Source organism: Sorangium sp. So ce693, from assembly GCF_051521375.1.
GTDB lineage: Bacteria > Myxococcota_A > Polyangia > Polyangiales > Polyangiaceae > Sorangium > Sorangium atrum.
This window is the reverse complement of record NZ_CP150347.1, coordinates 6,426,374-6,484,044: the sequence shown is the minus strand read 5'-3', so window position 1 is coordinate 6,484,044 and position 57,671 is coordinate 6,426,374. Positions and strand designations below refer to the sequence as shown.

Below are 57,671 nucleotides of genomic sequence, written 5' to 3'. Positions count from 1 at the left end.
GCCGCGAGCGCCACGAACGGCGGGAGCAGCCGCCCGAGCCCAGGCAGCGGCCCCATCGTCCCCAGCGGCCGGCGGTAGGTGCCGTTCAGCAGGACCAGGTTCGCGGCGAACCCCGGGAGCCTGTGGAACGCCTCCAGCACCACCTGGACGCCCACGCTCCATCCCATCAGCGAGCCGTGCCGGATCCCTTCGACGGCGAGGATCGCCTCGAGGTCGCGGACGTGGTTCGCGACCGCATAGGCCTCCGGAACGTCCGGCGACGGGCGCTTCGACGCGTACGTCCCGCGGTAGTCCCACGTGATGAACCGGTACTGGTCGGAGAGGTACTCGACCTGCGCCCGCCAGGCGAGGTACGGCCCGCCCAGACCGTTGACCAGGACCACCGTCTTCGCCCCCTCGAACGGCGGCGGCGTCACGCGGTAGGTGATGTCGGTTCCATCGAAGCTCGTGACCCGCCGGGTCTCCATCCGGAGCGACGGCCGGCGCGAGGGCGGCCCCCGCCGGCCCCCGCTGGAGGCAGGAGGGGGCGGCGCCTGCCACCCGCCGCTGGAAGGCGGGGGTGCCGCTTGCCGCCCGTCGCCAAAGGATGCCGCGGGCGGCGCCTGCGGTCTGTTGCCGGTGGATGAAGCTGGCGGCGCCTGCGGTCCGCTGCCGGAAGGAGAGCGGAGCCGCGGCGGCCGACCCCCGCCGAACTTGAACGAGACCATGAGCCCCCTGCTTCCTACCCGGTCCCTTCGCGGAGGGCCAGGTTGCCGGCGGTCGCCTGCGTGATGGGAAAGGATGGGGGCCGGGAGCGACGGTACCGACCCGGCGAGGGCGCAGCTGCGGGCCAGCGGGGGCTGCCGTGGGCCCGGGTGGCCTGGCGATCGCCTGTCGAAACACATCCCGCGCTGCGATCGCCATCGCGTTGACATTCCAGGCAGCGCGCCGCTAACGTGCCCGGCGGGTTGTCCGCTCGCCCGGCGCTCCCGTCGTGTTGCTGATCTTTCCCTCCCCGCTCCCATGTCGGTCTGCTGGAGGCCGGCCCGTGTCGTCTTCTGCTGCCGCTCGCGCAGCGGCAGCTCCGGTTCGGGCCGTGGTGGGTCGATTCCCTCGGGCGGGCTGGAGTTTTCAGCGCGAAGTGGTGCAGCGATCCCGTCCTCGAGGAGCCGATGGCTGAAGAAAAGAAGAAGAGCAAAATCGATCTGAAGGCTCGGCTTGGCAAAACGGCGATAGGCGGGGCGCCGGGAGCGGCCGTCCCCCTTCCCGTGCCTGGCTCGCAGCCCGGATCGGGGCCGCCTCCCGACATGAACGCGGGCCCGATCGGCGTGCCCTCGCCGCATCCGAGCGCGCGGCCGCCGATGCCCTCCGTGGGGGGCATCGCGCCTCCGCCCGGGATCTCGCCAGGCATCCCGTTGCCTCCGTTCGCGCCGGCGCCGCGTCCTGTGATCCAGACGCCTCCGCCCAAGCCGACGGCGGCCGCGCAGACCATCAAGGTCGAGGTCGGCGAGGAGGTCGAGCAGGAGCGCCGGAAGGCTTCGAAGAAGACGGCGCTCTACGCCGGCCTCGCGGCGGTCGTCGGCATCGCCGTGGGCTTCGCCATCGGCGGCGCGAAGGAGCGCGGCGATCGCGGCAAGCTCGCGGTCGAGGGCGCGGCGGCGCTCGAGAAGGACGTGAAGGCCGCGAACGAGAAGATGGCGGCGCTGAAGGAGAAGCTCGAGGCGGGCCGGGCGGCGCTCGAGGGGAAGAAGTTCCCCGCGGAGCTCGTGAACGAGCTGGGCGGCATCAACGTCCCGTTCGACGCCACCAACCTGGAGGGCAAGCAGATCGGCAGCCTCCCGGGGCGGGTGATGCGCCAGCTCCTCACCTACACCACGGCGGTCCAGGATCTGAACAAGACCAAGGACAGCCTCAAGAACGTCCTCTCCGCCGCGCAGGCTCCCGTCGAGAAATCGTGGAAGGAGCAGGAGGAGCCGGTCGTGAACTTCTCGGTGGTCTTCCGCCGGGATGGCGACAAGACGGTGGCCGAGCTCGTTCCCAACAAGGCGCCGTTCCCGTTCGGCAAGGACTGGCCGGCGAAGTACACGGTGAGCCGCCTCGAGCGCACGCAGCAGGGCTTGAAGCCCGCCGAGAAGGAGGCCACCCGCTGGACGAAGGGCGACATCGCCGGCGGCGATCTGCAGGCCCTCCCGGTCGATCCTCAGTCCGTTGCAGGCCTCACGAGCGAGCAGATGGTCTTCCGGCTCGCCAGCGCGATGGCGGACATCCGCAAGACGCTCGACGGCAACAAGGACAACCCCGTCGAAGAGACGCCCGGCCTCATCAAGGAGGGCGACGATCTCGCGAACGAGCTCCACAAAATCTCCCTCGCCCGCTGAGCGGCACGCGCCCGCACAGGAGACGGGCCCAGCTCGACGTTTTCGGTGCTCAGCGCACCGGAGTGCGCCTGCGCGCCGAAAACGCCGATCTGGGCCCGTCTCCTGTGCGGGCGCGCGCCGCTCGGCCGCGGCAGATCTGGAGCGCCGCTCGGCCGCGGCAGATCTGGAGCGCCGCCCGCGGCGCGTGAGGTGGACGGTAGGCCCGGAGCGAGGGGGGGCGTCGCGCGGGACGGCGCGGGGATGGGCCGATGTCTGAGCCCAAGTGACAAAGCTCTTCCGGCGAAGCCGGAGGAGCTTTGTCACTTGGGCGAGTTCGGCGGGGCCCCGCGCCGTCCCGCGCGACGCCCCCCCTCGCTCCGGGCCGGGCAGCTCGGAATACCCTCCCGCGCGGCCCGCCGCTTCAGGCCGCGCCGCCGGCGCCCATGGCGCGGGGGCGGACGATCTCGACCTTGCCGATGTGGCGCTCGTCGCTGTCGCGCACGATGAAGCGTAGGCCGAACTTGCTCACGGCCGTGCCTACCTCGGGCACCTTGCCGACGTGCTGCGTGATCATCCCGCCGAGGGAATCGTACTTTCCCTCCCGGTCGAGCTCGGCGCCCAGGTACGCCGAGAGATCGCTCATCGACACGGCCGCGTCGGCGACCAAGCGGCCGTCGCCAAGATCCTGGATGGCGGCACCGTCGTCTGTCTCGTCGTGCTCGTCCCGGATGTCTCCGACGATCTCCTCGAGCACGTCCTCCAGGGTGACAATCCCCGACATCCCGCCAAACTCGTCGACCACGATCGCGAGGTGCTGTCTCCGGCTCTTCATCTCCCGGAGCAGAGAGGAGAGAGGCTGCGACTCGGCGACGAAATTGGCAGGGCTCCGCGTGATCTCCCGGAGCGTCGTGTTCTTGAGCCGGCGCTCCTCGAGGACCTTGAACAGGTCCTTCGCGTAGAGAAGACCAGCGATGTTGTCGGTCTGATCCTTGTAGACCGGATACCGGGAGTGCCCGCTCTCGGTGACGATCTCCAGCACCTTCTCCAGCGGAGTGGAGATCTCGATGGCCTCGACTTTGGACCGCGGCACCATCACGTCCCGCGCCGTGAGATCGGCGAACTCGAGCACATTCCGGATCATCTCCGCCGGCTCCCGCCCGAACAGACCAGAGCGCTCGACCTCATCGACGAGGATCTCGACCTCCGCCTCGGCAACCCTCGGGTCCGACGGCTGCTCACCGTCCCGCGGACCCAGCTTGGAGCCGATCCAGCCGAGCGGTACGGCGAGCGGCAGCATGGCGATTTCGAGAGGGCGCAAGAAGCGGACCGCCATTGATGCGGCCCGATCGGCGTGCTTGCGGCCCAGCGTGGAGCTGACCTCGTAAAGGGCTCCGCTGACGACGATCGTGGTCGCCAGCCCGAGATAGAGCGCCGCGCCAGGGACAACCCGCCGGAAGAAGAGGTCGAAGCAGGCGGCCGTCAGGCTGGTCGAGACGACCCAGCCGAGCAGGTAGCGGGAACGGAGCTTGGCGTCTTCTCGACGAATCCGCTCGTAGGCGGACTTCGTGGGGCCCGTCGCCTGCTCAATCAGGGCGCCGAGCCTCGTCGCGCTCAACGTCGTCAGTGCGGTGTCGGCACCGACGAACAGCGAGCCAAGTACAGCGGAGAGAACTGCAGCGCCGAGCGCTGGCAATGGAACGAAATCGGGACTCAAACAGAGGCTCCTAACGGACGAATCGTAACGGAACAGGCGAGGGGAGCGCAACCGGACCGGGACGCGAAATCTCAGGAGATGACGGAACCACGCGTTCTTGCCGCTCTCGCCCGAAGGCGGACTCCCCAGCTCGACCGATCCTGCCGAGCGCTTCCAGTGACATGCGCCGTAGATCTGCCGAAGTCCAGGGAATTGCCGTGTGCTGTGGGTTTCTCTTATCTAGCAGCATTCCCACGCATGTCGGGCGCTCCAGAAAAGCCGCGCAGGACGGAAAATCGAGTCGGTGATGGCGCTGGAAGGCCATCAGCGGCGCTCTCATCGGCGACCTCGGCAGCGCCGAGCGCCACGACAACTCCGTCCGGATCGAGCCATACAGCGGCACCAGGGTGCGCAGGAGCTAGCGAGAAGTCGGATTCCGTGAGCGCTTGTCCCATGCGCGCGCGCCGGGCGCCGTTCTCGGTCAGGCGGGCGACCGGGAGGCTCGCGGCGGCTGCGTCGGCGAGCGGGCGCAGCGACGCGCGCAGCACCTCGGCGCCGGCATCGAGGGACACGGCCTGCTCCACGGTGAAGCTGCCGCTCGCCGTGCGGCGCAGCGCGGACAGGTGCGCGGGGACGTCGAGGTGCGCGCCCAGATCGCGCGCCAGCGAGCGCACATAATAGCCCTTGCTCACCCCGAGCTCGAGATCGAGGGTGGCGGACGCAGCACCCGCGGCCGGCGCAGCACCCGCGGCCGGCGCAGCACCCGCGGCCGGCGCGGCGCCCTCGGCCGGCGCGCCGGGCCCGCCGCGCGAGGCGCCGGTCACCTCGAGCGACCGGACCTCGACGGCCCGCTCCGCCAGGTCGACCGCCTGGCCGGCGCGCGCCAGGGCGTAGCTGCGCTGCCCGGCGACCTTGATGGCCGAGTAGGCCGGCGGCGCCTGCTCCCGCCGCGCCCGCTCCGCGTCGACCGCGGCGGCGATGCGCGGCGCCGCGAGCGCGAGCGCCTCACCGCCGGGAGGCCCGCCGGCCCCCGCAAGGGCGCCGAGCTCCGCGTCGAGCCACGGCGGCAGGGGCTGCGCCGCGGTGATCTCCCCCTCCGCGTCGAGGGTGTCCGTCCCCACGCCGAGGACGACGCGCGCCGTGTAGCGCTTGTCCTGCGCGGTCAGGTACGGGGCGAGCTTGGTGGCCTCGCCGACGAGCACCACGAGGACGCCGGACGCCATCGGGTCGAGCGTCCCCGCGTGCCCGATGCGCTTCACGCCGAGGGCGCGGCGCAGGCGGGCCACGACGTCGTGGCTCGTCGGCCCGCGCGGCTTGTCGATCACCAGCACGCCCTCCGGCCGCGCGCCCCTGCTCGTCGCCCGCTCGGGCTCGGGGGGCGGATCCCCTTCGGTCGTGTTCTCGGGCATGGGGGGAGGATTCGCCTCGGCAGATCGCTTCATCCGAACCAGATCGACTTCCGGGTGGCCAGGGTCTCGTCGATGAGCCCCTGGATCGTCGCGCGCACGCGCTCCGCGAGGCGCCGCACCAGGATCTGATCGTCCGCCGCCTCCGGGCCGTACGCGTCGAACCGCACGGGATCGGCCAGGCGGATCTTCCACTTGGTGGGCGCCGGCACGAGGCCCAGCGGCCCGAGCGCAGGGAACGTCGGGGTGATGGGCAGGTACGGGATGCCGAGCGCGCGCGTGAGGTGCTCGACCCGATAGAACAGCGGGTTCGTCTCCTCGGCCCCCACGATGGCGCACGGGATGAGCGGCGTGCGCGTGCGCAGGCAGAGCCGGATGAAGCCGCCGCGACCGAAGCGCTGGAGCTGGTACCGCTCCTTGTAGAGCTTCCCGCTGCCCTTGACGCCCTCCGGGAAGACCGCGATGAGCCGCTCGCCCGCGAGCAGCCGCTCGGCGTTCTCCTGGCAGGCCCGCACGGCCCCGAGCCGGTTCATGATCGTGCCGGCGAACGGCAGGTAGTACACGAAATCGTCGGCCAGCCAGCGGAGCTCCCGCCGCGCCGGGTGCTCCCGCCGCACCGCGGCCCGCAGCATGAGCCCGTCGTAGGGGATGGGCCCGCCCGAATGGTTGGACACGACGAGGCACCGCCCCTCGGCGGGGATGCGCTCGATGCCCTCGAGTTCGATCCTGAAATAGTGCCTGTGCAGGAAGTCGAAGAGCGACCTGTACCGGGCCTCGTACTTGGGATCGAAGCCGAACTCGTCGACCTCCTCCGAGCGGCGGCGCAGGCCGGCGCGGCCCCACTGCCGCAGGTAGAAATCGGTCGACAGGACGTCGCGCGCCGTCCCGGGCTCGGAGAGCGGCGGCTCGCTGGCGAAGCCGGCCGACGCCGCGGGCGCTCCGCCCTGGCGCGGGCTCCGCTCGGTCTCGGGCTCACCTCCCGCCGCGCAGCTCGCGTCGGGCGACGGGCCCCCGGCGAGCATCCGCTTGAGCCGCGCCTCGAGCTCCGTGATCTGGCGCTGGAGCTCCTCGGTCGTCACCGGCACCACCGGGGCGTGCCCCTCGGACGACTGCGTCTTCCGCCCGTCCGAGGGCTCCGTCGGGCCGATCGGCGCCAGGTACCGGGCCTCCTCGTCCTCGACGTCGGCGCTCGGCACGACCTGCCTGGGCCCCGTCCTGTCGGGGCGCCCGCGCGTCGACGGCGATCCGTTCCCTGCTTCCTCGAGCTCTCGATCGTGCTCCGTGCCCATCGCTCACCCCCCGAACCGCATCACGCAGGCGTCTCTTGCAGGAGGCGCACGTCCCGCAGCCGCTGCGCGCTTGTGTAATCGAGCAACGCCTCGCGCGTCGTGTAGACCGGCCGGAACCCCATGACCTGCGCCGCCTTCTCGCCGTCCGCCACGCAGAGATAGCGCAGGTACCGCAGGAAGCCGGGCGGGGCGATCGCCGCGTGCGCCGCCCAGAGCGCGGAGACGAGCGGCCCGGCGGCGCTGTGCAGCACGGGGACCGCCGTCCGGCCCGCGAGGCGCACGATCGTGGACAGCGGCAGCACGCCGTCGCCCACGATGTTGAAGGTCCCGGGAAAATCGCTGTCGATGGCCAGCTTGAAGGCGGCGATGGCGTCGACCTCGTGGATGAACTGCCACAGCGGATCGAAGCCGAGCATCGTCATGACCAGGCGCCGCGCCAGGAACCGGGTGACGTAGTTCTGGACCGTCGGGCCGAGGATCGGCGCGGTCCGCAGGATGGTGACGGTCGTGCCCTTGGCCTTCGCGCCGAAGGCGTTGAGCTCCCGCTCGGCGGCCATCTTGTCCGCGAAGAAGCGCTCGTCCGGGTCCGCCCGGAGCGGGTGCTTCTCCGTGAGGAAATTGGGGTTGGTCGGGTGCGCGCCATAGAGGATCGTCTGGCTCCAGAGGATCAGCTTGCGCAGGCTCGCCTGGCGCGCGCCGTGGAGCAGGTGCATCGTGCCGACCGACTCGAGCTCGTGGGCCCAGGCGGTCGCCGGCGTGGGCGACGACAGGAAGCAGAGGTGGACGAGCGTGTCCACCTGCTCGGCCGCGAGCACCTCGGCGACGCGCTCCTCCGACGCGGGCTCCGTCAGGTCGACCGTGTGCATGCGCAGCTTGGAGCCGCCCGTGTCCGGCCGCTTGATGTCGATGGCCACCACGCGCGCGATGCGCGGGTCCTCCTCGAGGATCCCGATCAGGTTGCGCCCGAGGAAGGACGCTGCGCCGGTGAGCGCGATGACCCGGCCCCTCGGGCTGGACGACGCGCGCCGGCTGGTCGGCGAGGACTCCGCCGCCGCGGACGCCGGGGGCTCGCTCCCGCCGGTCGTGGCCGCGCCTGCGGAGGAGGCAGGCTCCGCGTGATCTGCGCCGGCGGCGGAGCTCCGCTCGGCGGCGTCGTGGGCCGCGGCTTCAGGGTGCTCGGACGTGGGAGCCATGCGCGGGGCGCGACACTACCTGGTCGGCCGGCGCGCGCAAGGGAAGCGCGACCCCGGCCGGGGCCCGCCGCGGCGCTGTCACAACACCCGGCGCAGGACCGGATACGGCTCGAACGTGTGCACCTCGGCGAATCCGTTCCGCGTGAACGCGGAGACAGGGCCGGTCCACAGCTCCTCGTCGCTCACCGGCTCCTTCGGGCGGCGGGGCAGGGCCTCGAGGGCGCGCGCGCCCCAGGCGGGCGCGAGCTCCACGGCGCCCGCGACGAGCGCTGTCGCGACGCCTCGCCGCCGGTGGCCCGGGTGCACGACGGCGCAGCCGATCAGGAAGACGCCGGCGCGATCGCCCGCGAAGCACGGAAGCCCGCGGTACAGGCGGCGCTCGTACGCCTTCGCCACGGCCGCCGCGGGCGCGACCTTGAGCCACCCGACGACGTGCGGCGCCTCCGGCGCGAGCGCCACGACGCCGCGCGCCTCGTCGCTGCCCGAGGCGAGCGCCTCGGCGAACTCCCGGCGGTTCTCGCCCTGGCCGTCCGAGCACCGCGCGAGCCACTCGTTGTTGGTGCCGCCGAAGTGGTAGTACCGGCAGTAGCAGGGCGTGCCGGCGGCCTCGAAGAGCGCCTCGAGCCCCGGGAGGTGCTCGGGGCCGGCCGCCGCCACGGTGATCGCGGAGCTCATCGGCGCGCCCCGCTCGTCACGCGTTCGACACGCACGCGCGCAGCCCGCGCACCGGGGAGATCTGCTCCCACGCGTAGGCCGCCTGGCAGAGCCGCGCCTCCTCCAGCGCGGGGCCGATGAGCTGCAGGCCGACGGGCAGCGGAGGCCCGCCGTCCGGCGCCTGCGCGGTCGCGCACGGGACGCTGATCGCGGGCAGCCCCGCCATGCTGGCGGGCAGCGTGTAGACGTCGGCCAGGTACATCGACAGCGGATCGTCCACCCGCTCCCCCAGCCGGAACGCGACCGTCGGCGAGACCGGCGCCGCGATGAGATCGACCTCGCGGAAGGCCTCGTCGAAATCGCGCCGGATCAGCGTCCTGACCTTCTGCGCGCGCAGGTAATACGCGTCGTAGTAGCCCGCGGACAGCACGTACGTGCCGAGCAGGATCCGGCGCTTCACCTCCCGGCCGAACCCCTCGCCGCGCGTCCGGCCGTAGAGGCCCTGGAGGTCCGCCTTCCCCCCGCGGTCGCCCTCCACGCGCAGCCCGAAGCGCACGCCGTCGAAGCGCGCCAGGTTGGACGACGCCTCGGCCGTCGCGACGATGTAGTAGGCCGCCACGGCGTACCGCGTGTGCGGCAGGCGCACGGGCTTGATCTCGCAGCCGAGCCCGCGCAGGCCCTCGATGGCCTCCCGCACCTTCGCCTCGACCCGGGCGTCGATGCCCTTCGCGAAGTACTCCTCGGGCACCCCGATGCGCAGCCCCGCGACGTCGCGGCCGCACGCGGCCTCGTAGGCCCCCACCGGGGCGTCGAGGCTCGTCGCGTCGCGCGGATCGCGGCCCGAGATCACCTCGAGCAGGCGCGCCGCGCCCTTCACGTCCTGCGCGAACGGCCCGATCTGGTCGAGGCTCGAGGCGAACGCGATGAGGCCGTAACGGGAGACGCGGCCGTACGTCGGCTTGATGCCGACGACGCCGGTGAGGCTCGCCGGCTGGCGGATGGAGCCCCCCGTGTCGGACCCGAGCGAGCCGGGCGTCATCCCCGCCGCCACCGCGACCGCGCTGCCGCCGGACGAGCCGCCGGGGATGCGCGACGGGTCCCACGGGTTCTTCACCGGCCCGAAGGCGCTGTTCTCGTTCGACGAGCCCATCGCGAACTCGTCCATGTTGCACTTGCCCGGCAGGATCGCGCCGGCCTCGCGCAGGCGGGCGACGACCGTCGCGTCGAACTGCGGGCGGAAGCCGCGCGCCGGGTCGGGCGCCTTCGATGCGCCGTCCCCGCCCGCCGCCGCCCGCGTGAGGATCTTCGAGCCGGCGGTCGTCGGCGCGCCCTCGGTGCAGAGCGCGTCCTTGAGCCCGATCGGCACGCCGGCGAGCGGGCCGAGCGCCTCTCCGCGCGCGCGCCGCGCGTCGAGCGCGCGCGCCGCCGCGACGGCCTGCTCCCCCTGCACGGTGAGGAAGGCGCCCAGCGCGCCGTCGCGCTGCTCGATGCGCGAGAGCGCGGCCCTGGCCACCTCCTCGGCGCTCACCTCGCCGCGCTGCACGAGCGCCGCGAGCTCCGGGATGGATCGATCGAGGATCGCTGCGTCCATCGGCGTCACCCTTCGTCCACGAACGCCGGAACGGCGAACCCGTCGTCCTCGACCCGCGGCGCCTCCCGCAGGGCCACCTCGCGCGGCAGGCTCGGCGCCTCCTCGTCGGCGCGGAGCGGCAGCCGCTCGATCTGCACGTGCGCCGTCGGCGGCACCGCCGAGACGTCGAGCTCCTCGAGCTGCCGGACGTAGCTGAGGATGTTGCCGAGATCACCGGTGAGGCGCTCGATCTCCTCGGCGGAGAGGTCGAGGTGGGCGAGGCGCGCTATCGTCAGCGCCTCGTCGCGGCGGAGAGGGGGCGAGTCAGCGTTCGACATGGGCGCGCCCGATGTAGCACCGCCGGTTCGGCGGACGCTAGCGCCGCGCGCCCCCGAACCTGGCCGCGGTACAAAAACGGTGATAACGGCTGCCGCGCGCGCGTCCGGTCGTTCTCGGCCGCCCGGGCAAGAGCCCCGCCCCTCCGCGCGTTGTTCGCGAATGCAGTCCCCGAAAACGCCCTTCCTGCGCCGCGAGCGCATCGGCCTCCTCGTCCTCTGCGCGTCCGCGGCCGTGGCGATGTCGTCCGCCGTCGGCCGAGGCGCCCGCGACCGCTCGACCGCGCTCGCCGCGGAGCTCGCGGAGCGGGGCGTCGCCGCGGCGGCGGGCGACGTGGTGTGGGTGGATCCGCCGCGCGGCGGCCTCCACCCGTTCGGCGTCGACGCGCGCGCGGTCGCGCGCGGCGTGCGCGCCGGCGGCGAGCGCGGGGAGCCCACCGATCTGTACCTCGTCGACGCGAGGCTCTCGCCGGAGGGCGTCCTGCTCGACGTCTCGGCGATCCACAACCTCACCGAGACGAGCGGCGCGGACGAGTCGAAGCCCGTGCTCCGCGGCGAGGCCCTCGCCTACGTCTCGCGTCCGCTGATCGAGGCCGCGTCGCCCACGGTGCACGTGCTCGATCTGGACGGGCAAGAGCTCTCGGGCGGCGCGGACTGGTCCCTCGTCGAGCGGCTCCAGCACGCCGTCACGAGCTGGCAGGCGACAGGCCGGCTGCGCGGGATCGGCCGGCGGACCTTCGTGATCGACGTCGCCGAGGAGCCGCACCCCGAGGAGCCGGGCGCCGAAGAGCCGCGCGCCGAGGAGCCGCGGAGCCGCCGCGGCCCGGACGCGGGGGACGTCGCCGTCGCCTTGGAGGACGACAGCGCGGTCGTCGTCCGCGCGGGCGGCCGCGAGGCGCGCCTGCCGGTGCGCGGCGCGGACGACGCGGCGCTGCCCGCGTGGATCCGCGCCGAGGCGTCCGAGGTCGCGCGGCCGGGGAACCTCGTCACCTGGGCGGTCGACCGGGTGCGCCTCGTGATCGGCGACGCCGCGATGCAGACGGTCAAGGCCGTGGCGTTCACGGCGCTCGATTTCGTCCTCCGCAACAAGGAGGCGGTGACGGGCGACACCGGCGCGGAGGACATCGCCTCGGACCTCGGCCAGAGCGAGCTGGATCCGCCTGTCCGCCAGATCCCGATCGATCCCGAGATCGGCTGGCCGCCGGCGCCGCTCGAGCCCTGGGTGACGCCGCCGCTGCCGGGCGAGGGGCAGTGGAACCCGCAGGGCGGCGACGCCTTCGTGCGCCAGCTCGACGGGCTCCCGCCGGCGTTCATGACCACGTTCCTCCGGACGGATCGCTCGCGCAAGGCGACGCGCGTCTACATCGCGCTCTGGGACCCGCGCCAGGTGGAGCTCCACATGATGGCGGGCACGGTGGAGCCCAAGGGCGCGACGGGCGAGGCCGGGCCGGGGCTCATCCCGCGCACGCCCGAGGTCATGAAGCGCGTGGTCGCCGCGTCGAACGCCGGCTTCCAGGCGATGCACGGCGAGTTCGGCATGATGGCCGACGGGGTGATGTACCTGCCGCCGAAGCCCTACGCCGCGACGGTGGCCGTCCGGCGCGACGGCAGCACCCTCTTCGGGAGCTGGTCGGAGGACGAGACCGTCCCCGAATGGATGCTGTCGTTCCGCCAGAACATGACGGTCATGGTCGAGGACGAGAAATTCAATCCCTTCGGCCGGACGTGGTGGGGAGGCACGCCGCCCGGGTGGGCCGACAAGACGCACACGGTCAGGACCGGCATCTGCCTGACCCGCGAGCGCTTCGTCGCCTATTTCTATGGCGCCGACGTCAGCCCCGAGGCCCTGGCCCAGGCGATGATCCAGGCCCGTTGCTCCTACGGGATCGCGCTCGACATGAACGCTGGCCACAGCGGGCTCGAGTTCTATCGTGTGGCGCCGAACGGCGAGCTGCCGCCGCTCGGGCGCCCTCTCCAGGGGGAATGGGAGACCGAGGGCGACGTCTCGGGGCTCTCGGGCTACCGGTTCCGCGGCCGCCGGCTCATCCGCGGCATGGGCCTGATGAACTTTCCCCGCTATATCCGGCGGGAGGCGCGCGACTTCTTCTACATGACCCTGCGCCACCTGTTGCCGGGGCCGCCCTTGGCGCCCCGCGCGGCGCCGGCCGTGGCGGGGGAGGGCGCCTGGCGCACCCAGGGGCTCCCGCAGCACGGCTTCCCCTACGCGCTCGCGATCACCGAGATCCGCCCCGATCCCGCGCGGCCCGACGTCCGGTTGCGGGTGCTCAAGGTGGATCCGCGGACCGTCACGGCCGCGCCGGTGGGCGAGCCCGGGGCGCCCGCGCCGGCTGGCGCGGGCGCGACCGTGGCGGTCTTCAGCGACGGCGCCGCGACGCACGGCGCGGGGCAGGGCGAGGGATCGAGCATCTGGCACTCGGCCGGGTCCTTCTCCGCCTCGCCGACAGCCCCGGTGCGCGGCGCGGTCCGGGTCGCGACGGGGGCGCTCGGCAGCGCGAGGGCCGTGGCCGCGCTGGGCGTCAACGACGAGGACGGGATGCTGATCTACGTCGAGCGGGCCGCGGCCGGGCCGTCCAGCGCGCCGGACGCCGCGCTGGCGCCGGACGCATCGGCGCCGCCCCCGGCGCTCGTCGACCCGCACCCGCGCGACGCCAAGCTGCTCCAGGATTTCCTGGCGGGGCTCGGCTGCTCCTCGCGGATCTACCTTCCCCGGCCGCTCACGGTGGCCCTCGGCGGCGATACCGATCTCTCCGGCGCCGCCGTCCACCCGCCGTCAGGTCCGCGCGCCGTCCGGCTCACGCGCGCCGAGGCGCCCGGCGCTGGCCGGATGTTCGAATCCACACCGATCGTTCCGCACAGCGTCTGGTACCCGCTGCAGCAGAAGCGCGTGCGGTACTTCAAAAAGCCGAAGAAAGAGGAAACGCCAGACGGCGATCACTGAGCGGGGCGGCGCCCCGGCCCTTCCCTGACGTGCAGTAGGCGCTTGTGCGCTGACGGCCCGACGGACTAATACACGGCGGTCGGTGCATCGATTGCGATCCTTCGGAGCTTGCGACATCTCGGCGCGGATCTGCGTGGGCTCGCCGGGCGGGGGCGCGCGCGCGATTCGCGGGTGGTGGATCGCGCGCAGCGTCGCATTGCGGCGCGCCGCGGACGTCGCGCGCCGCATCGCCGGCGGTGGAGCGCTGGATCCGCGCGAGATCGCGGCGCGCGCGGCGCCTCGCCGCCGCCGAGCTCCTCCCGATGGCGCTCGCGAAGTCACCGGACCAGCGGTACGCTGCAGCGGATCAGGCGATTGCAGCGCGCTCCGAGCTCGCCCGCGACGAGCGCTTGTACATCGGGTTCACGCTCGTCGCGCGGAGCAGGCGCGATCGTTTCCGGGACGCCGTGGCGAACGGCGCCGCATATCCTGAGGAGTTCTCGAACATGGCGGACAACAAGGGCGGCAGCGATCTGGACGTATTCGAGGGGCTCGCGAAGAAGAAGTCGCCCGCCACGAGCCCCGCCCTCGTGCCTCCCTCGCCGCCTGCGCGGTCGCGCACCCTCGTCGGCGCGGCGGTGCCGCCGCCTCCGAACCATGCGGCCACGCTCCCGAGCGGCGTGCCGTCTCCGCTTCCTCCGCCCGTGACGCAGAAGGGGGCCGGCCCGTCGTCGCTCCCGCCGCCCGTGCCGTCGAAGGGGACGAGCCCGGGGTCGCTCCCGCCGCCCGTGCCGTCGAAGGGGACGAGCCCGGGGTCGCTCCCGCCGCCCGTGCCGCCGAAGGGGGCCGGTCCGGCGTCGCTCCCTCCGCCCTTGTCGGCGAAGGGGGCCGGTCCGGCGTCGCTCCCGCCGCCGTCGCTCCCGCCGCCGGCCGTGACGCAGAAGGGGACCGGTCCGGCGTCGCTTCCGCCGCCCGTGACGACGAAGGGGACGAGCCCGGGGTCGCTTCCGCCGCCGATGCCTCCGTCGGTCAAGACGGGCTCCCTGCCGCCCGTGGTGGCGCCTCGGTCGCGCCAGCCGTCCCTGCCCGCGATCAGCGCCCCGGCCCTGCCGTCGAAGAGCCCGCTGCCGCCGGCGCCCGTCAGCGGGGCCCCGAGCTCGCTGCCTCCGGTGGTCCCTCCGCCCGTGCGCCTTCCGTCGGTGAAGCCGCCGCAGAAGGCGGGTGACGACGCGAAGCCTCGCTCGGCCAAGGGCACCGCGGTCGACATGAACTGGGACGACGACGAGGAGTCGACCCACGTCTACGACAAGCAGGGGAACGACTACAATCATGGGCGCTCGAGCGCGCTGCCCGCGGCGGGCTCACCGTCGATCCCGAAGGCGGCCGCGGCGCTGGTCGCGAGCTCTGGCGGCGCGGCGTCGGCCTCGCGGGTGCGCACCCCCGTCCCGGCGCCGCCGCCGATCCCGAGCGCCCCGCCCGCGCCGGCGATGCCGCCGGACCTCGGGCTCCGCGCGCTGTCGCGCAAGGACGAGCCGACGGAGATCCGCCCGCGCCACGTGGTGCAGCAGGGCGCCGGCAAGGCGGGCGTGCTCCTCGGCGGGCTCGCGCTTGTCGCCGTGCTCATCCTGGCGGTGGTCCTGCTGGTGCCGAAGAAGGGCGCCCTCACGATCGACCTGAAGACCCCGGGCGGCAGCTCCGTCGACCGGGCCGAGATCTTCCTCGACGGCCAGAAGCGCTGCGACACCGTGCCGTGCGTCGTGCGCGATCTCGAGCCCGGCTCGAAGGTGGTCAAGATCCTCGCCCCCGACTTCCCGCCGCGCGACGCCGTCGAGATCGTCGAGGGCGGCAAGGAGAAGGTCGTCGTGATCACGCTCGACGCGGCCAGCGCGGAGCGGTCGTCCACCAGCGCGTCGACCACGACCGGCGTGAAGGCGTCGGGCGCGCCCGGCGTGAAGGTCTTCATCGACGGCGAGGAGAAGGGCGCGCTGCCCGTCGAGGTCAGCGTGCCGCCGGGGGAGCACAAGATCCGCTTCGACGGCGGCGAGCGCTTCGAGCCCCTGGAGCAGACGGTGGACGTCGGCCAGGGCCAGATGAAGGACCTCGGCGCGGTCGCGCTCAAGGTGCTGAAGGGGCAGGTGACGCTGGAGCTCGCCACGTCGGGCGCCTCGGTCAAGCTGGTGAGCGCCAAGGGCACGGAGAAGAAGCTGCCCGATTCGGCCTGGAAGAAGCCGCCGGTCAAGGTGGATGTCGCCGCGTCCGAGCGCTGGAAGATCGTGGCGACGAAGAAGGGATACAACGACTTCTCTCAGCCGATCTCGTTCGAGGACGGGCAGGCCGAGAGGACGATCCGGATCGCGCTCGACGAGGCGCGCAAGTCCGAGTCGGCCGCCGCCTCGCCTGCGCCTGCGCCCGCGCCTGCACCGGAGCCGGCTGCGCCGAAGTCGGAGGCCGTGGCCGCCGCGCCGAAGGCGGAAGCGCCGGCGGAAGCGCCGGAGCCCGCGGCTGCTGCCGGCGGTGCGACGCTGAACATCAACTCGATCCCGGTCTCGAAGGTGGTCCTCGACGGGCGGCCGCTGGGGAGCACGCCCAAGGTGGGCGTCAGCGTCCCTGCGGGGTCGCACACGGTGATGTTCATCCATCCGGATCTCGGGAAGAAGTCGGTCACCGTCACGCTGAAGGCAGGCGAGACGAAGACCGCGGCCGTCAAGTTCGAATAAACATCCAGCCACCAGGGACGCCTGGAGAGCCGCCAGGGACGCCTGGAGAGCCGCCAAGTACCGCTGGAGGGTCGCCAAGGACGCCGGGAGAGCTGGCGGGACGCTCCGGAAGACCGCCAGGAGCGCCCAGGAAGGCCGCCAGGGACACCCAGGAAGGCCACAGGGGGCATCAAGACCAGGCGCCAGGGACACCAGGAAAGCCGTCTGGAACGCCAAGGCCAGCTGCCCGGGGCGCCGGGAGAGCCGCCAGGGACGTCAGGAGAGCCGCCAGGGACACCCGGACGAGCTGTCAGCGAGTCCGGGCGCTGCAGGGCGCTGGCCGTCGCTGCCTCCGGCGGTTCATTCCGCCTGCTCCGCGGACGCCCCGGCGCCGCGCCGGCGATCGGCGCGCCGCTTCAGCGCCCGCGGCAGCTCACCGCTCGCCCTCGACCCGCTCCGCCCAGGCGCGCCAGGTGGTCGCGCAGCGCGGCTCGTCCGCGTGCGCGCCGCCGGCGCAGTACGCCGGGTCGCGCGGGGGGCCCAGCACGAGGATCGCGGTGTTGCTGACGAACGGCAGATCGCGCCGCCAGAGGTCGCGGAACCCGTCGAGGCGCCGGCGGTACTTCTCCGCGTCGCGCGCGTCGAGGAGCTTGTCGAGCTGCGCGCGGATCTTCTGCTTGAGCTCCTCGTCGTCGGTGACGGCGAGCGTGCGCTGGAGGAACCGGATCTGCGCCTCTCGCTCGCCGGCGCGCCCCAGGAGGCCTGCGCCGCCGAGCGCCTGCCAGCTGATGTTCGCGTCGCCGCCGCCGAGCTCCGCGGCCCGTGCGAGCATCCGGGCCCCATCGAGGCGCCACTGCGCCTTCTCCTCGGGATCGGTCAGGTACGTGGCCGGCGCGATGAAGCCGACGAACTGGCCGAGCGCGAGCCAGATCTCGCCGTCGAGGGGGCGGTTCTGGACCCCGCGCTCCATGATCTCACGCGCCTTGACGACCTCGCGGTGCGGCGTCTCGCTCGTCTGGAACGTGATGAGCGCGTCCGCGAACAGGTAGGGCTCGCGGAAGGTCGGGTCGAGCGCGTTGATCGCGTCGAGCAGCAGGGTGAGGTTCTCGAACCGGCGCCGCTCCATGGTGTGCATGCCCTGCGAGACGAGCACGTGCGACCAGAGCAGATCGGCCAGCGCGGAGCGGTAGCCGAGCGACAGGGCGACCACCTCGTCCGTCGGTGGCAGGACGTACACGTCGGAGGTCTCGGCGACCCGCTGCTCCAGGTCCGCGGCCGGCGCGCGCACGCTCCCGATGGCGACGGCGGCGGCGGCGGAGAGCGCGACAGCGACGAGCGCCTCGCGCGCGCCTGCGAGGCGGGCGAGGAGCGAGCGGGCCGCCGGAGGAGGCTCCGCCCCGGGCGCGGGAGGGTCCCCCATCATTCCACCTCGCGGTCCACGAACATGCCCGGCAGCACGCGGGCGGGCTCCCCGGGGATCCGCTCGCCGCGCACCTCGAACGTGGACAGCACGCCGTCGCCGTCGAGGTCGCCGTGCGCGGTCGCTGTGAAGCGCATGGCCTTCGACGCGTCGAGCTCGCTCGTGAACTGGAAGGAGAACGCGTGGGGCCCCTCGAAGCGGAAATCGAGCGACCGCCACGTGAGGTGCTCCCACGATTCCGGCGGATCGACCGCGCGCACGCCGCGCGGCACCTGGGCCGGGGTCAGCGGGGCGGACGGGGGGAAGCTGATCTCCTGCGGCCGCGACTCGGCGTAGGCGACCGCGCTCGTCACCAGCCGGTCGAGCCCTTCGATGGGCTCGCTCAGCTTGGACGCGCTGAGGTTTCGGAAGAACGCGGGGACGGCGACGGCGAGGACGCTGCCGCCGACCGCGAAGGCCGCGCTGAGCTCCAGCGCGCTCCAGGAGCGCCAGGTCATGGGCTCCTCTCTACCTCACCCCTCCACGATCGAACAAGCGCGAGGGAGGCACGGTTCGCATCAGTCGGAGTCGATGTTCGTGTAGATCGCGGTGCTGGTCGCGATCTCGCCGTCACGCACCTCGCCGGTGCGGGCGATCGTGTACCTCTGCCCGTCTCCCCTCAGGTCGCCGACCGCGCCCACCTCGAACCCCGCCGCGCTGGGGAGGGGCGCGCCAGGCAGGCCCTGGCTGACGTAGCTCCCGCCGACCTGGTACGAGTACTGGAAGTAGATGGGCTGGCTGATCGAGAAGCCGAGGCACTGCCACCCCGCGAGCGTCGAGCCCGAGTTGAAGTCGTCGCCGGGCGCGTTGCTTGGCTGGTACTTCGTTCCCTGCACGGAGGCGAAGAGGAGCGGGACCGGCGTCGCCGAGGTGCAGAGGATGTGGGTGTTCGCCGATGCGACGCCCGTGGTGGCCAGGATTTGCGCGATGTCGCGCTCGCGCTCGTACTGGTTGATCGCGATGCGGGTGATGACGCCGACGGTCTGCTTCGCTTCAGCCGTCTTCGCCGTGATGAGGTGGTTGCGAACCCCGACGATCGCCAAGGCGGCGAGCACGCCTGCGATCGCGACCACGATCATGACCTCGACGAGCGTGAAGCCTCGTCCACGGACCGATGTCGTGCTCGACATAACACGCCCTTTCCGCTCGCAGACGACGCCGGTGAACCCGGGCTGCCGGGCTCATGCGAGCCGGGCAGCCCGGGGCGAGATCACTCGTATTCGTTTTCGATGAACACCTGCGTGGCCAGGACCACCTCGCCGTTGACAACGTTGCCGCCGCGCGCGAAGGCGCTGAAGTCGGTGCCGTCGCCATCGAGATCGCCCTGGGCACCCGCTTCGAAGCCTGTCGCCGTCGGGTCGGGCGAGGCCCCGCTTACGCCGGTGCGAGCGCCCTTCGTGTAGTTGTACTGATAGTAGATCGGCTGCGTCATCGAGAACTTGAGGCACTTCCAGCCGCCGAGCGACGTGCCCGTGTTGAAGTCCGCGGCGTCGGCGGTGCTCGGCTGGTACTTCGTGCCCCGCACCGAGGTCATGGCCGCCGGGACCGGTCCGTGGCCGGGCGCGTCGACTCCCGTCGACTCGCACAGCGAGTGGCTCGCAACTGCCGACGACGTGCCGCCGGCCAGGATGGCCGAGGCGGAGGTCTCCCGCTCATACGCGGCAACGGCGCCGCGGGCGATTGCGCCCACAGTATTCTTGGCCTCCGAGGTCTTCGCGCTCGCGAGGTACCGGCGCACGCCGTAGATCGCCAGCGCGGCGAGGACGCCGATGATGGCGACGACGATCATGAGCTCGACGAGCGTGAAGCCTCTCCTGTCATATCGCTTGATTGCACGCATGAGTGTCGATCCTCCGTGATGCTTTCTTTAATTGGATGCTTTGCCGAGACTGACCATGATGTCGCCTGGTGCGGGCTCGGCCGGCCCGCAGCGCGAAAACCTCTCCCACGGACAGGCGCTCTCTGCGCCTCACCGGAGCAAAACTCCTCTACTCCGTCACTCCGTCTCGTTCTCCCAGTAGATCCCTGACATCGTGGATGTCGTCAGGAGCAAGGCCAGCGTCCCATCCGAGTCGCGATCACCGGCCGCCTGGACGACGTACCAGGGGCCGTTCGGCGCGAACTGCGGATCTGCCAGCGGGTTGCCAGCGGGCAGCCCCGCCCATGTGAAGCCTGAGTGTGGCGTCACGCTGAAGGGGGGGGCGTCGCCGGCCACGGTCGCGTATCCGAAGCGGACCGCGCCGTCCGTCGTCACGTTGAGCAGCTGCCAGTTCGTCGCGTGTGGGTGAGCGCCGCCCCACGCGCGCTTGCGATCGCTGAGCGTCCCCGCAGGGTACCAGGCATCGAGCGATCCCTGAGACACATTCAGGTACACGAGCATCTCGGCCTTGTAGGCCTCCTGTGCACCGCGGATGCCCTGCATGACCGCCTTCGGCTCGGCGATGCCCGCCGCGTCCATGTACCTGCGGTATCCGACCATGGCGATCGCCGCGAGGACACCCACCATCGCGACGACGACGAGGAGCTCGACGAGCGTGAACGCTCGCCTCGCTGCGCTTCGCTGTCGCCGCGTGCTCCGCATGCGCCCTGATGCTTCAGCAGGTGACGTGCCAAGGAGAGCGCGGCGCGGCGTCATCTTCGAGTTGCGCGAGAAGCTCATGAGTTGCCTCGGTTTTCCTTGAGGTGAGGAGGGCAGGGTGCCGGAGGTGTGGGGTTGTGTTCTTTTGCGGCGGTGACGAAAACCGTCACTGCAGGGCGCCCGGCGGTGACGATTCTCGTCGGGATCCTCCCTCCGGGTCGTCGTCTCCCTCCCCATCGGCGGCAAGGGCGTGCTTGGCGAGGCGGTAGCGCAGCGACCGGAACGAGACGCCGAGCAGCTTCGCGGCCGCCTTGCGGACGCCGCCGGTGCGCTCGAGCGCCTGGAGGATGAGCCGGCGCTCGACCTCGCCGATCACCTCGTCGAGCGCGCACCCCTCGGGCGGGAGCTGGGCGAGCAGCGGCGCCGGGCTCGCGCTGAGGCCGGCGACGGCGCCCGGGAGGTCGCCGAGGCCGATCGTGGGCCCTCCGGCGAGCGCCACCGCGCGCTCCATCATGTTCTCGAGCTCGCGCACGTTGCCCGGGAAACTGTAGGCGTCGAGCGCGCGCACCGCGTCCGTCGTGAGGCCGCGGACGTCCTTGCCGAGCTCGGCGGCGAAGCGGCGGAGGAAGCGCTCGGCGAGCCGCGAGACGTCCCCGGGGCGCTCGCGCAGCGGCGGCAGCTCGATGCGGATGACGTTCAGCCGATAGTAGAGATCCTGCCGGAAACGGCCCTGGCGGACCTCGGCCTCCACGTCCCGGTTGGTCGCGGCCAGGACACGGACGTCCACCGAGATCTCCGCGGCGGCGCCGACAGGGCGGACCTTCCGCTCCTGGAGCACGCGGAGGAGCTTCACCTGGAGCGCGGCCGGCAGCTCCCCGATCTCGTCGAGGAGCAGCGTCCCGCCGTCCGCCTCCCGGAACAGCCCCATCGAGCGCGCGCCGGCGCCCGTGAACGAGCCCTTCTCGTGGCCGAACAGCTCGCTCTCCATGAGCGCCTCCGGGAGCGCCCCGCAGTTGACCACCAGGAACGGCTTGGCCGCGCGATCGCTCTGGTCGTGGATCGCGCGGGCGACCCGCTCCTTGCCGGTCCCGCTCTCGCCCGTGAGCAGCACGGTGGTGCGCGTCGGCGCGATCTTGGCGATCAGCTCGGCGATCCGCTGCATCGCGACGCTCGTGCCGAGCGGCTCGCGCGACGGGAGATCGAGCCGCTCGAGCTGGGCTCGCAGCCGCTGGTTCTCCGCGACGATCGAGCTCTTCTCGAGCGCCTTCGCGGCGAGCGCTGTGAGCTCCGCCGGCGAGAACGGCTTGGTCACGAAGTCGTATGCGCCGTGGCGCATCGCGTCGAGCGCGCTCTCCACCGTGGAGTGCGCGGTCATCACGATCACCTCGGTCGCGTTGCTCCGCGCCTTCGCGGCGGTGAGCACCTCGATCCCCGAGCCGTCGGGCATCACGAGGTCGGTGAGGACGAGCGGGAACGGCTGCGGGTTCTGGCGGATGGCCTCGATGGCTGCGCGCGCTCCGGGCGCGACAACGACCTCGTAGCCCTGGCGGTGGAAGGCAATGTGGAGCACCTGGCGGAGGCCCGGCTCGTCATCGACGACCAGCACCCGGGTGGCGTTCTGCGGGATGCTCGGCGGGATCGACGCCATCACGCCAACACCGTATCACGATGCTCCGCTCACGCGTCGATGGCGGCCATCGGGCGCGGCGCGCCGCGTCGTCACGTCACCGTGTCGTCACGTCGCCGCGTCGTCACTCTCCCACGTCGGTGCATGGGGCTCCGTCGCGCCCTCAGGGGCAGGCGTCGCTCACGACGCCGAGCGGTGTGCGCTCCTCGACGACAAACGATTGCGCCTCGCTCTCGTCGCCTCCGTTGCCCTCCAGCTCCTGCCATACGAGCAGGGTGTCGCAGAGCTCGGCCTCGATCTCGAGGAGGTAACGGCCGTTCCTGTCGGTGTCGTCCTCGATCACGCCCCGCTGCGTCCGCTCGTTGAAGAGGCTGACGCGCGCGCCAGGGCTGCAGTTGCCCGAGATCTGCCACACCCCCTCGCGGTCTGCGACGGGCCGCATCGTGTCGGCCGGCTCGGGCGGGGGGAGCGGCAGCGTCGGGCTCAGGCACGCCGCACCGGCGAGCAGCGAGATCGCGAGGGCGACGGCGAGGTGAAGCGCAGCGCGGCGGAGCATCGGCACGGCACGGCGTCATAGCACACCATGTGCCGCGCCCCCTCCGCCGCGGAGCGCCCTGATTCAGCCGGATTTTCAGCGATCGCGCCGCGACCCGATCGCCGGACCGTCAATTCTGTTGGCGCTCGCGTCCATCGGTTTGCAGCACGCGCAGGGCGACGCGCCGCTTCGCCGTGGCCGCGCCGAGATCCGCGGCCGGGGGGAGCCCGGCGCCGCGCCCGCTCTCTTCGTCGTCGAGCAGCTCGCCGACGAGATCGTAGTCGCTCGCCTGCGTGATCCGGACCCGGCACATCTGGCCGGGGCGGACCTCGCCGCCAGAGAGGTAGACCTGTCCGTCGATCTCGGGCGCCTGACCGGCGTGGCGGCCCATGAGCACGTACTCGTGCTCGTCGCTCGTCCCCTCGACGAGCACCTCGAGCTCGCGGCCGATCATGGCGGCGCTCTTCTTGTGCGAGATGCGGCGCTGCAGCGTCATGAGGCGGCGGTAGCGGCTCGCGGCCGTGCGCGCGGGGACCTTGCCCTCGAGCTCGTGGCTGCGGCTCGCCTCCTCGTCGGAGTAGCGGAACACGCCGACGCGCTCGAACTCGGCCCAGCGCACGAAGTCGCAGAGCTCCTCGAACTCGGCGTCCGTCTCGCCGGGGTGGCCGACGATGAACGCGGTGCGGAACGTGAGGTCGGGGACGCGCTCGCGCAGCGTGGAGACGACCCGGCGGAGGCGATCGCCGCCGTGGCCGCGCCGCATCCGCTTCAGCATCGCGTCGGCGGCGTGCTGGAGCGGCATGTCGACGTAGGGCACGACCCGCGGGTGGCCGGCGAGCAGCTCGACGAGGTCGTCGGTCATCTTCTCGGGGTACAGGTAGAAGAGCCGCACCCAGCGCACGCCGGGCACGTCGGCGACCCGTTCGACGAGCTGCGCGAGCGTCGCGCGCGCGCCGTCCTCGGCGCGGCCGGCCGCGTCGCGGCCGTAGGCGATCGTGTCCTGCGAGATGAGGTTGATCTCGCGGACGCCCGCGGCCGCGAGCTGCTCCACCTCGCGCACCACGTCCGGGATGGGCCGGGAGCGCTGCGCGCCGCGCAGGTCCGGGATCACGCAGAACGAGCAGGTGCGGTTGCAGCCCTCGGCGATCTTGACGTAAGCGCTGCCGCCGGGGGTCGAGAGGGTGCGCGGATCACCGGCGTGGATCAGCCACTCGGCGGGGTTGCCGACGAGCATCCGCTCGGCGTCGCCCGCGAGCACCCGGCCGAGCTTGAGCATGTCGCTCGACCCGAGGAAGTGATCGACCTCGGGCATCTCGCGGGCGAGCTCCTCGGGGTGGCGCTGCGACAGGCAGCCGGCCACGACCAGGCGCTTGCAGCTGCCGTGCTCCTTGTGCTGCGCCATCTCGAAGATGGCGTCGATCGACTCCTTCTTCGCGTCGCCGATGAAGCCGCAGGTGTTGACGACGATCACCTCGGCCTCGGCGGCGTCGTCGACGTGCGCGTAGCCGGCCGCGCGGGCGACGCCGAGCATCACCTCGGAGTCGACGCGGTTCTTGGGGCAGCCGAGGCTGACGAAATGGACCTTGCGTGAGCTCATGTCGCCGCTCCTTCGCCGTCGACGAAGACGACCCGCCCCGAGGCGAGCGTCATCTTGACGCGGCCCGTGAGCTGCCGGCCGAGGAACGGCGTGTTCTTGCTCTTCGAGCGCAGGCGCGCCGGGTCGAGCACGAAGCTCAGGTTCGGATCCACGAGGCAGAGCTCGGCGCGGGCGCCGGCCTTGATCGTGGGCGCCTCGAGCCGCGCGATGCGGGCGGGGGCGCGGGTGAGGGCGTCGACGAGCCGGCCGAGGGGGAGGGCGCCCTGCCGGACGAGGTCGAGCAGGACCGGGACGACGAGCTCGAGGCCGATGAGGCCGGGCGACGCCTCGGCGAACTCGCAGTCCTTCTCGAGCGTGGAGTGGGGCGCGTGGTCGGTGGCGACCGCGTCGATGGTGCCATCCGCGAGCGCCTCGCGGAGCGCGTCGACGTCCGCCTGCTCACGCAGGGGCGGGTTGACCTTGCACGCCGTGTCGTAGCCGAGCACGGCGGCGTCGGTGAGCGTCAGGTGGTGGGGCGTCACCTCGGCGGTCACGGCGATGCCGCGGGCCTTCGCCTCGCGGAGGATGCGGACCGCCCCGAGCGACGAGATGTGCGCGACGTGGTAGCGCGCGCCGGTGGCCTCGGCGAGCAGCACGTCGCGCGCGACGATGATGTCCTCCGCCACGCGCGGCCAGCCCCGGAGGCCGAGCCGCGTCGAGATCGCCCCCTCGTGCATCTGCGCCCCGTCGGTGAGCGCGTGGTCCTCGGCGTGCTGGATGATCGTGAGATCGAAGGTCTTCGCGTACTCGAGCGCGCGGCGCATGACGGAGCTCGACGTCACGCAGCGGCCGTCGTCGGAGACCGCCACGGCGCCGGCGTCCTTGAGATCGGCCATCTCGGTGAGCTCGGCGCCCTTCTGGCCCATCGTGATCGCGCCGATGGGGTGGAGCGCGGGCCCCCCGATCGCGCGGGCTCGCGCGATCATGGCCTCGGTGATGGAGCGGGTGTCGTTGACGGGCCGCGTGTTCGGCATCGCGCACACGTGGGCGAAGCCGCCGGCCGCCGCGGCGGCCAGCCCGGAGGCGATGTCTTCCTTGTACTCCTGCCCGGGCTCGCGGAGGTGGGCGTGGAGGTCGACGAACGCGGGGAGGAGCAGGAGCCCATCGCCCTGGATGATCTCGGCCCGGTCGGCGCGGCGCAGCTCGTCGGTCGCTGCGCCGCGTCCCGCCCGGGTGATGACGCCGTCTTCCACGACGACATCGATCACGTCGTCGAGCTGTTGGGCCGGGTCGACGGCGCGCACGCCGACGAAGAGAAGGAGAGGAGGAGGTGAGCCGATGGCCGCCATGGGAGCGCGCTCCCCTAGCACAGGCGCTCCTCGTCGTGCACCGGTGCGGCGTCAGCGGGGGAACCAATCCGGCAAGGAGACCGCGCGCCGGGGTCAGCTGGCAGCCGGAGGAAGCCAGGGAGGCCTGAGCAAGGCGAAGGACGGGAACGCGACGGGCGCAACGGATGCGACGGATGGGACGGATGGGACAGATGCAACGGATGGGACGGATGCGACGAACGTGATGGATGCAACGGACGTGGCGAACTCAACAGGCACAACGGACGGAACGGTCGGCGAAGAAAAACGCTCGGGGCGTGACACAGCGCTTGACGGATCGCGAAAGGGTGAGGTAGTGATGCCGTCCCCGCTCGCGAAGCTGGCGGAATTGGCAGACGCGCTGGATTCAGGTTCCAGTGGGGTAACTCCCGTGGAGGTTCAAGTCCTCTGCTTCGCACCAAGCGCTCTTCTTGTCCTGCTTCTTTAGCCATGACTCTTGCCAAGGTCGTGGCTCTGTCTCTGCTTGCCGTCTTCGGCAGTTCCTGTGATCGCCGCTCCTCCCCCTCGGCGGGAGGAGCCGCGAGTGCGGCCCCTGGTCCGAGCGCCTCGGGGGCGGTCCTCGCAGCCGCCGCTGCGTCGAGCGCCCCGACCGAGCCCGCGGTGGCCACTGCGCCGGCCGAGCCCGAGGTACCGCGCGGGACCGGCGTGCAGGAGTTCGTGCCCATCGGCTCCCTCGAGGGGTGCAAGACGAAGTCGGGTGATATCGCGACCTACATCCTGCGCGAGGGGATGGGGATCGCCGGGCGCGCCGACGGTTCGTTCGGGGCCGTGTGGCTCGTGGACCTCAAGGGAGGGGACGCGCAGATCGCGTTCGCCGGCTTCGATAGCGATGCCCGGCAGGTCGCTCGTGCGAGGGCGATCTCGAGCACGCGAGACGCGGGGCTCCGGATCTTCTCCTCGGGCGACGAGTGGGCGGTCACGTGGTTCGACGCGGAGGGGCTCGCGTACGCGAGGCCCCGCTGGGAGACGAACCCGCCGGTGGGGATCCAGCGCGTCGGCGCGATCGGGAGGGAGGTCAGCGACCATGTCGCCCTCGCGCCCGCGCCTGGTGGCGCCCTTGTCGCAGCGGCGCCCTTCGGGCCGGACCGCCATCGCCTGGGGGTGTTCCAGTTCGCGCCGGTGGATCCTGCGCAGCCGCAGCTCAAGGCGGTCGGGGTCACGCGAAGCGCCAAGATGCCGCGCTGGCCTGCGGTCGCTGCCGACGCGTCCGGCGGCTACCTCGTCGCCTGGCAGGACGAGGAGGACGGGAGCATCCGGGCCTCGCGGTTCGACGCCGCGGGCAGGGAAGGGAATGCCCACCTCGTTGCGAAGCGACAGGGCGGCGACCGACCGGCTGGCGCGGCTCAGGAGACACCGGACAGGGATCAGCGGCTCGGGCTCGTGGCTACAGGCAGCGCCGGCGCGCTGCTGCTCTGGAGCGAGGGAGCCACCTTGATCGCCCGCGCTCTGGACGCCGAGGCGCAGCCGCGCGGGGCGCCCTGGGTCGTCGGTAAGGGCAAGTGGCGCGCGCTCGCGCCGAGCGGCGACGGGGCCCTCGTGGCGTGGGTCGGCCACGATGGCAAGGTGGAGGGGCAAACCCTGCTCGTGAAGCTGGCCGCCGACGGAGCGCCCTCTGCTCGAGGGATCCGGGTGTCGGATGGGGTGTTTCCCGTAAAGGATTCTCCGAGCGTCGCGCTCGCCGGTGAGCGGGTGGGCGTCGCATGGACGGAGCCCATGAGCACCGGTGTGAGCACGAAGCGCGCAGTCTTGCGGGTGATCGAGCGCACCTGCATCCCCTGAGCGCTCACGCGACGAGAGGCCCGGTGCGGCGGGCGTAGCGCGGCCTCCGGCGCTAGGATGAAGAGCGTGAGCCACGCATTCGGCCCGACTCGGCCACCGCCGAACCGCGATGCGAACGAGCCGCCTGCAGCGCTCAGGGACGTGCAGACGGCCGCCCTGCCCTTCGAAAACGAGCCGCCTGCCGGCGCGCCGCCCTGCGACCCCGTCGCGGCGCGCGTCGCGCTCGTGCCGGCTGCAGCCCAGCTGCGCCGCGCGCAGGCGGCGCGGCTGATCATCCAGGATCCCTACCTCACGCCGCCGCCCCCGCCGGAGCGACGGCAGCTCTCCACGCTGGCCGTGAGCTCGCTCGTCGCGGCGCTGTTCGGGCCGCTCGGGGCGATCGCCGCGATCGCCTTCGGCTGGGCGGCGCGCCGCGAGATCGAGCAGGCCCCGGCCGTGCGCAGGGGGTACGCGCTCGCCAGCGTCGGGCTCGCGCTCGGCGTCCTGCTCACCCTGTGCTGGAGCTCGGCGATCGGCTTCGGCGTGTGGATGTGGAGCACCCATCGCACCGGAGAGACGGCCTCCGCCGTCCCGGAGGGGGAGGCCTCGCCGGAGCCGGCGAGCACGGCGTCGCCGTCGATGCCGCTGCCGGAGGCGCCTCCCCCGGCGGCGCAGCCGAGCGGCAGCGTCCCTCAGCACACGACCCACCGGCGCGTCGGGGGGGTCTTGATCGTCGATATCGGCGTCGACGTCTCCGTGCTCAGCGAGGAGCTCGCCAAGCAGCGCGCGGAGGCGTACGCCCAGGGCGAGAAGGTCCTCGTGATGACGACGAGCGATCCCTGCGAGCCGTGCCGCGGGGTCGACCGCGCGCTCGCCGATCCGCTGATGCAGACGGCCCTCCGGAGCGTGCGGCTCGTGCGCGTGGACATCGATCTCTTCAAGGAGGACCTCGACCAGATCAAGGTGCCGCGGCGGCTCTATCCGGGCTTCTTCCTGCTCTCGCCGGATCTCTCCCCGCAGGACGGGATCAACGGCGGCGAGTGGGACGACGACATCGCGCGCAACATCGCGCCCGTGCTGGGGGCGTTCGTGCGGGGCCAGTACACGACCCGCCGGCAGCCGTGGAACCCGCTGCCCGGCTCGGGCATGCGGCTCTGAGCCGGGTCGCGCGCGGCGACGAGCCCCTCGCGCGCCGGACAGGGTAAGCTCGGGCTGTGAAGCGCTTCGGCCAGCTCGTCCTCTTCGCTCTCTGCGTCGCGTTCAGCGTCTCGGCGGTCTACAACGTCGTCTCGGACAACGCCGACGTCGAGCGGAGGGCGGCGCTCGTCGCGTGCGGCGAGGACGGCGCCGCGAGCGCGCCGGAGCCGCGCCGCCCCAGCGAGGGCTGCAGAGCGCAGATGACGCGGCTGGAGCGGACGCCGTTCGGCCAGACCTTCGAGTTCACCACGGCGAAGCGCACCGTGGACGTCAGGTGCGAGCGCGCGCTCGTGTTCGCCGGCGAGTACAGCTGCAAGCTCCGGTGATCGCCGAGGCGGCGGCCTTCACCCCGCCCGCCGCAAGAGGCCGTTATCCGCGCGGAAGTTACGCTATGGTGGGCGGCCGTGACGAGCCACACAGCGCGCCTTCCTCGCTCGATCGGCCCCGAGGCCGCGCGCATCGTCGTGGGCTTCGCCTCCGCGCTCGCAGCGGCCGCGGCGGTCGCCCACGGCGCGCCGCCGGCGCTGGCCGCGCAGGTGTCCTCGCCGGCGCCGCTCGGCGCGCCTGTGGTCGCGCCCGCCGCCGCGCCCGCGCAGCTGCCGCAGGGCGGCGGACCGAGCCCTCCCGCCCCGCCGCCGCTCTCCCGTGACGAGGAGGAGAAGCGGCTCCGCATCGAGCGAGCGACCGCGCTGCACGACGAGGCGCAGCGGCGCTACCAGCACGGCGAGTACCGCGCGGCCATCGCGAAGCTGGAGGCCGCCGTGGCGCTCGATCCCGAGGGCAAAGAGCTCATCTACAACCTGGCGATGATCCACGAGCGGCTGGGCGAGATCGACGAGGCCGAGCGCTACTACCGCCGCTACCTCGACATGGAGGCGCTCCCGAAGGCGCGTGAGGAGGTCCACGCGGTCCTCAAGCGGCTCAAGGGCGCGAAGCGGGAGCTCGCCAGCGCGAAGCCGCCAGCGCCCGAGAAAGCCGCCTCGGTCTCCACGGCGCTGCCGTATTTGCCGCGCCTGCCGCGCCCTCCCGCGGCGGTCGGCGGCGCGAGGCCGCGCGCGACCTGGCTCGCCGTCAGCGGGGGCATCGCCGCGGGGTCGCTCGTGGTCGGCGGCGTCTTCGCCGCGCTCGCCGTGGCGCGGGATCCCGGCGCCGACGAGCGCACCGGGGCCGGCGTCTCCATCGCCGATCTGCAGGCCGACGCGAGCGCGGCTCACCGGTGCGCCGTCGCCGCGGACGTCGCCTTGCTGGTCGCCGGCCTCTCCGGGGCAGCGGCGCTCTACCTGTACCTGTCTCCGGGGGCGCCCGCGGCGAGCCCAGCCTCTCGCGCGGCCTCGGCCGTCGGCTCGCGCGCGCTGCTCTCGGGTCAGGACCACCGGCCTTTCCCGCGCGGCGCCGGCGCAGGGGCGCAGGCGATCCGCCTGTCGCTGGGCGCCGATGGAGCCCGGCTCCGGGTGCAGTTCTGATGCGCCACGGCGCCGCGCTGCGGAGGCTGCTCCGCGGGCTCGCCGCGCTCGTGTCGCTCGGCGCCGGGTGCGAGGTCCTCGTCGACGGGACGCTGGGCCAGGTGCGCTGCTCGGACGAGGGCGCGATCGGGCCGCCGGCGTGCCCCGAGGGCGCCGTTTGCAGGGAGGGCGCCTGCGTCGAGCAGCAGCTGGAGCGCGCGCTGGGCGCGCGCTGCGCGCGGCACGAGGACTGCGGCGCGCTCGATTTCTGCCTCGATCCAGCGCTGTTCGACGGCGACGGGCCGCGCGTATGCTCGCGCGCCTGCTGCAGCTCGAGCGACTGCGATCCTGTCCGGGATGCCGTCTGCTGGATCCCCGACGGCGGAGGGAGCGGCCTCTGTCGCATCGGCCGGGAGGTCGGCCGGCCCGACGTGGGCACGCAGCTCTCCGGCGCGTCCTGCGCCGCGCCCGGCGACTGCCGATCTGGCATCTGCAGCGGCGGCGCCTGCGTCGACGCCTGCTGCTCCGACACCAGCTGCGCCGCGAACGGGGCGGCGTGCCGGCTCACGACGGATCTCGTCTCGGCCGGCCCGGCCCTGGCGTGCCGGGCCGCCGCCCTGGGCGATGGAGGCTACTTCGAGCCGTGCGCACGGGACGATGACTGCGCGTCCGGGCTCTGCGCCGAGGTCGAAGGGAGAGGCCGCTGCATCATCCCGTGCTGTGGCTCGGAGATGTGCCCGGACACGCCCGGCGAGGTGAGGCAGCGCGTCGGCTGCGCCGAGCTCGCGATCGACGGACGCTCGACCGTCCGCGCGTGCATCAGGCTGCTGTCCGGGGACAGCCTTGCGGCCATCGGCGCTCCGTGCTCCACGCCCGAGGACTGTCGGAGTGGTATGTGCATCAAGGATCCTGAACAAACGCAGCGATTCTGTAGCGACGTCTGCTGCAGCGATGCGTCCTGCGGCGACGCCGCGTTCTTCGGCTGTCGCCCGCGAGCGACAGGCGAGTCGTGGGCCTTGCGATGCGAGCCCAAGTAACGGACGATCCCCCCATCGCGGTGGTAGTTCGTGCAGCTGACGGCCAGTTCCCAGCCAGCGCCCCCGGGTCGTCCGACGAGCCCAGCAGGGCCATGGCGCTGATTTGCCCGCGCTGTCACCACCTCGCGGCCGTCGCTGGGAGGACCTCGTCCAGCCAGCTCCCGTCCCCCGCCGGCGAGCGCGGTTCCCAGGACGGCCAGAGCGCGAGGCTACCTCGTTGCCCCCACGACGGGCTGGCCCTCGTGAGCCGCGAGGTGCTCGCCGAGACCGACGGAGATCCGCTGCTGGGGATCACGATCGCGGATCGGTTCGTGATCGTGGGCAAGCTCGGCGCCGGCTCGATGGGCACGGTGTACCGCGCGCGCCAGGAGGCGATGGGCCGCGACGTGGCCATCAAGATCCTGCGGTCGGACAGGGCGTTCGACGCGCAGGCGAAGGCGCGCTTCACCCGCGAGGCGCGCGCGATGAGCCTCCTCCGGTCGCCGCACACGGTCACCGTGTTCGATTTCGGCGAGGTCGTGGACGACGCGACGGACGCGGCCTTCGGCCGCGGTCGCTCCGCAGAGCAGAGCTCGCCCATGGAGGGGACGACGTCGAGCAGCGGCTCGCTCTACCTCGCGATGGAGCTCCTCGAGGGCGAGTCGCTCGGCCAGCGGCTCAAGCGCCTGCGGCGGCTGCGCATGGGCGACGCCGCCCGCTTCGCGCGGCACGCGCTCCTGTCGCTGGCCGAGGCGCACGACAAGGGGATCATCCACAGGGACCTCAAGCCGGACAACCTGTTCCTGGCGAGGCCCCCCGCGGGCGAGCACGAGGAGATCTGCAAGGTGCTCGACTTCGGCATCGCGAAGGTGATGACCGGGACAGAGCGGCCGGTCGACGCCCTCGAGACCCAGGCAGGCACCGTCTTCGGGACGCCGCGGTACATGTCGCCGGAGCAGGCGCAGGGCAGGCCGCTCGATGCGCGGAGCGACCTGTATTCGCTCGGCGTCCTGCTCTATCAGATGCTGGTCGGGAGGCCGCCGTTCATCGACGACGATGCGGTCGTCGTGATGGCGAGGCACATCAAGTCGTCGCCCGTGCCGGCGAGCGAGGCCGCGCCGGACGCCAGGATACCGCCGTCGCTCTCGCAGCTCCTGCAGCGCGCCCTGGCCAAGCGGCCCGAGGATCGGCCGCGGAGCGCCCAGGAGTTCATCGCCGAGCTCGATCGCGCGATGGACGAGGCCAGGCCGAGCCTCGACCGCGAGCGCCTCGGCCCGGCTCAGCCCGCCGAGGTCGGCGCCACGAGCGAGCTGCTCGCGGTCGTGGGCGACGACGCCGCGCAGGCGCCGAGCACGCTGCGTTCCGCGCCACGGAGGCGCACCTCGCGCGTGGCCGTCGGCGCCGGCGCGCTGTCCCTGATCGTGATGGCGCTCGCCGTGCGCGAGCTCCGCCGGCCCGCGGACGGCGGCGCGCACAGTCTTCAGAAAGGGGTAGCGCTGGAGGCGAGGGTACTCGCGGACGCGATAGCGCGCGCCAACCCGCCGCCCGCCGCCACGACGACCCCGCCGGCGGCGCCGTCGCCGCCCGGCACGACGACCGCGCCGTCGCCGCCGCCGATGCCCGCCGCGACGACCGCGCCGGCGCCGTCACCCGCCGCCACGACGACCGCTCTGGCGCCGCCGCCCGCTGCCGCGACGACCGCGCCGGCGCCGCCTCTGTCGCCCGCGGGTGTCGCCAGCGCGGCGCCCGCGCCGACGGGCGTCCCATCGGCTTCGATACCGAAGCGAAAGACAGCGCAGCCGCGCAAGCCGTATGTGAAATTCGACTGATGACGGCACGCGCGCGGCACCGCTGCGCGAGGCCGACGTCGGCCCCCGAAGGCCCGCTCTTCCATGGAGTCCCGTCGCGCGAGAGACAGCGGCGTCCGATCGCGAAGGACGCCGAGAGTCGCTGTACGAGCCGGAGGCTAACGTGTAACTTCGCCGCGCACCGATGGATCCCCGGGAGATGGAAACGCTCGTCCAGCGGCTCGTCACGAATCCGCATGACGGGGAAGCCCTGGCGTATGCTCACCGAGCCGGGGAGCAGGACCCACGCTCGTACGCCATGTTGCTCGAGCGCGTCGGCAGCTCCACCGCAGATCCATCGTACGCGGCGCACTGGCTGAGCGAGGCCGCGAACGTGTGGTCGACCACCATCGGCGACGCGCACCACGCCGCGCGGACGCTCATGATCGCCATCGACAAGGATCCGACGCAGCGGACCGCGGCGGAGCGGCTGGCGCAGCTCTACCGCGACAAGGGCGATCAGAAGGCGCTCGTCGCGCTCCTGGAGCGGCTCGTCAAGGCGCTCACGCCGCTGCTCTTCGAGCGGCCCGAGGTGCGCGCGCAGGTCTCGACCCTGCACGAGGAGCTCGGCCGGCTGTGGAGCGAGCCGCCGCTCTCGCGGCCGGAGCGCGCCCTCGAGAACTGGCGCCGCCTGGCGGAGCTCGATCCGCACAACGTCTACGCCATCTACGCCGCCCGCGAGATGCTGAAGGCCCAGCAGCAGTACGCCGAGGCGATCCCGTACTTCGCGATGGAGCAGGCGCTCGTCGACGACCCGGAGCGGCGGCTCGCCCTGCTGCGCGACGAGGCCGATATCCGACGCCGCGCCGGCGACCTCGCGGGCTCCACGGTGGCGCTGCGGAACGCGCGCGCGTTCGTGCCGCACGACGTGGGGCTCATCCAGGCGCTCGGCGTCGCCATCGTCGACCGCATCGAGGCGGGCGAGCCGGTGCCGCAGCCAGAGCGCGACGAGGCCGCGGAGCTCTTCGTGGCGCTCGCGGAGACGTACGACGGGGAGTACGGCTACTCGTACTCGGTCTACGCCCTCCGCACGGCGCCGGGGCACGATCGCGCCATGCAGCTCGCCGACCATTACGGGAAGCAGCTGGGCCGCATCGCGGAGCTCCGCCCGCGTTACCTCGCCTACCTCCAGGTCAACCCGAACGGGTTCATGGCCCCCGAGGCGCGCAAGCGGGCGTCCGTGGCGCCCCCCCCGCGGCTGCCGTCGGCGCCGCCGCCGCCCATGGGCGTGGCTGCCGCGCCTGCGCACCGGTCGTCGGTGCCGCCCAGCGCGGGAGCCGCCCATGCGCACGCGTCCGTGCCCCCCTCGGGCCTCCTCTCGTCGCCGGCCGTCGCAGGGCTGGTCGATCCGGCGGTGGCCGCGTTCGCGCCGGCGTCTTCGTTCGCTCCCGCGCCGGGGTCGACGGCGCCGGACACGCTCGCTTCACCTGCGGACGCCGCGGCGCCGGCCCCCGCGGGGGCGTACGGCCTGGCCGGCGCCGCGCCGGCGCCCGGCGCCTTCGGCGGCTCGGCTCCCTCGGAGGAGCTGCAGCCTCCGAGAGAGGAGCCGGCCGAGGTTCGCAAGCCGATGACGCTCGCCAGGCTCCGCGAGGTGCTCAAGGGCGAGCCGGCCAACCCGGACGTGCTCGCGCAGGTCGAGGAGCAGCTGCGCCAGAAGCGGATGTTCGTCGAGCTGCGGGACGTCCTGCTCGCGGCGGCGCGCGTCCCCGAGGCGCCCATCGAGCGCAGGAAGGCGCAGCTGCGCGACGTCGCCGGGCTGTGCGAGGCGCAGCTGCGCGACGTCGACACGGCGGTCCAGGCCTGGAAGCTGCTCTCCGAGCTCGATCCAGGCGACGCGCAGGCGCAGGCCGAGCTGAGGCGGCTGCTCGAGCGGAGCTCGCGGTGGGACGACCTCGCCGCGCTGCTCGAGCACGACGCCGCCGCGACGCCCGACGTCGCGCAGCGGGTCGAGCTCGAGAGGGCGCTCGTCGCGCTCCACGAGCAGAAGCGCCGCGACCCCATCGCGGCCGCGGAGGCGTGGGTGCGGATCGCGGGCCTCATGCCTGACGACGGCGCGGCGCTCCTGTCCGCCGTCAAGCTCTTCGAGCGCGGCGAGCGCTTCGACCTCGCGGCGCGGGTCCTCGCCGACGCGACGACCTGGTTCCAGGGGAAGCTGACCCACGGGCCGCTCCTTCAGAAGCTCGGCGAGCTCCGGATGCGGCTCGACGAGCCGGGCGCCGCGGGCGACGCCTACGGCCAGGCCGCCGAGCTCCTGCGCCAGCCGAGGCTGTGGGAGCTCGCGCAGAAGGCCTACGTCGCGGCGGGGCGGCTCGCCGAGGCGGCGAGGGCGCTCTGCGAGCGCGCGCTGCTCGCGGACCGCAAGGCGCGTCCGGCGCTCCTCGTCGAGGCCGCCGAGCTGCTCCTCAGCGCCGGAGACGTCGACGGCGCGCTCGACCGCGTCGAGCGCGCCATCGAGATCGATCCGGCGACGGACGCCGGCCCCGCGATCGAGGACCTCTACCGGCGCGCCCACCGGCGGCCCGAGCTCGTGCGGTTCCTCCTGAGCCGGGCCGAGGTGCTCGGCGACAGGGCGGAGCGCGTCGCGGCGCGACGGGCCGCGGCGGCCCTGCAGCGCGAGCTCGGTGACCGCGACGGGGAGCGCGCGACGCTCACGCTCCTGCTCGCCGACGGCGACGACGCCGAGGCCATCGAGCGGCTGGCCCAGGACGCCGGCGAGCGCGGCGATCACCAGCAGGGCGCGGAGCTCCTCCGCAAGCTCGGCGATCTGACGGACAGCGAGCCCGGCAAGATCTCGCTCGCCCTGCGCGAGGCGCGCATGCTCGCGGAGGGCCCCGGCGACCTCGAGGCCGCGATCGCGCGCTACGAGGCGGTCGTGGCGACGCTCGATCCGCAGAACCGGATCGCGCTGCGGGGGATCGCCGATCTGGAGGAGCAGCGCGGCAACCCGAGGGGGGTCGCGGGCGCGCTCGAGCGTGAGCTCGTGCTCGTGTACGGCCACGACCAGGTCGACATCGCGCAGCGGCTCGCGGCGCTGTACGAGGGCCCGCTCGACGATCCGCGCGGCGCCGTCCGGGCGCTCGAGATCGTCCACGCCGTCGAGCCGGACGACCTCGACGCGGTCGCCCGGCTCCTGCGGCTCGCCGAGCGGCTGAACGATTGGCCGAAGGTCGCGCGCCTGATGGCGATCCTGATCGAGGTGGAGGGCGACGACGACGAGGCGTCGCAGATGACCCGCCGCCTCGCCGACATCCTGGACCAGCAGCTGGGCAAGAGCGACGAGGCGCTGGCGCTCCTGGAGCGGCTCGCGGATCAGGGCGACGAGCCGTGCCGAGACGCGTACGTCGCGCTCGGCGATCGGGTCGGGTGGAAGGGGATCGTCGCGACCAAGCTGGTCGCCTGGAACGAGTCGATCGCGCGCGCGGGGCGCGAGCTCGCCCTGCGCGGGGCCTTCGAGCGCTTCGTGGAGGTCGGTCGCCAGAAGGACGCCGCGCGCGTGGCGATGGAGCTCGCGCGCTCGCGCACCGCCGACGCCGGCCTCGCGGAGAAGCTCGAGGCGATCGCGGTGGAGCTCCAGGATCGCGAGGCCCTCACCGTCGCGCACGAGCTCCTCGCCAGGGATCTCTCGGGCACGGCCCGGGCGGCCGAGCTCGTGCGGCAGGCCGAGGTCCGGGTCTCCGTGGGCGCCGATCCGCTGGAGTCCATCCACCACGGCGAGGGCGCGCTCGCGAGCGTGCCGACCGCCGAGGTCGAGCCGCTGCTCCAGCGGCTCGCGGCGCTGGCCGAGGCCCCTGGCCTCATCATCGACCTCTTCGAGCGCCAGGTGAGCCGGTGCCGCACGCCGGCCGATCGCCTGGCGGCGCTCGTCCGCGCCGCCCAGATCGCCTGCGAGCGCGGCGCCATCGACCGGGCGAGGAGCTTCTTCGAGCTGGCCCTCGGCGGCGGCGTCCAGGAGGAGACGATCGCCATGCTCGAGCAGGTGGCGCGGGACGACGACGAGCGGTCGGGGTCGACGGCGCTGCGCACGATCCTCGTCGAGGCGCTCGCGGCCGGCGGCCAGGGCTCGCGCGACGGCGGCCGCACCCGGGCGGCGCTCCTGCGGCGCGCGGCAACGATCGCGCACCAGGACCTCCGCGACGTCGACCGCGCCTTCGGCTGGCTGGGCGACGCCGTGCTGGCGCAGGTCGACGACGCTTCGCTCGACGCGCTCGAGGCCCTCGGGCGCGAGGTGGGCGATCTGCCCCGCGTCAGCGCGACGCTGGACCGCGCGCTCGACGAGGTGTTCGACGGCCCGCTCGTGCGCAAGCTCCTGCAGCGTCGCGCCAGGCTGCGGCGCGACGTGCTCGGCGACAGGCAGGGCGCCGCGGCGGACCTGAAGAAGCTTCATGACCTGGCGCCCTCGGATCAGGACGTGATGAACGACCTGTCGGGTCTCCTGCTGGAGCTCGGCGATCACCGCGGCATGATCCAGCTGTACGAGGACCAGATCCTCCGCGGCCGCGATCCGGCGCAGCGAGCGGAGCTCGCGCGCAAGGTGGCGCGCCTCTGGGAGGAGGAGCTCGGCGAGGCGCGCGAGGCGGCGGACGCCTGGCGCCGCGTCCTCCGCATGAAGGCGGGCGATCCGGACGCGACCGCGGGCCTCGAGCGGGCCAAGACCGGCAAGCTCAAGCGCACCCCGCCGCCTCCTTCGCTCCCGACCCGGGCGCCGGGCCCGCCGCTGACCGAGCCGCCGCTCGCGCCCCGGGCGCCGGCGCTCGAGACGCTCGGCCTCGAGGCCGGCGCGGTGGCGGCGCTGAGCAACGGCTACGCGGGCTCCGAGGCGCACGAGGGCGCCGAGGCGCAGCCGGCCGTAGAAGCGCTGTCGGTTGCGGAGGCGCAGCCGGTCGCGGAGGCGCAGCCGGCTGCGGAAGCGTACCCGGCTGCGGAGGCGTACCCGGCTGCGGAGGCGTACCCGGTTGCGGAGGCGTACCCGGCTGCGGAGGCGTACCCGGTCGCGGAGGCGTACCCGGCTGCGGAGGCGTACCCGGTTGCGGAGGCGTACCCGGCTGCGGAGGCGTACCCGGCTGCGGAGGCGTACCCGGCTGCGGAGGCGTACCCGGCTGCGGAGGCGTACCCGGCGGATGCCGCCGCCCCGCAAGCGCTGCCTGTCGAGCCGGAGCAGCAGGTCTGGACCTACGGCGTCGCTTCGCACGCCGACGCGGCCGACGCGAGCGGCGGCGCTGCCCATGTCGATGTGGCCCTGCGCGAGGGGCAGAGGCTCCCTCTGGATAGCGCCACCCAGGTCATCCACGTTGCTCCGGCTGCGTATGCCGATGCGCCAGCCGCTCCCGCGCAATGGTCGGAGTTCGACGCTCATGCAGCGCCGCCGGCGCTCGGCGACATCGACGATGGCGAGGTCCATCGAGCGCACGAGGAGGTATCCCTCTCGGCCCCTGCGCTCCCCGAGGCGCCCGCTGCTCCCGTGCCGCCCCTGCCTGGCTCCGACGCGATCGACGTCGACACGGATGCGGAAGACGTGGAGTTGCTCGACGACGATCCTGGTGCTCGCTAGCTCTCCCCCGCCGATCCTGCCGCCGGCGCTCCGGCCGGGCGATACCGTCGCGGTGATCGCCCCTTCCAGCCCGTTCGAGCACGTCCTCGCGCGGGTCGGCATCGGCTGGCTCGCCCAGCGCTACCGCGTCCTCTTCGACGCGGGCGAGGGGCCTCCGTTCGACGACGACGACGGCCGGCGGGGCGGGCCGCCATCGCTGTCGGCGCCCTCCCATCACGGGCTGTTCGCGCGGGCCGGTTACCTGGCCGGCAGCGACGCCCGACGCAGCGACGAGCTCGCCCGCGCTCTCTCGCACCCCGACGTCAGGGCCATCTTCGCGGCCCGCGGCGGCTACGGCGCGAACCGGTTCGTCCACCGGCTCGACTGGAGCGTCCTCGCAGCGCGCCCCCGCTGGATCGTCGGCTTCTCCGACGTCACGGCCCTCCACGTCGAGGCTGCGCGCGCGGGCGTGGCGTCGCTCCACGGCGTCCACGTCACCGCGCTCGGGCGCGGCGACGCCCGCGCCCGCGCCGCGCTGATCCGCGCCCTCGAAGAGCCGCTGGGGGAGCGCCGCTTCGACGGCCTCACCACGCTGCGCGCCGGCGTGGCCGAGGGGCCGCTCTTCGGCGGCAACCTGGCCCTGCTCCACGCCTGCGCCGCCGCGGGACGGCTCCGGGTCCCGGAGGGGTGCATCCTCCTGCTCGAGGACGTCACCGAGCGGCCCTACCGCATCGATCGCATGCTGGCGACGCTGGACGTCGGCGGCCACCTAGCCCCGGCCGCGGCGGTGGTCCTCGGCGACTTCGAGCAATGCGCGCCAGGCACCGACGGCATCACGGTGGACGAGGTCCTCCGCGACAGGCTGCTCCCGCTGGGCATCCCCGTCGTCGCCGGGCTGCCGATCGGCCACGGCCATCGCAACGAGCCCGCCATCCTCGGCGGCCACGCGCGCGTCCTCGCTCACGGCCCCGACGCCGCGGTCACGCTGGCGGGCGCCTGAGCGCCCGCGCGCGCACGCGATCGCGACGTCACGCGATCGCGACGTCACGCGATCACGCGGTCACGCGGTCACCAGAAGATGCTCTTCCGCTCCTTCAGGCCGCGGTTCAGCATCGACTGGATCCGACCCTTCACGAGCGCCACCTTCTCCTGGATCACCGCGTCGTCGTCGTCGGGGTCGCCGTGGAACGTCATCGGCTCGCCGAAGTGGATCCGGTATCGGGTCGGCAGCGGCAGCTGGCCGCCGGGGAGCAGGAGCTGTGGGATGATCGGGAACGTCGGCATGCCGAGCGCCTTCGAGACCGACTCGAGGTTGCCGAGCGAGATGTACTGTTCCTCGCCCCCGATGACCGCGATGGGCACGATCGGCGTGTCGGTCTCGAGCGCGAGCCGCATGAAGCCGAGCCCGAAATCGAGCAGCTGATAGCGGCTGGAGAACCCCTTCGAGATCCCCTTCGTCCCCTCCGGGAACACCAGGATCGCCGCGCCCATGTCGAGCAGCCGGCGCGCGTTCTCGGGGACGCCGACCACCTGGCCCACGCGCGAGAAGAAGGTCGCCACGAACGGCAGCGTCTGCGTCCACTTCTCGACCATGCTCCGCATCACGCGCGGCGGCTCCGCGTCCAGGAACATCGAGGCCGCGATGAGCATGCCGTCGAACGGGAGCTGGCCCGAGTGGTTCGCGATGAGGAGCACACGGCCGGCCGGGACGCGCTCGATGCCGAACACCTCGGTCCGGAAGTAGAAGCGATGAAAGAACGCGGCGACCCCGACCGCGTACTTCGCCCACTCCCGGTCGAGCCCGAACGGGTCGACCCCGTCCGCCGCGTGCGGCAGCGTGACCCGGCGGAGCCGGTCCTCGAAGTCCTGGCCGAGCAGCCGGATGGTCGCGTCGTCGATCGTGCCGCGCAGGCTGTCGACCCCGACGCGCGCGAGCGGCAGCGCGCTGTGGGTGACGAAGTGGCTCAGCCTGGCGAGCGTCGTTCTGCTGGCCATGGGCGGCGGACGATAGCAAAACTCGCGTGGCCCTGCACCGGCACGAAGGGCTTGACCATCGGCCTCCTCGAAGCGACCGTCGCTCCGATGAGCGAACGCATGCTCGGTCGAGGTCGCCGTCCCGCTGCGGACACCGATCCGTCCCTCCGGTCCATCCTCATCACCGGCATTTGTGGTCGCCTCGGGCGGCGTCTGGCGCGGCGCCTCCACCGCGAGCGGCACGTGATCGGCGTCGACAGGCGCAGCTTCGAGGGGCGCCCCAAGGACATCGAGCATCACCAGATCGACATCCGCCGCAAGAAGACGCAGGACATCTTCCGCCAGGAGCAGCTCGCCGCGGTGGTCCACCTCGGGGTCATGCACGATCCGCGGGTGAGCCAGATGGAGCACCACAGCTGGAACCTCGCTGGGTTCCAGCGGCTGCTCGAGTTCGTCGCGCAGTACGACGTGCCCAAGCTCATCGTGCTCTCGAGCGCGAACGCCTACGGGCCGCGCCCCGACAACCCGCAGTTCATCACCGAGGACGCCCCGTTGCTCGGCGGCGCGTCGTTCAGCGAGATCCGCGACCTCATCGAGGTCGACATGCTGGCGCAGTCGTTCTTCTGGAAGCACCCCCAGACCGAGACCGTCATCCTCAGGCCGGTCCACATCCTCGGCTCCGTGCGGAACGCGCCGTCGAACTACCTCCGGCTCAACGTGATCCCGACCCTCCTCGGCTTCGATCCGATGGTGCAGGTCATCCACCAGGACGACGTGGTCTCCGCGATCCTCGCGGCGCTGCGCCCCGGCGTGCGCGGGATCTTCAACCTCGCGGGGCCCGCGCCGCTGCCGCTCTCGCGCGTCATCGAGATGACCGGCCGGGCCCGCGCGGCGATTCCCCACTTCGTCATGCAGACGATCATCCCGCGGCTCTGGCGGTTCAGGGCGACGTCGTTCCCGGCCCCCGAGCTCGATCACATCCGCTACGTGTGCATGGTCGACGACCGGCGGGCGCGCGACATCCTCGGCTACACGCACGAGCACGACATCCAGGAGACCGTCCAGGCGGTTGACGACATCACCTGAAAGGCGTCATGAAGCGAGCGACCCGGATCGAGCGGCTCGTCGACTACTACGAGGACTTCGCGCCCGACTACGTCTCCACCTGGAAAGACATCCAGCACTACGAGAAGCCCGTGCGCGCGTTCCTGCGCGAGGTGGTCACAGACGGCGCCCGCGTGCTCGACGCGGGCTGCGGTCCGGGCCACCTCACGCGCGATCTCCCGCAGTCCGTCGAGGTCGTGGGCTTCGACATCGCCGAGGGGATGCTCGAGATCGCGCGCAAGAAGCGGCCCCACGGCGCCTATCACCGGCACGACTACCACCTCCCGATCCCCCGCTCCTGGGGGCGGTTCGACGTCGCCCTCGCGCTCGGCACGCTCGAGTTCTGCGACGATCTCTCGCTCGTGCTCAAGAACCTCGCCGGCGCGATGCGCCCCGGCGGCCGCCTGCTGGTGAGCATCGTCGAGCGGAGGCCGAACGTCCGGCTCCACGAGCGCCACGCGCGCCCGCTCTCCGACGCCGAGCTGACCGGCGTGAAGATGTATCTTTACACCTTCGCCGAGCAGACGGACGCCATCCTGGGCTCTGGCCTGCTCCCGCGCAGCTACCGGCTCCACCCCGGCTGGCGACACACCGAGTACGACGTCGACGTGCTCTACGCGCTCTGGGACCTCGAGGTCTCGCGCAGCGGCCGGTGATGCACGGTGGACAGCGCGGCGAGCCTTTCCGCGCCGCGCTGTCCAGGGTATCTCGTGGAGAGGAGAGCCACGGTTCGATGGAAGTGAAGCTCGGCGGCACCTTCCTGACCTGCGCCATGGGGCCGCTGCACCACGCCGGCGCGTGCATGCAGGCGAGCCGGGTGCCGGAGGGGCTCCGCGAGCTGGCGCCGGAGGGGCTCCTCGGCGGCTTCCAGCGCGGCGTCGATCAGGCCGCGAAGCTCGCGGGCGTGCGCCGGGAGGACGTCGAGCGCCTCCTCCCGATGGGCGACGTGCGCGAGGCCATCGAGCGGCTCGGCGACAGCCAGTCCGAGGCCATCGTCGCGTGGGACGTCTACGCCGGGCGCATCGGCGGGCTGCTCGAGGGCGTCGCGGAGGTGACCGACCACGGTCGGGCCCCCGACGCCGGCATGTGGCTCGAGCGGCTGGCGAACAAGGTCCGGCGCGATCGCCCGTTCGCGGAGCCGCTCCAGGTGCTCGCCGAGGACATCGCGCAATGGCAGGCGATGATCGGCCGCTGCCGCAAGCTGCTCGACGAGAGCGGCGGCGGCGCGCTCGCCAAGGCGTATCGCCGGCGGCGGAACCGGAGGATCGCGTCGATCGTCGTGTCGGCCCTCGTGATCGTCGCGGCGCTGTCGGTGATCCTGCGGCTCCGCGCCGCCCGCGCGCGCGTCGATGCGGTCCTGGAGCGCCCGGAGGTGTGCGCGGTCCGCGACATCGCGGAGGACGATCTCGGCCGCGCGGCGAGCGAGCAGCAGCGGCGCGTCGCCGCGCGGCTCGAGCAGTGCGCCGCGGTGGAGGCCCGCGAGGCGCGCGAGCGCGAGGAGCGGCTGCGCGCCGAGGAGAGGGCCCGGGAGGAGCAGCGGCTGCGCGCGGAGCGCGACGAGAAGTGCGCCGCGCTCGCCGTGCGGTTCAAGGCGGGGGCGTTCTCGGACGACGACGGCAAGATCGCCGGCGTGGAGAACGATCTGCTCCGGCGGATCGCGGGGCGGAGGCTCCTCGCCACCGACGTCGGGCCGGCGGGGCCCGCGCTGCCGTGCGACGGCGCGCGCGGCGGCGACGAGCTGCGCGCGGCCTTCGCGGACGCGCTGGTCGCGTCGGTCTGGACGTGGGCGCCGGCCGCCGATCCTGGCCCGAAGCTCGGCGATCTGCTCGTGGCGCGGCGCGCGGAGCTGCCCCCCCGCGCGCAGACGATGCTCGCGGTCCGGACCGGATACGAGTCCAAGCGGGCCATCGTATCGGGCGATCCGGCGGCGCTCGGGCGGGCGTCGCGCCTGTGCGCGCTCACGACGAAGCTCGAGATCGCGAGCGGGGCCGGCTGCGCGGCGCTGGCGAGGCTGGCCGTCAAACCCGCGCCGTGAGCCGGCGATCCTGGCCCGCTGTCTGCGCACAGCCGGGGGTGCGCCGGGGCGACGGTGTTCCAGGGAAGGTGAGGGGAGAGGGGCCGGAGGAGCGCGGGCGGGGCGATGGCGCCCCGCCCGCCGGGCTGCCTATTTGAAGGCGGGAATGCTGTCCGCGTCGAGCACGCACAGGCCCACGCTGGTGTCGCACTTCACCTTGAGATCCGGGGAGATGCCAGACTTAGGATTCGTGCACTTGTCGTTGTCAAACTTGCCCGTGGGGATGGGATCGCCCTCGGGGTCGGGGTTCGGGGTGTAGATCTGACAGTCGACCGTCGGCCAGAGCCCAACGACCTTGTACGTCGCCGAGCAGCTCTCTTCGGAGTACGTGACTTCTGCCTCGAATTGATTCGCGAGGTTGGCGGGCGTCACGTACACGCGCAGGTTGCGCCACTCGAGCTTGTGCGATCCCAGCGCCAACGGCGGTGCGCCGCCGTCGCCAGCGCCGCCGTCGCCGGCACCACCGGCACCGCCGGTGCCACCGTCGCCGGCACCACCGGCTCCGCCTGCTCCGCCAGCGCCACCGTCGCCGGCACCACCGGCTCCGCCTGCTCCGCCAGCGCCACCGTCGCCGGCACCACCGGCTCCGCCAGCGCCACCGTCGCCTGCTCCGCCGGCGCCGCCGTCACCATCACCGCCGGCTCCGCCAGCGCCGCCGGCGCCGCCCTCGCCGCCGGGCAGCAACACCACCTCGGCGGGATCGAACGTCGGCACCGTGCAGATGTCGCTGTCATCCGGCTCGCGCGCGGCGAAGACACCGAGCGCGAACGCGTTCAGATCCGGGTTCGGGTCGATCGTGGCGCCGCCGCGATACCAGTCGCCGAACTCCGCCGTCTGGATCGCGACGCGCTTCCTGCCCTCGTCGGGGAGCTGGTCGCCGTTCTCGTCGGGGCTGTACGTCTGCATCCCGACCAGCTCGACAGTCCCATCCTTCCGAGCACAGGGGCCCTCCACATCCCCGCCGATCCGGGTGAACTTCGTCGCGTACGGATAAAAGGTGGCCGTGGCCACGGTGCACTCGGGTTTGGGCTGCGAGCAGCCCGGAGACATCGCCGTGAGCGGTGAGACTGCCCCGAGCGCTGCCATCCAAACAAGCCATCGCTTCTTCATCGCTTGCATCCTTTCCCGCGCGCGCCGCGTCTAGAACGTCACCCGCGCGCCGAACCGGAACTGCCGCGGCGTCTGGAACTGCGTCGGCTTGCCGAAGTTCGGGTTCACGGCCTTGGCCTCGAGCGGCTCGCCGGTGTTGTGGTCTTTCACGCACGTCGGACCGCTGCTCGGATTCAGATCTTCCTTCGTCCCACCGACGCAGGGGTCGACGAACGCTGTCGTGTAACGCTGGTCCACCTGGACGACCTGCTGGAAGTTGAAGATGTTGAAGACATCCATGCTGACGGTGAGCTCGCTGTCCTTCGCGAGCTTGACCGAATAGCCGATGTGGCCGTCGACGTTGTGGATCCAGGGGAGGCGGCCGCCGGCGCCTCGGGGCAGGATGAACGACTCGTCGGGGCCGTACAGGTAGTGCGCTCCCCAGTAGTCGATGGGGGCGCCGGAGCGGGACCTGTACGTGAGGCCGACGACGAGGTCCATTCCCTTCGGGAGCTCGATATCCTTCGCGCCGTAGACCTTGATCTCGTGCGTGTTGTCGCCGGGCAGGGCCCCCTCGCGGTTGACGAGGAGCGACGCCAGATCGAACTCCGTGTTGATGTTCGGATCGAGCTGGTCGGTCTCGGGCTTGAAGAGGCCCGGGTAGTTGCCTCGCAGGTACGACAGCGTATAGCTGACCTGAGCGAGCCACAGATCGGAGAACGTCTTGTTGAAATAGAGGGTCAGCGCGTCGTAATCGCGCGTGGCCTCGGGGAAGTCCTTGGCGATCCCCTTCCCGGGGTTGCCGACGAAGTAGGTGTTCGCCTCGTCCCGGCTCATGTCCTCGATGACGTTGTTCATCCAGCGCTTCGTGTACGTCGCGCCGACCCGCGCGTTCGGGAGCACCTCGTACTCGCCGCCGAGCACGATCTCGTCCGACGACTGCGGGACGAGATCCGGATCCACCGGGGACTTGCCGCCGCCGAGCGTGAGCCAGTTCTTGTTCGGGTCGTGCGACCCGCCGACCGGGACCCGGGTGTCGTCGTTCCGGCACTGCCCTTCGCCATAACCCGTCGCGTCCTCGGCGTTCCCAGGGTTACAGCCGCTGGCGCCCCCCGCGTGGTAAGAGCGGATGTACCGCTCGTCGCCGAACGCGCGATCCAGCATGTCGAGGGGGACGCTCTCGTAATACCGCGCGTAGTTCGCGAACACCTTCGACCGGCCCTGCTGCGTGATGTCGTAGACGACGCCCACGCGCGGAGACCACTGGTTCGCGAGCGCCAGCCCGAGCTTGCCGTCGTTGGCATACAGGTACTGGGCGTCGTAGCGAACGCCGATGTTCAACGTCACCCGGTCGAGGATGCTCCAGCTGTCCTGCGCGAACGCGCCGATCGTCGCTCCGAGCGACGACACCGTGATCTTGTCCTGAATCACGTAGTCCTTGATCAAGCCGTTCTCGTCAGGGCTGGTCGCCAGGCCGTCCGGCCCGGTCAGGAAGCCGAACGCTCGCTCGTCATGGGAGGCATTCCAGTCTCCCTCCTCCACGTAGGTGGTGCCGCCCGCGTACGCCTTGATGTGCTTGTACGTCGTGATCTCGCCGTCGATGCCGGCCTTGACCACGTGGTGCCCGAGCCCCTGGAAGATGCTCGTCACCTTCGCGTTCAGCTGGAAGCGGTTGAGCGAGGCGTCGTCGATGTAGTCGGGCCCGCCTTGCCAGTACTGGCGCACCGCGCAGGGCAGCGCGGCGATCTCGCCGTTCTCCGCGCGCAGCGGCTTGCACATGGCCCGGGCCTCGGGCGAGAGCTTCTCGAAATCGTCGATCGAGTACCGGTTCGGGGAGTACCGCTGCCAGACCATGAGGGGCACGCCCGCCAGGCCGTTGCGCGTCCCGAGCTCCGAGCCGTCCGGGGGCAGCCGCGCGCTCCGCTGGCCGTGCCAGCCGAGCGTCGCGTCGAGGAGCAGGGTCTTGTTCTTGAACGCAGACGACCACTTCAGCGCGACGTCCGTGGACGACGCCACGTACTCGTGCGCCATCGCGCCGTACTCGCCGATGATGTTCGAGAGCTCGGTCAGGCCCTGCTGCGGGTCGAACCCGAACGTGCCGTTGCCGCCCGAGGTGGAGGGCGAGCCGTAGACGGAGAGCGCGACGCTGTGGTCCGGATCGATCTGGTAGGTCAGCTTCCCGAGGTACTGCAGCGTCTGCTCCTCGGCGCGGTAGAAGCGCTGCGTCCCCGGCAGCCGATCGACGACGTTGAGCCCGGTCCTGGGATCCGTCACCGGCTCGAACGTGGTGGGGTCGTAGCGCGTGGCGAACAGGTTGCGCTCCATCGAGTTGCTCTTGAACGCGAGATCGGCGCCCGCGTAGAACCAGAGCTTGTCCTTCAGGATGGGGCCGCCGACCTCGAACCCGTAGTCGCGGATGGACGACAGGGTCTCGTCGGTCTGGATGGTCTCGCCCTGGCGACGGACCGCCTTGGGCGCGCCCTCGAAGACGCCTGGCGTGATGTTGAAGAAGACCGAGCCATGGAAGGCGTTGCCGCCGCTCTTCGTGACGACATCGAGGACGCCCCCGGTCGCGCGGCCGTACTCGGGCATGTACCCGCCGGCCACCACGTTGACCTCCTTGATGAACTCCATCGTGAGCGGCGTGCCGACGATCCCGTAGGCCGGGTCGTTCACCGACAGGCCGTCGATCACGTACTGGTTCTCGGGGGAGGAGGTGCCGGCGATGGACGTGCCGAACTCATCGGCCTGCGCCCCGGGCGTGGTCGCGGCGACCGACTCGAAGGAGCGCGTCGTGGCGCCCTTCCCCGTGGGGGGCGAGATGGCGATGCGCCGGGTGAAGTCCTGGGTGATGCTCTGGCTCACGCCGCTCGATCCGACGTCGACCGTCGGCGCGCGGCCGACAACGACGATCTCGTCCGCCTTCAGCGCCTCCGGGAGCAGCTCGACGTTGACGCGGATGGTCGTCGCGGCGCGGACCGCGATCCCGCCGCGCGCGTACGGCTTGAACGCGTCCTTTTCGAAGCGCAGTGTGTAGTCGCCCGGCGGCAGGTTCGGGATACGGTACTGGCCAGTGCCGTCCGTGACGACCAGCTGCTCCCCTTGCAGCGCCGGCGATGTCGCCGTCACGACCACATCGGCGGCCGGCGCCCTGTTCGACGCGTCGACGACCCGCCCGAGGAGCACGCCGCTGCCCGTCTGCGCGAACGCAGGGTACGCGGTCAACAAAGTCATCGCGAGCAGCAGCAACGCCGCCCACGGCCCCAACGGCGCACGTGGGCGCCCTCCGTGTACCAGCCTCTTTTCGAGAAACTTCACGGAATTCCCTCCAGAAGTGTATGCCCCTCGAGTCCTTCCTTACCCTAGACAGGAATCGCGCCAGACAATAGACTTTTTTGTAGGACTCGCTCGCTTGTACACTCCGGGTAGGCGCCGCACGCTTCCATACGTCGCGGCTTCTCTACCTCGATCGGCTCGAGTCCTAGGAGTTACGACCCCTCATGTTCGACTCGGTACTAGGTCGCGCTACCGCCACCCAGGGGCGGCTAGGGACGGGGACAGCGCTCTCCATCATCGCCCACGTGGCGATCGCAGGGGCGATCCTCTGGCAGGCCACACGCCCTCGAACCGAGAAGCCGAAGGACGTCGAGGTCACATTTTTCGCCCCGGCGCCGCCGCCACCTCCGCCGCCGCCGCCGCCGCCTCCGGGCGGCGGCGCGAAGCGCCCGCCGAAGGTGGAGCGCATCGAGCAGCCGAAGCCCGTCAAGACGCCTGACACCATCTACGACATGCCGGAGAAGCCCAAGGCCAAGGCGCCTGAGCCAGAGCCGAAGCCGGAGCCGGTCAAGGAGGACGCGCCGGAGCAGCCGGGCGGCGTCGAGGGGGGAGTCCAGGGCGGCGTTCAGGGGGGCACCGTCGGCGGCGAGGTCGGCGGGCAGATGGGTGGTCAGCTGGGCGGCAAGGTCGGCGGCCAGCTGGGCAGCACGGCGCCTCCGCAGAACGTGGTGCTGGCGTTCGGCGCCGGAATGACCCGCCCTTCGAAGATCGCGGGGCGCGACCCGCAGTACACGCGCGAGGCGCTCGCCGCGCGGGTCGAGGGGCTCGCGATTGTCAAGTGCATTATCAAGCTGGACGGCTCGCTGACCGGCTGCCGGATGGCCAAGTCGCTTCCTCACATGGACCGGGCGATCCTCGATGCGCTCGCGACGCATCGCTACACCCCCGTCATGTACCAGGGGCGCCCGGTCTCGGTGGACTACGTGTTCCCCATCCGGCTCAAGCTCCCTTGACGTCCGGACGCGCAGGAGTGTTATTGAACCGCTGGAGCATGTAAGGGTACGGGTGGGTCCGCGCTGCGGTGCTGCCGAGTCCGCTCCGTATCCACAGAGCTGCTGCTCCAGCATCACCCGAGCTGCTGCTCCAGCATCACCGGAGTTGCTGCTCCAGCATCACCGGAGCTGCTGCTCCAGCACCACCAGAGTTGCTGCTCCAGCATCACCAGAACCATCACGCGACATGGGGCGCCAGGAGGCGCGAGACGATGCAATTCACGTTGATCGAGCTGTGGGGCCACATGGGGGTCTTCGCGAAGCTGATTGTCTTCGCGCTGGCCATCATGTCCGTTGCGTCGCTGATCGTCTTGGGCGAGCGCCTCGTCGTGTCGTTCCTGTCGCGCGCGGCCTCCCGCGCGTTCGCGGCGCGGGTCGGGCCGATGCTCGCCCGGGGCGAGCTCGAGGGGGCCTGGACCGCCGCCAGGCCGGGCGGCGAGCTCGGCTATCTCGGGCGCGTCATCGGCGCCGGGCTCGCCGCCTTTGCCTCGAACGCGCCCTCGCGGCTGCCGGCGCAGGGGCACGAGCGCGAGGGAGTGTTCGAGTCGGTCTCGCGGGCGCTCGAGCGGCAGGCGCAGCGCGAGGTGCTCAGCCTGAAGCGAGGTTATGGACTGCTCGCCACGGTCGGATCCACGGCGCCGTTCGTCGGCCTCCTCGGGACGGTCATGGGCATCGTGACGGCGTTCCAGCAGATGGCGGCCTCCGGCTCCGGCGGCCTCGGCACCGTCTCGGCGGGTATCGCGGAGGCGCTCATCACGACCGCCTTCGGGCTGATCGTCGCGATCCCGGCCGTCATGGGGTACAACTACCTCCAGGGCTGGGTCGAAGCCCGGTCGATCGACATCTCGGAGTCGTCGAACGAGCTCCTCGACGTCGTGGCGAAGCGGCTCGACGGGCGCCTCGCGCCGGCCGCCGAAGAGGCTGCTTGACAGGGGACCCGCGCGACACGCCGCGCGCCTCTCCGCGGAGCGCGGCGCCCGGCGCCTCGCGCCCGCGGCGCGGCGCGCGGTGACGCGCCCAGAAGGGAAGCGAGCGTTCCAATGGGGATGGGTGTCGGCCCGCAGAGGGGCCCCAAGAGCGAGATCAACGTCACGCCGCTCGTCGACGTCGTCCTCGTCCTGCTCATCATCTTCATGGTCGTCACGCCGATGCTCCAGCGCGGCAAGGACGTGAAGCTGCCGCAGGCCGCGAAGGTGGACGAGGAGAAGAAGGAGGTGGACCCGCTGATCCTCTCCGTGACGCTGGAGAAGACGGTGTGGGTCGAGAACGACAGGTACGATGACGCCGGGCTCGCCGAGCGGCTCACGCGCGAGTTCGCGGCGCAGCCGGGGCGCAAGGTGCTGGTCAAGGGGGACCAGCGCCTCTCGTTCGGCGACGTCCGCAGGGTGATGGAGACGGCGCGCAAGTCGGGCGCGAAGAGCGTCTCGCTGGCGGTCGAGGAGCTGAAGGGGAGATAGCGGCGATGCGCGCGAAGAGGAAGTTCGTCATCAAGCCGGTGGTGCCCCTGAACTCCGACATCAACGTGACGCCGCTCGTCGACGTCGTGCTGGTGCTGCTCATCATCTTCATGGTCGTGACGCCGCTCCTCGAGAAGGACATCGGCGTGCGCGTGCCGGACACCGAGCAGGTCAAGCAGGACACCCCGCCGCCGCCCGACCAGCTCGTCGTCCGGGTGAGCGCGCAAGGCGAGCTGCGGGTGAACGACGAGCCGGTCGAGCGCGCCGAGCTCGTGGGCAAGCTCAGGCCGCTGCTCGAGCGCTACAGCAGGCCGCAGGACAGGATCGTCTTCGTCGTCGCCGACGACGGCGCCGTCTATGGCACCGTCGTGGAGGTGCTCGACGGCGCGAAGGCCGCCGGCGCCCAGACGCTCGGCATGATGACCGAGCTCCCCGAAGCGCCGCCTCCCTGACCGCCGCGCGCCCGCGGCGAGCGCTGGGCGAGCGCCGGCAGAGGCGCGCAGTCTCGCGGGCTCGTGGCCGGGCGGCCAGGCGCGACGCGGCGCTTGCGTCGCGCGCCGCCGCGACCTAAACCGGCCACCTCGAAAGCGAGGTCGTCGATGTTGCGGTCCGAATGGGTGAGCAAGCGCGCCGGGAGCCCGAACCAGAGCCAGATGCACTTCGCGAGGAAGGGCATCATCACGGAGGAGATGGAGTACGTCGCCCGCCGTGAGAAGCTCGCGCCCGAGCTCATCCGCAGCGAGGTCGCGCGCGGCCGGATGATCATCCCCGCGAACAAGAACCACCTGAACCTCGAGCCGATGTGCATCGGCATCGCGTCGCTCTGCAAGGTGAACGCGAACATCGGCAACAGCCAGACCACGAGCGACGTGAACGGCGAGCTCGAGAAGCTGCGCTACTCCATCAAGTACGGCGCGGACACCGTGATGGACCTGTCGACCGGGGGCGACATCGACGGCATCCGCCGCGCGATCATCGCGGACTCCCCGGTGCCGATCGGGACGGTGCCGATCTATCAGGCGCTCGAGGCGTGCAAGGGCACCGACAAGATGACGGCCGCGGACCTCATCGACATGCTCGAGCACCAGGCGAAGCAGGGGGTCGATTACTTCACCATCCACGCGGGCGTGCTGCTCGAGCACCTGCCGCTCGTGAAGGGCCGGATCACCGGCATCGTCTCGCGCGGCGGCTCGATCATGGCGCAGTGGATGATCGAGCACCACCAGCAGAACCCGTTCTACACCCACTGGGACAAGGTGCTCGAGGTCTGCGCCAAGTACGACGTCACGATCTCGGCGGGCGACGGCCTCCGCCCCGGCTGCCTCCACGACGCCAGCGACGCGGCCCAGTTCGCCGAGCTGAAGACGCTCGGCGAGCTCACGAAGCGCGCCTGGGAGAAGGACGTGCAGGTGATGATCGAGGGCCCCGGGCACGTGCCGTTCGATCAGATCGCGATGAACGTGCAGAAGGAGATGGAGCTCTGCCACGAGGCGCCGTTCTACGTGCTCGGCCCGCTCGTCACCGACTTCGCGCCTGGCTATGACCACATCACGAGCTGCATCGGCGCCACGATGGCCGGCTTCGCGGGCGCCGCGATGCTCTGCTACGTGACCCCGAAGGAGCACCTCGGCCTTCCGAACCCCGAGGACGTCAAGCAGGGCCTCATCGCCTACAAGATCGCGGCCCACGCCGCGGACGTGGCGCGGAAGCGCCCGGGCGCGCGGGATCGCGACGACGCGCTGAGCCGCGCCCGCTACGCCTTCGACTGGAAGCAGCAGTTCGCGCTCTCGCTCGATCCGGAGACGGCCCAGGCGATGCACGACGAGACGCTCCCTCAGGAGTACTTCAAGACCTCGGAGTTCTGCTCGATGTGCGGGCCGAAGTTCTGCTCGATGCACATCAACCGGGTGGTTGACGAGTACAACGCGCGGCAGGAGCCCGAGAACGCGCCCACGAAGCGGTCGCTCTCGATCCTCGATCAGCCGTGAGGCGGGGGAGGGGCCGCGACGGCCTCCGCCGCGCGCGGCGGAGGGCGCCTGTCGCGGCGCGCCTCGCCTTCGTCGTACCCGTCACGCTCTTCCTGCTCGCGCCCCTCGGCTGTCGCCGCGAGCAGGGGAGCGCCCCTCGCGCCGCCGAGGCGCCCGCCTCGGCCGCCGCGTCGCCCTCCCTGGCGCCGCGCCCGCCGAGCCATCGCCTCACCGATCCGCGCTGGCGCCTCGCCGCGGGGGACGACCCGCTGGAGTGCGCCCGGCTGGCCGAGGCCGAGGGCGCCGCCGGCCTCCTCGCCGCGCTCGACGACGGCGGCGACATCGCGCTGACGGCCCTGCGCGCGCTGCCGTACGCCGATGACGCCGATCTGGCGCTCGGACCGCTCGCCGAGCGCGCCCGCGCGGCGTCCGGGCCGCCGCTCCCGCCCCTGCTCGAAGCGCTCCTCGGGATCGCCGGGCGGCCAGCGCGCCCGCGCGAGCCGCTCGACCCGGACGGGGCGCGCAGCGCGGCCGCGGCCCTTGTCGAGCTGTCGGGTCGGCGCGACCTCCCTTCGGACCAGCGCGCGCTCGCCATCTCGGCGGCGCGCGCGCTCGCCGAGCGGGGGCTCGTCGATCCTCTCCGTATTCCTGCAGATCTGGATCCCGAGGGCTCCGTCGCGGGCGCCGCGGGAGGCCCGGCGGCGCCGCGGCCCTGACGTCCCGCGCAGCCGTCGCGGCGGTCCCGGGTCGCGCGGCCGTCCCGCGCGCCCGCGATGGCCCCGCGGCCGTCCCGCGCGGCGGCGCGGCGCCCTCTGCGCTTTCGTTTCGTGCAGCCGCCCTTTGGGCCGGTCGGGTTCCAATTTGGTACCTTGCCCCCCGTGACGACGCCGTACACCTCCGAGGCCTTCCTCCATCAGCTCCTCGGCAAGGCGCTTGCCGCCCACGCCAGCGACATCCACCTCAAGGTCGGTCAGCCGCCGGGCGCGCGGGTGCGCGGCGACATGGTCTACTTCCGCGTCGACAGGATCCGGCCCGAGGACAGCGAGGCCGCCGCACGGGTGCTGCTCGCCGGCCGCCCGTCGCGCGAGCTGCTCGCCACGCTCCAGGAGCTCGACACCTCGTACGTCGTCCCGGGCCTCGGCCGGTTCCGGGTGAACATCTATCGCCAGCGCGGCTCGCTCGCGATCATCCTGCGGAGCATCCCGCTCAAGATCCCGACGTTCGAGGAGCTGGGCGTGCCCTCGGCGGTCCGGGCGATGGTGGAGCACGATCACGGCCTCATCCTCGTCGCGGGCACGGCCGGCAGCGGCAAGAGCACGACCCTCGCCGCGTTCGTCGGGCACATCAACGCGACCGTGCCGCGCCACATCATCACCCTGGAAGATCCAGTCGAGCACGTGCACGAGGACAACCGCTCCAGCGTGAGCCAGCGCGAGATCGGCGTCGACACCGCGGATTTCCCGACCGCGCTGCGCTCCGCGCTGCGGCAGGACCCGGACGTCGTGCTGATCAGCGCGCTCCGCGACGGCGAGTCGCTCGATCTCGCGCTCCACGCCGCGGAGACCGGGCACCTCGTGCTCGCGGCGGTCAGCGCCGCGGACGTCACGCGCACGCTCGGGCGGCTGATCGCGCTCGGCAAGAGCCCGAGCGAGGCGCGCGAGCGGCTGGCCGACTGTCTCCACGGCGTCGTCGCGCAGCGCCTGCTCCCTCGCCGCGACGGCGCGGGGGAGGTCCTCGCCGCCGAGGTGCTCGTCGGCACGGCCGCTGTGCGCGAGGCGATCCGCCGGCCGGAGGGGAGCCCCTCGCTGCGCGAGCTGATGGAGAAGGGGGTCACGCCGTACGGCATGCAGACCTTCGACGCGCACCTCAGGCAGCTCGTCGCCCAGGGGACGATCGCCAAGGAGACGGCGAAGGCGGTGACCGCGCTCTAGAGCGACGAGCGGACCAAGCCGCCACGAAAGAGCAGAATTTCGGGCCGCCAAGCCGCCAAGGACGCCAGGAAATCCCTCCCTTTCGCGCCTCGCTTGCGGCGGCGCCTCAAGCCCGGCTATGAGCGAGCCCATGCTCGAAGGGATCGAACGAGAAGGGGCGGAGCACAGGAATGGATGCGGCGGCCCGGTCGGGCACGCCCCGTCGGCGGGCGCGCCCCGCCACGACTGGACCGTCGAGCAGGCGGTCGCCCTGCACGACCTGCCGCTCTTCGAGCTGATCGACCGCGCCCGCGCGGTCCACCGCGCGTTCCACGGCGAGCACGAGGTCCAGCTCTGCACCCTGCTCAGCGTCAAGACGGGCGGCTGCCCCGAGGACTGCGCCTACTGCCCGCAGTCGAGCCACTACGAGACCGAGGTCGGGCCGGAGCGCATGCTCGACGTCGGCGCGGTCCTCGCCGCCGCGGGGCGCGCCCGCGACGGCGGCTCGACGCGGTTCTGCATGGGCGCCGCGTGGCGCGAGGTGAAGGACGGCCCCGCCTTCGAGCGCGTCCTCGACATGGTGCGCGGCGTGAAAGCCCTCGGCCTCGAGGCGTGCTGCACGCTCGGCATGCTCACCGACGACCAGGCGCGCCGCCTCAAGGAGGCCGGCCTCGACGCCTACAACCACAACCTCGACACCTCGCGGAAGGCCTACAAATCGATCATCTCGACGCGCACGTACGACGAGCGGCTCGTCACCCTGCGCAACGTCCGGCGGGCGGGCATCACCGTCTGCTCGGGCGGCATCATCGGCATGGGCGAGTCGATCGCCGACCGCTGCGAGATGCTCGTCGAGCTCGCGCGCCTCGATCCCCACCCGGAGAGCGTGCCGATCAACGCCCTCGTGCGCTCGCCGGGGACGCCCCTCGAGAGCCTCCCCCCGGTCGATCCGATCGAGTTCGTCCGGATGATCGCGGTCGCGCGGGTCATGATGCCGCGCGCGATGGTGCGCCTGTCCGCCGGGCGGACGGAGCTCTCGCGCGAGGCGCAGCTGCTCTGCATGTACGCGGGGGCGAACTCGATCTTCTACGGAGACAAGCTGCTCACCACGCCGAACCCCGGCGAGGACGAGGACCGCGCGCTCATCGAGAAGGCGGGGCTTCAGCCGATGGCGCCCGCCGCGGCGCGCGCCGCCCGTTAGCCGAGCCCCCCGCCGCGGCCGCCTCCGGCTGCGGGCGCTCTCCTCCGCGCGGCGCGACGTGCAGCGTCTGCGTCGGGTAGGCGAGCTTCGATCCGGCCATGTCGATGATCTGCAGGAAGGTGATCAGCATCGCCTGCCGGATGTCCCGGAACTCCGCGAAGTCGGTCGTCTGGAACCAGGCCACCACCTCGACGTCGAGCGAGGACGGGCCGACGCCGATGAAGCGCACAACGACGTCCTCGGGCCAGACCTTCGGGTGCTCCCGCAGCGCCCGCTCGCACTCTTCCACGATGGCGCGGAGCTGCTCGGGCGACGTGTCGCGCTCGATCCCCAGCAGGCAGGCGAGGCGGATGCGGTCGCGCGCCGTGAACGACTCGATGTGGAGATCGGCCAGCTTGCCGTTCGGGATCGTGACGATGGTCCGGTCGAGCGTGCGGATCCGGGTCGACCGGAGCCCGATGCTCTCGACCGTCCCGAGGAGCGCGTCGACCTTCACGAAGTCGCCGACCTGGAACGGCCGGTCGATCCCGATCGCGACCGAGCCGAAGAGGTTCTCCACCGTCTTCTGCGCGGCGAGGGCCAGCGCGACGCCGCCGATGCCGAGGCCGGCGATGAGGCTCGCCACGGGGTAGCCGAGCTCCGAGAGCACGGCGATCACGCCGATGATCACGATCGAGACCTTCGCGATCCGCCCCATGAGCGGCACGAGCGAGCGCGCCGCCGGGTTGTCGCGCGTCGCCGGGGCGGCGAGCAGGCGGCCGCCGAAGGCGTCGATCGCGCGCAGGGCGAACCAGAAGACCGCGACGAAGACGCCGGCGCGCAGCACCTGGCCGAGGAACTCCTCGGCCGGCAGGTACAGCCCGAGCCACGGGAGCGCGGCCGTGATCACCAGGAGCGCCGCCGCGAACGTGAACGGACCGCGCGCCCCCCCGAGGAGCACGTCGTCGAGCGTGGACTCCGTCCGGGCGATGACGCGGCGGAGCGCGGCGCGGACGAGGTAGCTCAGCACCGCGCCGACGAGCCAGCCGGCCAGCGCGAGGACCGGCAGCGCGAGCCACTGCCACCAGAGCAGCTCGCGCGGGCCGGGGCGCAGGAGCGCCGGCGGCAGGTGATCGCGCAGCCAGCGATCTTCGAGCCGCGCGTACCACTCGTCGACGCGCTCCACCGTGGCGCGCGAGAAGATCCAGCGCACGCCGTCGGGCGTCGTGCGCCGCACGAGGCGCACCGGCTGGGACCCCGTCCGCGTCGGGATCTTGCCGAGCTGCTCCACGCCGGCCCCGAGGTTGTCCTGCGTGTCCCCCTGCGGGTTCGGCGAGAGCGTCTCCACCTCCAGCCAGAGGTGCCGATCGAGCACCGCCTTGAGCTTCTGCGCGAGCTCCGCGCCGTTCGCCCTCGGCGGCACGTCCAGGTAGCGCGCGGCCTCGGCGTAATCGCCCGCGCGGCACAGCTCGACGAAGCTGCGCATGGAGGCCCGAGGCGAGTCGGGCGCGACAGGGGTCGCCTCCGGCTCAGGGCCGGCCTCGGCGCCCGCCGCGGGCGGCGGCGGCGACGGCGGGGGCGGCGGAGGGGACAGCTCTCCGGCGCTCGCTCCCAGGAGGGCGCACCCGAACACGAGCGCGAAGGCGAACGCAGCGCGGAGCCACCTCGCCGGCGGCCAGAGGCGGAGCCGCCTCGGCCCCTTGGGATGATCGGTCGACGGCATGGGCCCTGCTATTCCATCGCCCGGCGGCTCTGTCGACCGGGCGGCGCGCGCGCCACGTGCGCTCGCTCGCAGCGGGCTCCACGTGTCTGAGATCCCGCCGAGGATCGCGGACGCGCGGAACCGACAGGCGGAACCGACACGCGGAATCGACAAGCGGAACCGACAGGCGCAACCGACGCGCGGAGCTACGTCGCGGCTGCAGGCGGCTCGCCCGGCTGCGCCGCGGCCACGAGCGCCGCGAGCGCGCGGCCGTAGCGCGCGAGCCGCCCCGCGCCGAGCCCCGGGATGCGCGCGATCGCGGCGGCGATCGCCTCGTCCCCGGCGTGGGCCGTCGCCAGCGCGATCTCCGCGAGATCCTGCGCGCAGTGACCGGGCAGCACGACCTGCTCGTCCACCTTCCGCGCCTTCGCCTCCGCCCTGCGCCACGCCGCGATCCGGGTCTCCACCGCGCGCCGCGCGGCGAGCTCCTTCCGGGGCGGGCGGCTTTGCTGGAAGAGGGCGCGCTCCTCCTCGGGCACGTCGCCGTCGCTGCACCCTTGCTCGATCGCGCGGAGCCACGCCGCGACGCACGCGGCCGCGCGGCCCGCCGCGGCCCCGCGGATCGCGCGCACGTCGTCTGCGCTGGCGGGCCTCCGCTGCGCGAGCTCGAGCAGCACCTCGCTGGCGACGATCTTGAAGGAGGGCACGTCGGCCCCCTCGGCGGCCGCCTCGCGCGCGGTCACGAGCCGCCGCAGGATCGCCCGGCCCTGCGGATCGAGCGCCTGGGCCCCCTTGATGCGCGCGTAAGCGGGCCGCGGATCGCGCG

At 72.4% G+C, this 57,671-nt stretch carries 45 protein-coding genes and 1 tRNA gene (2 of these 46 running past the window's edge); 23 read left to right on the top strand and 23 right to left on the bottom strand.

From position 1 onward, the window contains the following. Positions 1-467: the 5' portion of an alpha/beta fold hydrolase gene (locus tag WMF14_RS24005; protein WP_437803955.1), read on the bottom strand. Its footprint begins 409 nt before the window's first position; the window shows 467 of its 876 coding nt (coding positions 1-467); it begins with the start codon at positions 465-467; its stop codon lies beyond the left edge, outside the window. A 684-nt stretch (positions 468-1,151) separates the two neighbouring features. On the opposite strand from WMF14_RS24005, the gene WMF14_RS24000 reads away from it, so the two are divergent. Further along, the gene (locus tag WMF14_RS24000) at positions 1,152-2,357 is read left to right on the top strand and encodes a formin (protein WP_272093105.1); all 1,206 of its coding nucleotides are present in this window, start codon (positions 1,152-1,154) and stop codon (positions 2,355-2,357) included. Between the two features lie 400 nt (positions 2,358-2,757). Here the strand turns inward: WMF14_RS24000 and WMF14_RS23995 are convergent, their stop codons facing one another. The 7 genes from WMF14_RS23995 to gatC all read right to left on the bottom strand — a co-directional run bounded on the left by WMF14_RS23995 (position 2,758) and on the right by gatC (position 10,479). Further along, on the bottom strand, positions 2,758-4,050 hold the full coding sequence (locus WMF14_RS23995; protein WP_272093104.1) for a hemolysin family protein: 1,293 nt from the start codon (positions 4,048-4,050) through the stop codon (positions 2,758-2,760). A 215-nt stretch (positions 4,051-4,265) separates the two neighbouring features. After that, positions 4,266-5,471 (bottom strand): tRNA pseudouridine synthase B, encoded by a 1,206-nt coding sequence (locus WMF14_RS23990; RefSeq protein WP_437803953.1) that lies wholly within the window; start codon positions 5,469-5,471, stop codon positions 4,266-4,268. Beyond that, positions 5,468-6,724 (bottom strand): lysophospholipid acyltransferase family protein, encoded by a 1,257-nt coding sequence (locus WMF14_RS23985; RefSeq protein WP_437803951.1) that lies wholly within the window; start codon positions 6,722-6,724, stop codon positions 5,468-5,470. Before WMF14_RS23985 ends, WMF14_RS23990 begins: the two co-directional genes overlap by 4 nt. Positions 6,725-6,744: 20 nt before the next feature. Next, the gene (locus WMF14_RS23980; RefSeq protein ID WP_437803948.1) at positions 6,745-7,917 is read right to left on the bottom strand and encodes an NAD-dependent epimerase/dehydratase family protein; all 1,173 of its coding nucleotides are present in this window, start codon (positions 7,915-7,917) and stop codon (positions 6,745-6,747) included. A gap of 78 nt (positions 7,918-7,995) precedes the next feature. Continuing rightward, on the bottom strand, positions 7,996-8,592 hold the full coding sequence (locus tag WMF14_RS23975; RefSeq protein WP_437803947.1) for a GNAT family N-acetyltransferase: 597 nt from the start codon (positions 8,590-8,592) through the stop codon (positions 7,996-7,998). Positions 8,593-8,608: 16 nt separating this feature from the next. Then, complete coding sequence (gatA, locus tag WMF14_RS23970; RefSeq protein WP_437803946.1) at positions 8,609-10,162, bottom strand: Asp-tRNA(Asn)/Glu-tRNA(Gln) amidotransferase subunit GatA; 1,554 nt, start codon at positions 10,160-10,162, stop codon at positions 8,609-8,611. Positions 10,163-10,167: 5 nt separating this feature from the next. Further along, positions 10,168-10,479: an Asp-tRNA(Asn)/Glu-tRNA(Gln) amidotransferase subunit GatC gene (gene gatC / locus WMF14_RS23965; protein ID WP_012236913.1), complete on the bottom strand. Its 312-nt coding sequence runs from the start codon at positions 10,477-10,479 to the stop codon at positions 10,168-10,170. 160 nt (positions 10,480-10,639) lie between these two features. Between gatC and WMF14_RS23960 the strand changes: the two genes are divergently transcribed. Next, a complete protein-coding gene (locus tag WMF14_RS23960) occupies positions 10,640-13,435 on the top strand; it encodes a hypothetical protein (protein ID WP_437803945.1) in 2,796 nt (931 codons plus the stop codon). Between the two features lie 346 nt (positions 13,436-13,781). Here WMF14_RS23960 and WMF14_RS23955 read toward each other — a convergent pair whose 3' ends face one another. After that, positions 13,782-14,681, bottom strand: a complete 900-nt coding sequence (locus WMF14_RS23955; RefSeq protein WP_437803943.1) for a hypothetical protein — start codon at positions 14,679-14,681, stop codon at positions 13,782-13,784. On the opposite strand from WMF14_RS23955, the gene WMF14_RS23950 reads away from it, so the two are divergent. Continuing rightward, complete coding sequence (locus WMF14_RS23950) at positions 14,680-16,131, top strand: PEGA domain-containing protein (protein WP_437803941.1); 1,452 nt, start codon at positions 14,680-14,682, stop codon at positions 16,129-16,131. The genes WMF14_RS23955 and WMF14_RS23950 overlap by 2 nt on opposite strands. 412 nt (positions 16,132-16,543) lie before the next feature. Here WMF14_RS23950 and WMF14_RS23945 read toward each other — a convergent pair whose 3' ends face one another. The 9 genes from WMF14_RS23945 to WMF14_RS23905 form a co-directional block, all read right to left on the bottom strand. Further along, entirely contained in the window at positions 16,544-17,533 is a 990-nt protein-coding gene (locus WMF14_RS23945; RefSeq protein WP_437803940.1) for a hypothetical protein, read from the bottom strand. Continuing rightward, the gene (locus WMF14_RS23940) at positions 17,530-18,027 is read right to left on the bottom strand and encodes a hypothetical protein (protein WP_272093088.1); all 498 of its coding nucleotides are present in this window, start codon (positions 18,025-18,027) and stop codon (positions 17,530-17,532) included. The genes WMF14_RS23945 and WMF14_RS23940 overlap by 4 nt, the downstream gene beginning before the upstream one ends. A gap of 60 nt (positions 18,028-18,087) precedes the next feature. Continuing rightward, positions 18,088-18,699, bottom strand: a complete 612-nt coding sequence (locus tag WMF14_RS23935; RefSeq protein ID WP_437803939.1) for a type IV pilin protein — start codon at positions 18,697-18,699, stop codon at positions 18,088-18,090. An 80-nt stretch (positions 18,700-18,779) separates the two neighbouring features. Further along, positions 18,780-19,409, bottom strand: a complete 630-nt coding sequence (locus WMF14_RS23930; protein WP_437803937.1) for a type IV pilin protein — start codon at positions 19,407-19,409, stop codon at positions 18,780-18,782. A gap of 156 nt (positions 19,410-19,565) precedes the next feature. After that, positions 19,566-20,150 carry a type IV pilin protein gene (locus WMF14_RS23925; RefSeq protein ID WP_437803935.1) on the bottom strand — a complete coding sequence of 195 codons (585 nt, stop codon included), beginning with the start codon at positions 20,148-20,150 and terminating at the stop codon, positions 19,566-19,568. Between the two features lie 163 nt (positions 20,151-20,313). Beyond that, complete coding sequence (locus WMF14_RS23920) at positions 20,314-21,795, bottom strand: sigma-54-dependent transcriptional regulator (RefSeq protein ID WP_437803934.1); 1,482 nt, start codon at positions 21,793-21,795, stop codon at positions 20,314-20,316. A 142-nt stretch (positions 21,796-21,937) separates the two neighbouring features. Beyond that, positions 21,938-22,330: a hypothetical protein gene (locus WMF14_RS23915; RefSeq protein ID WP_437804280.1), complete on the bottom strand. Its 393-nt coding sequence runs from the start codon at positions 22,328-22,330 to the stop codon at positions 21,938-21,940. 109 nt (positions 22,331-22,439) lie between these two features. After that, positions 22,440-23,906, bottom strand: coding sequence for a 30S ribosomal protein S12 methylthiotransferase RimO (gene rimO, locus WMF14_RS23910; protein ID WP_437803933.1), 1,467 nt, complete (start codon positions 23,904-23,906; stop codon positions 22,440-22,442). Then, positions 23,903-25,234, bottom strand: coding sequence for a dihydroorotase (locus tag WMF14_RS23905; RefSeq protein ID WP_272093081.1), 1,332 nt, complete (start codon positions 25,232-25,234; stop codon positions 23,903-23,905). The genes rimO and WMF14_RS23905 overlap by 4 nt, the downstream gene beginning before the upstream one ends. Before the next feature lie 352 nt (positions 25,235-25,586). Between WMF14_RS23905 and WMF14_RS23900 the strand changes: the two genes are divergently transcribed. From WMF14_RS23900 to WMF14_RS23860, 9 genes are all read left to right on the top strand, one after another. Continuing rightward, a tRNA-Leu gene (locus WMF14_RS23900) sits at positions 25,587-25,673 on the top strand. A gap of 200 nt (positions 25,674-25,873) precedes the next feature. Continuing rightward, positions 25,874-27,052, top strand: coding sequence for a hypothetical protein (locus tag WMF14_RS23895; protein ID WP_437803931.1), 1,179 nt, complete (start codon positions 25,874-25,876; stop codon positions 27,050-27,052). A gap of 66 nt (positions 27,053-27,118) precedes the next feature. Then, positions 27,119-28,189, top strand: a complete 1,071-nt coding sequence (locus WMF14_RS23890; protein WP_437803930.1) for a DUF4190 domain-containing protein — start codon at positions 27,119-27,121, stop codon at positions 28,187-28,189. Positions 28,190-28,245: 56 nt separating this feature from the next. Further along, positions 28,246-28,554 (top strand): hypothetical protein, encoded by a 309-nt coding sequence (locus tag WMF14_RS23885; protein WP_272093076.1) that lies wholly within the window; start codon positions 28,246-28,248, stop codon positions 28,552-28,554. 78 nt (positions 28,555-28,632) lie between these two features. After that, entirely contained in the window at positions 28,633-29,691 is a 1,059-nt protein-coding gene (locus tag WMF14_RS23880; protein ID WP_437803928.1) for a tetratricopeptide repeat protein, read from the top strand. Then, on the top strand, positions 29,691-30,707 hold the full coding sequence (locus tag WMF14_RS23875) for a hypothetical protein (RefSeq protein WP_437803927.1): 1,017 nt from the start codon (positions 29,691-29,693) through the stop codon (positions 30,705-30,707). The genes WMF14_RS23880 and WMF14_RS23875 overlap by 1 nt, the downstream gene beginning before the upstream one ends. Before the next feature lie 92 nt (positions 30,708-30,799). Beyond that, complete coding sequence (locus WMF14_RS23870) at positions 30,800-32,515, top strand: serine/threonine-protein kinase (protein ID WP_437803925.1); 1,716 nt, start codon at positions 30,800-30,802, stop codon at positions 32,513-32,515. Between the two features lie 178 nt (positions 32,516-32,693). After that, on the top strand, positions 32,694-38,081 hold the full coding sequence (locus WMF14_RS23865; protein ID WP_437803923.1) for a hypothetical protein: 5,388 nt from the start codon (positions 32,694-32,696) through the stop codon (positions 38,079-38,081). Then, complete coding sequence (locus WMF14_RS23860; RefSeq protein WP_437803921.1) at positions 38,071-39,060, top strand: S66 peptidase family protein; 990 nt, start codon at positions 38,071-38,073, stop codon at positions 39,058-39,060. Before WMF14_RS23865 ends, WMF14_RS23860 begins: the two co-directional genes overlap by 11 nt. 68 nt (positions 39,061-39,128) lie before the next feature. Here WMF14_RS23860 and WMF14_RS23855 read toward each other — a convergent pair whose 3' ends face one another. Further along, a complete protein-coding gene (locus WMF14_RS23855; protein ID WP_437330918.1) occupies positions 39,129-40,055 on the bottom strand; it encodes a lysophospholipid acyltransferase family protein in 927 nt (308 codons plus the stop codon). Between the two features lie 99 nt (positions 40,056-40,154). Here WMF14_RS23855 and WMF14_RS23850 point away from each other — a divergent pair, with 99 nt between their 5' ends. The 3 genes from WMF14_RS23850 to WMF14_RS23840 all read left to right on the top strand — a co-directional run bounded on the left by WMF14_RS23850 (position 40,155) and on the right by WMF14_RS23840 (position 43,173). After that, entirely contained in the window at positions 40,155-41,120 is a 966-nt protein-coding gene (locus WMF14_RS23850; RefSeq protein ID WP_272093067.1) for an NAD-dependent epimerase/dehydratase family protein, read from the top strand. 8 nt (positions 41,121-41,128) lie between these two features. Continuing rightward, a complete protein-coding gene (locus tag WMF14_RS23845) occupies positions 41,129-41,794 on the top strand; it encodes a class I SAM-dependent methyltransferase (RefSeq protein WP_272093065.1) in 666 nt (221 codons plus the stop codon). A 77-nt stretch (positions 41,795-41,871) separates the two neighbouring features. Further along, a complete protein-coding gene (locus WMF14_RS23840) occupies positions 41,872-43,173 on the top strand; it encodes a hypothetical protein (protein WP_437803918.1) in 1,302 nt (433 codons plus the stop codon). A 129-nt stretch (positions 43,174-43,302) separates the two neighbouring features. Here the strand turns inward: WMF14_RS23840 and WMF14_RS23835 are convergent, their stop codons facing one another. Both WMF14_RS23835 and WMF14_RS23830 read right to left on the bottom strand, forming a co-directional pair. Next, positions 43,303-44,322 carry a hypothetical protein gene (locus WMF14_RS23835; RefSeq protein ID WP_437803916.1) on the bottom strand — a complete coding sequence of 340 codons (1,020 nt, stop codon included), beginning with the start codon at positions 44,320-44,322 and terminating at the stop codon, positions 43,303-43,305. 30 nt (positions 44,323-44,352) lie between these two features. Next, positions 44,353-47,535 (bottom strand): TonB-dependent receptor, encoded by a 3,183-nt coding sequence (locus tag WMF14_RS23830; RefSeq protein ID WP_437803915.1) that lies wholly within the window; start codon positions 47,533-47,535, stop codon positions 44,353-44,355. Between the two features lie 266 nt (positions 47,536-47,801). Here WMF14_RS23830 and WMF14_RS23825 point away from each other — a divergent pair, with 266 nt between their 5' ends. From WMF14_RS23825 to bioB, 8 genes are all read left to right on the top strand, one after another. Further along, positions 47,802-48,590, top strand: a complete 789-nt coding sequence (locus WMF14_RS23825) for an energy transducer TonB (protein ID WP_437803913.1) — start codon at positions 47,802-47,804, stop codon at positions 48,588-48,590. A gap of 251 nt (positions 48,591-48,841) precedes the next feature. Continuing rightward, positions 48,842-49,558 carry a MotA/TolQ/ExbB proton channel family protein gene (locus WMF14_RS23820; RefSeq protein ID WP_272093058.1) on the top strand — a complete coding sequence of 239 codons (717 nt, stop codon included), beginning with the start codon at positions 48,842-48,844 and terminating at the stop codon, positions 49,556-49,558. A gap of 111 nt (positions 49,559-49,669) precedes the next feature. Continuing rightward, the gene (locus tag WMF14_RS23815; protein ID WP_272093056.1) at positions 49,670-50,086 is read left to right on the top strand and encodes an ExbD/TolR family protein; all 417 of its coding nucleotides are present in this window, start codon (positions 49,670-49,672) and stop codon (positions 50,084-50,086) included. Positions 50,087-50,091: 5 nt separating this feature from the next. Then, positions 50,092-50,538, top strand: a complete 447-nt coding sequence (locus WMF14_RS23810) for an ExbD/TolR family protein (protein WP_437803910.1) — start codon at positions 50,092-50,094, stop codon at positions 50,536-50,538. A gap of 150 nt (positions 50,539-50,688) precedes the next feature. Continuing rightward, positions 50,689-52,074, top strand: a complete 1,386-nt coding sequence (gene thiC, locus WMF14_RS23805; protein ID WP_437804278.1) for a phosphomethylpyrimidine synthase ThiC — start codon at positions 50,689-50,691, stop codon at positions 52,072-52,074. Further along, positions 52,071-52,769, top strand: coding sequence for a thiamine biosynthesis protein (locus WMF14_RS23800; RefSeq protein ID WP_437803908.1), 699 nt, complete (start codon positions 52,071-52,073; stop codon positions 52,767-52,769). Before thiC ends, WMF14_RS23800 begins: the two co-directional genes overlap by 4 nt. 162 nt (positions 52,770-52,931) lie before the next feature. Then, a complete protein-coding gene (locus WMF14_RS23795; RefSeq protein ID WP_272093052.1) occupies positions 52,932-53,984 on the top strand; it encodes a type IV pilus twitching motility protein PilT in 1,053 nt (350 codons plus the stop codon). 130 nt (positions 53,985-54,114) lie between these two features. Continuing rightward, on the top strand, positions 54,115-55,164 hold the full coding sequence (gene bioB / locus WMF14_RS23790) for a biotin synthase BioB (RefSeq protein ID WP_437803906.1): 1,050 nt from the start codon (positions 54,115-54,117) through the stop codon (positions 55,162-55,164). Here the strand turns inward: bioB and WMF14_RS23785 are convergent. Next, positions 55,106-56,866, bottom strand: coding sequence for a mechanosensitive ion channel family protein (locus WMF14_RS23785; RefSeq protein ID WP_437803904.1), 1,761 nt, complete (start codon positions 56,864-56,866; stop codon positions 55,106-55,108). The genes bioB and WMF14_RS23785 overlap by 59 nt on opposite strands. A gap of 185 nt (positions 56,867-57,051) precedes the next feature. Continuing rightward, positions 57,052-57,671, bottom strand: partial view of an HRDC domain-containing protein gene (locus WMF14_RS23780; RefSeq protein WP_437804276.1) — the 3' portion only. 571 nt of this gene lie beyond the right edge of the window; only the last 620 of its 1,191 coding nucleotides appear in the window; its start codon lies beyond the right edge, outside the window; it ends in the stop codon at positions 57,052-57,054.

Coding starts and splice junctions, on each gene's coding strand:
- WMF14_RS24000 (WP_272093105.1), top strand. CDS start 1,152: ATGGCTGAAGAAAAGAAGAAGAGCAAAATCGATCTGAAGGCTCGGCTT.
- WMF14_RS23990 (WP_437803953.1), bottom strand. CDS start 5,471: ATGAAGCGATCTGCCGAGGCGAATCCTCCCCCCATGCCCGAGAACACG.
- WMF14_RS23985 (WP_437803951.1), bottom strand. CDS start 6,724: ATGGGCACGGAGCACGATCGAGAGCTCGAGGAAGCAGGGAACGGATCG.
- WMF14_RS23980 (WP_437803948.1), bottom strand. CDS start 7,917: ATGGCTCCCACGTCCGAGCACCCTGAAGCCGCGGCCCACGACGCCGCC.
- WMF14_RS23975 (WP_437803947.1), bottom strand. CDS start 8,592: ATGAGCTCCGCGATCACCGTGGCGGCGGCCGGCCCCGAGCACCTCCCG.
- gatA (WP_437803946.1), bottom strand. CDS start 10,162: ATGGACGCAGCGATCCTCGATCGATCCATCCCGGAGCTCGCGGCGCTC.
- gatC (WP_012236913.1), bottom strand. CDS start 10,479: ATGTCGAACGCTGACTCGCCCCCTCTCCGCCGCGACGAGGCGCTGACG.
- WMF14_RS23960 (WP_437803945.1), top strand. CDS start 10,640: ATGCAGTCCCCGAAAACGCCCTTCCTGCGCCGCGAGCGCATCGGCCTC.
- WMF14_RS23950 (WP_437803941.1), top strand. CDS start 14,680: ATGAACTGGGACGACGACGAGGAGTCGACCCACGTCTACGACAAGCAG.
- WMF14_RS23955 (WP_437803943.1), bottom strand. CDS start 14,681: ATGTCGACCGCGGTGCCCTTGGCCGAGCGAGGCTTCGCGTCGTCACCC.
- WMF14_RS23945 (WP_437803940.1), bottom strand. CDS start 17,533: ATGATGGGGGACCCTCCCGCGCCCGGGGCGGAGCCTCCTCCGGCGGCC.
- WMF14_RS23940 (WP_272093088.1), bottom strand. CDS start 18,027: ATGACCTGGCGCTCCTGGAGCGCGCTGGAGCTCAGCGCGGCCTTCGCG.
- WMF14_RS23935 (WP_437803939.1), bottom strand. CDS start 18,699: ATGTCGAGCACGACATCGGTCCGTGGACGAGGCTTCACGCTCGTCGAG.
- WMF14_RS23930 (WP_437803937.1), bottom strand. CDS start 19,409: ATGCGTGCAATCAAGCGATATGACAGGAGAGGCTTCACGCTCGTCGAG.
- WMF14_RS23925 (WP_437803935.1), bottom strand. CDS start 20,150: ATGCGGAGCACGCGGCGACAGCGAAGCGCAGCGAGGCGAGCGTTCACG.
- WMF14_RS23920 (WP_437803934.1), bottom strand. CDS start 21,795: ATGGCGTCGATCCCGCCGAGCATCCCGCAGAACGCCACCCGGGTGCTG.
- WMF14_RS23915 (WP_437804280.1), bottom strand. CDS start 22,330: ATGCTCCGCCGCGCTGCGCTTCACCTCGCCGTCGCCCTCGCGATCTCG.
- rimO (WP_437803933.1), bottom strand. CDS start 23,906: ATGAGCTCACGCAAGGTCCATTTCGTCAGCCTCGGCTGCCCCAAGAAC.
- WMF14_RS23905 (WP_272093081.1), bottom strand. CDS start 25,234: ATGGCGGCCATCGGCTCACCTCCTCCTCTCCTTCTCTTCGTCGGCGTG.
- WMF14_RS23875 (WP_437803927.1), top strand. CDS start 29,691: ATGCGCCACGGCGCCGCGCTGCGGAGGCTGCTCCGCGGGCTCGCCGCG.
- WMF14_RS23870 (WP_437803925.1), top strand. CDS start 30,800: ATGGCGCTGATTTGCCCGCGCTGTCACCACCTCGCGGCCGTCGCTGGG.
- WMF14_RS23865 (WP_437803923.1), top strand. CDS start 32,694: ATGGAAACGCTCGTCCAGCGGCTCGTCACGAATCCGCATGACGGGGAA.
- WMF14_RS23855 (WP_437330918.1), bottom strand. CDS start 40,055: ATGGCCAGCAGAACGACGCTCGCCAGGCTGAGCCACTTCGTCACCCAC.
- WMF14_RS23850 (WP_272093067.1), top strand. CDS start 40,155: ATGCTCGGTCGAGGTCGCCGTCCCGCTGCGGACACCGATCCGTCCCTC.
- WMF14_RS23845 (WP_272093065.1), top strand. CDS start 41,129: ATGAAGCGAGCGACCCGGATCGAGCGGCTCGTCGACTACTACGAGGAC.
- WMF14_RS23840 (WP_437803918.1), top strand. CDS start 41,872: ATGGAAGTGAAGCTCGGCGGCACCTTCCTGACCTGCGCCATGGGGCCG.
- WMF14_RS23835 (WP_437803916.1), bottom strand. CDS start 44,322: ATGAAGAAGCGATGGCTTGTTTGGATGGCAGCGCTCGGGGCAGTCTCA.
- WMF14_RS23830 (WP_437803915.1), bottom strand. CDS start 47,535: ATGACTTTGTTGACCGCGTACCCTGCGTTCGCGCAGACGGGCAGCGGC.
- WMF14_RS23825 (WP_437803913.1), top strand. CDS start 47,802: ATGTTCGACTCGGTACTAGGTCGCGCTACCGCCACCCAGGGGCGGCTA.
- WMF14_RS23820 (WP_272093058.1), top strand. CDS start 48,842: ATGCAATTCACGTTGATCGAGCTGTGGGGCCACATGGGGGTCTTCGCG.
- WMF14_RS23815 (WP_272093056.1), top strand. CDS start 49,670: ATGGGGATGGGTGTCGGCCCGCAGAGGGGCCCCAAGAGCGAGATCAAC.
- WMF14_RS23810 (WP_437803910.1), top strand. CDS start 50,092: ATGCGCGCGAAGAGGAAGTTCGTCATCAAGCCGGTGGTGCCCCTGAAC.
- bioB (WP_437803906.1), top strand. CDS start 54,115: ATGCTCGAAGGGATCGAACGAGAAGGGGCGGAGCACAGGAATGGATGC.
- WMF14_RS23785 (WP_437803904.1), bottom strand. CDS start 56,866: ATGCCGTCGACCGATCATCCCAAGGGGCCGAGGCGGCTCCGCCTCTGG.